This window comes from Bacillus sp. 1780r2a1, from assembly GCA_024134725.1.
Classification (GTDB): domain Bacteria; phylum Bacillota; class Bacilli; order Bacillales; family Bacillaceae_H; genus Priestia; species Priestia aryabhattai_A.
In genome coordinates this window covers 1,888,603-1,946,273 of sequence record CP099863.1, presented here as the reverse complement: position 1 = coordinate 1,946,273, position 57,671 = coordinate 1,888,603, and the positions used below count along the sequence as shown (strand labels likewise).

Annotated in this window: 55 protein-coding genes and 1 pseudogene (1 of these 56 running past the window's edge); 21 read left to right on the top strand and 35 right to left on the bottom strand. The window is 37.2% G+C overall.

Going from position 1 to position 57,671, the window contains the following annotated elements:
- Window positions 1–2 precede the first annotated feature (2 nt).
- Window positions 3–1,469 (bottom strand): HAMP domain-containing histidine kinase, encoded by a 1,467-nt coding sequence (locus NIZ91_09760; protein USY56908.1) that lies wholly within the window; start codon window positions 1,467–1,469, stop codon window positions 3–5.
- Window positions 1,470–1,630: 161 nt separating this feature from the next.
- On the opposite strand from NIZ91_09760, the gene NIZ91_09755 reads away from it, so the two are divergent.
- Complete coding sequence (locus NIZ91_09755) at window positions 1,631–2,140, top strand: GNAT family N-acetyltransferase (GenBank protein USY57139.1); 510 nt, start codon at window positions 1,631–1,633, stop codon at window positions 2,138–2,140.
- A gap of 12 nt (window positions 2,141–2,152) precedes the next feature.
- Here the strand turns inward: NIZ91_09755 and NIZ91_09750 are convergent, their stop codons facing one another.
- Window positions 2,153–2,668 carry an SMI1/KNR4 family protein gene (locus NIZ91_09750; protein USY56907.1) on the bottom strand — a complete coding sequence of 172 codons (516 nt, stop codon included), beginning with the start codon at window positions 2,666–2,668 and terminating at the stop codon, window positions 2,153–2,155.
- 214 nt (window positions 2,669–2,882) lie between these two features.
- On the opposite strand from NIZ91_09750, the gene NIZ91_09745 reads away from it, so the two are divergent.
- Both NIZ91_09745 and NIZ91_09740 read left to right on the top strand, forming a co-directional pair.
- Window positions 2,883–4,454 (top strand): hypothetical protein, encoded by a 1,572-nt coding sequence (locus NIZ91_09745; GenBank protein ID USY56906.1) that lies wholly within the window; start codon window positions 2,883–2,885, stop codon window positions 4,452–4,454.
- Between the two features lie 130 nt (window positions 4,455–4,584).
- On the top strand, window positions 4,585–5,772 hold the full coding sequence (locus NIZ91_09740; GenBank protein ID USY56905.1) for a stage II sporulation protein P: 1,188 nt from the start codon (window positions 4,585–4,587) through the stop codon (window positions 5,770–5,772).
- A 28-nt stretch (window positions 5,773–5,800) separates the two neighbouring features.
- On the opposite strand, the gene NIZ91_09735 is transcribed toward NIZ91_09740, so the two are convergent.
- The 8 genes from NIZ91_09735 to NIZ91_09700 form a co-directional block, all read right to left on the bottom strand.
- Window positions 5,801–6,928 (bottom strand): ATP-binding protein, encoded by a 1,128-nt coding sequence (locus tag NIZ91_09735; GenBank protein USY56904.1) that lies wholly within the window; start codon window positions 6,926–6,928, stop codon window positions 5,801–5,803.
- A gap of 144 nt (window positions 6,929–7,072) precedes the next feature.
- Complete coding sequence (gene cobA, locus NIZ91_09730; GenBank protein USY56903.1) at window positions 7,073–7,819, bottom strand: uroporphyrinogen-III C-methyltransferase; 747 nt, start codon at window positions 7,817–7,819, stop codon at window positions 7,073–7,075.
- Window positions 7,816–9,198, bottom strand: coding sequence for a cobyrinate a,c-diamide synthase (locus NIZ91_09725; GenBank protein ID USY56902.1), 1,383 nt, complete (start codon window positions 9,196–9,198; stop codon window positions 7,816–7,818). Before NIZ91_09725 ends, cobA begins: the two co-directional genes overlap by 4 nt.
- Before the next feature lie 174 nt (window positions 9,199–9,372).
- Window positions 9,373–9,531, bottom strand: a complete 159-nt coding sequence (locus NIZ91_09720) for a hypothetical protein (GenBank protein ID USY56901.1) — start codon at window positions 9,529–9,531, stop codon at window positions 9,373–9,375.
- A gap of 154 nt (window positions 9,532–9,685) precedes the next feature.
- Window positions 9,686–10,720 carry a M42 family metallopeptidase gene (locus NIZ91_09715; protein USY56900.1) on the bottom strand — a complete coding sequence of 345 codons (1,035 nt, stop codon included), beginning with the start codon at window positions 10,718–10,720 and terminating at the stop codon, window positions 9,686–9,688.
- A gap of 108 nt (window positions 10,721–10,828) precedes the next feature.
- Window positions 10,829–11,026 carry an IDEAL domain-containing protein gene (locus tag NIZ91_09710; protein ID USY56899.1) on the bottom strand — a complete coding sequence of 66 codons (198 nt, stop codon included), beginning with the start codon at window positions 11,024–11,026 and terminating at the stop codon, window positions 10,829–10,831.
- A 281-nt stretch (window positions 11,027–11,307) separates the two neighbouring features.
- Window positions 11,308–12,579 carry an ammonium transporter gene (locus NIZ91_09705; GenBank protein ID USY56898.1) on the bottom strand — a complete coding sequence of 424 codons (1,272 nt, stop codon included), beginning with the start codon at window positions 12,577–12,579 and terminating at the stop codon, window positions 11,308–11,310.
- Window positions 12,579–12,977 carry a hypothetical protein gene (locus tag NIZ91_09700; GenBank protein ID USY56897.1) on the bottom strand — a complete coding sequence of 133 codons (399 nt, stop codon included), beginning with the start codon at window positions 12,975–12,977 and terminating at the stop codon, window positions 12,579–12,581. The genes NIZ91_09705 and NIZ91_09700 overlap by 1 nt, the downstream gene beginning before the upstream one ends.
- A gap of 283 nt (window positions 12,978–13,260) precedes the next feature.
- On the opposite strand from NIZ91_09700, the gene NIZ91_09695 reads away from it, so the two are divergent.
- Together NIZ91_09695 and NIZ91_09690 are read left to right on the top strand one after the other, a co-directional pair.
- Window positions 13,261–13,695, top strand: a complete 435-nt coding sequence (locus NIZ91_09695; protein ID USY56896.1) for a DUF1641 domain-containing protein — start codon at window positions 13,261–13,263, stop codon at window positions 13,693–13,695.
- Window positions 13,696–13,741: 46 nt separating this feature from the next.
- A complete protein-coding gene (locus tag NIZ91_09690) occupies window positions 13,742–14,920 on the top strand; it encodes an NAD(P)/FAD-dependent oxidoreductase (GenBank protein USY56895.1) in 1,179 nt (392 codons plus the stop codon).
- Between the two features lie 46 nt (window positions 14,921–14,966).
- On the opposite strand, the gene NIZ91_09685 is transcribed toward NIZ91_09690, so the two are convergent.
- From NIZ91_09685 to NIZ91_09660, 6 genes are all read right to left on the bottom strand, one after another.
- Window positions 14,967–16,211 (bottom strand): amidohydrolase family protein, encoded by a 1,245-nt coding sequence (locus NIZ91_09685; protein USY56894.1) that lies wholly within the window; start codon window positions 16,209–16,211, stop codon window positions 14,967–14,969.
- A 64-nt stretch (window positions 16,212–16,275) separates the two neighbouring features.
- Window positions 16,276–17,277, bottom strand: coding sequence for an ABC transporter substrate-binding protein (locus NIZ91_09680; protein ID USY56893.1), 1,002 nt, complete (start codon window positions 17,275–17,277; stop codon window positions 16,276–16,278).
- Between the two features lie 17 nt (window positions 17,278–17,294).
- Window positions 17,295–18,143 carry an ABC transporter permease gene (locus tag NIZ91_09675; protein USY56892.1) on the bottom strand — a complete coding sequence of 283 codons (849 nt, stop codon included), beginning with the start codon at window positions 18,141–18,143 and terminating at the stop codon, window positions 17,295–17,297.
- 10 nt (window positions 18,144–18,153) lie between these two features.
- Entirely contained in the window at window positions 18,154–19,500 is a 1,347-nt protein-coding gene (locus tag NIZ91_09670; protein ID USY56891.1) for an FAD-binding oxidoreductase, read from the bottom strand.
- Window positions 19,501–19,503: 3 nt separating this feature from the next.
- Window positions 19,504–20,250, bottom strand: coding sequence for an ABC transporter ATP-binding protein (locus NIZ91_09665; protein ID USY57138.1), 747 nt, complete (start codon window positions 20,248–20,250; stop codon window positions 19,504–19,506).
- 85 nt (window positions 20,251–20,335) lie between these two features.
- Window positions 20,336–21,151, bottom strand: coding sequence for a creatininase family protein (locus NIZ91_09660; GenBank protein USY56890.1), 816 nt, complete (start codon window positions 21,149–21,151; stop codon window positions 20,336–20,338).
- A 354-nt stretch (window positions 21,152–21,505) separates the two neighbouring features.
- Here NIZ91_09660 and NIZ91_09655 point away from each other — a divergent pair, with 354 nt between their 5' ends.
- On the top strand, window positions 21,506–22,534 hold the full coding sequence (locus NIZ91_09655; protein USY56889.1) for an LLM class flavin-dependent oxidoreductase: 1,029 nt from the start codon (window positions 21,506–21,508) through the stop codon (window positions 22,532–22,534).
- 17 nt (window positions 22,535–22,551) lie between these two features.
- Here NIZ91_09655 and NIZ91_09650 read toward each other — a convergent pair whose 3' ends face one another.
- Window positions 22,552–22,881, bottom strand: a complete 330-nt coding sequence (locus NIZ91_09650) for a GRAM domain-containing protein (GenBank protein ID USY56888.1) — start codon at window positions 22,879–22,881, stop codon at window positions 22,552–22,554.
- Between the two features lie 164 nt (window positions 22,882–23,045).
- On the opposite strand from NIZ91_09650, the gene NIZ91_09645 reads away from it, so the two are divergent.
- From NIZ91_09645 to NIZ91_09605, 9 genes and pseudogenes are all read left to right on the top strand, one after another.
- Entirely contained in the window at window positions 23,046–23,600 is a 555-nt protein-coding gene (locus NIZ91_09645; GenBank protein ID USY56887.1) for a kinase, read from the top strand.
- A 123-nt stretch (window positions 23,601–23,723) separates the two neighbouring features.
- Window positions 23,724–24,380, top strand: coding sequence for a PIG-L family deacetylase (locus NIZ91_09640; protein ID USY56886.1), 657 nt, complete (start codon window positions 23,724–23,726; stop codon window positions 24,378–24,380).
- Window positions 24,377–25,705 (top strand): glycosyltransferase family 4 protein, encoded by a 1,329-nt coding sequence (locus NIZ91_09635; protein USY56885.1) that lies wholly within the window; start codon window positions 24,377–24,379, stop codon window positions 25,703–25,705. Before NIZ91_09640 ends, NIZ91_09635 begins: the two co-directional genes overlap by 4 nt.
- Window positions 25,702–26,880, top strand: a complete 1,179-nt coding sequence (locus NIZ91_09630; protein USY56884.1) for a carbamoyl-phosphate synthase — start codon at window positions 25,702–25,704, stop codon at window positions 26,878–26,880. The genes NIZ91_09635 and NIZ91_09630 overlap by 4 nt, the downstream gene beginning before the upstream one ends.
- 3 nt (window positions 26,881–26,883) lie before the next feature.
- Window positions 26,884–27,945: a phosphotransferase gene (locus tag NIZ91_09625; GenBank protein ID USY56883.1), complete on the top strand. Its 1,062-nt coding sequence runs from the start codon at window positions 26,884–26,886 to the stop codon at window positions 27,943–27,945.
- A gap of 27 nt (window positions 27,946–27,972) precedes the next feature.
- Entirely contained in the window at window positions 27,973–29,304 is a 1,332-nt protein-coding gene (locus NIZ91_09620; GenBank protein USY56882.1) for a glycosyltransferase family 4 protein, read from the top strand.
- Between the two features lie 18 nt (window positions 29,305–29,322).
- The gene (locus NIZ91_09615) at window positions 29,323–30,240 is read left to right on the top strand and encodes an NAD-dependent epimerase/dehydratase family protein (GenBank protein USY56881.1); all 918 of its coding nucleotides are present in this window, start codon (window positions 29,323–29,325) and stop codon (window positions 30,238–30,240) included.
- 141 nt (window positions 30,241–30,381) lie between these two features.
- Window positions 30,382–30,658: pseudogene (locus NIZ91_09610) on the top strand (hypothetical protein).
- A 135-nt stretch (window positions 30,659–30,793) separates the two neighbouring features.
- Complete coding sequence (locus NIZ91_09605; protein USY57137.1) at window positions 30,794–31,408, top strand: DUF998 domain-containing protein; 615 nt, start codon at window positions 30,794–30,796, stop codon at window positions 31,406–31,408.
- 28 nt (window positions 31,409–31,436) lie between these two features.
- On the opposite strand, the gene NIZ91_09600 is transcribed toward NIZ91_09605, so the two are convergent.
- Window positions 31,437–32,774, bottom strand: a complete 1,338-nt coding sequence (locus tag NIZ91_09600; GenBank protein USY56880.1) for an amino acid permease — start codon at window positions 32,772–32,774, stop codon at window positions 31,437–31,439.
- Between the two features lie 181 nt (window positions 32,775–32,955).
- On the opposite strand from NIZ91_09600, the gene NIZ91_09595 reads away from it, so the two are divergent.
- Complete coding sequence (locus tag NIZ91_09595) at window positions 32,956–33,579, top strand: LysE family translocator (protein USY57136.1); 624 nt, start codon at window positions 32,956–32,958, stop codon at window positions 33,577–33,579.
- Window positions 33,580–33,668: 89 nt separating this feature from the next.
- Complete coding sequence (locus NIZ91_09590) at window positions 33,669–33,902, top strand: hypothetical protein (protein USY56879.1); 234 nt, start codon at window positions 33,669–33,671, stop codon at window positions 33,900–33,902.
- A 70-nt stretch (window positions 33,903–33,972) separates the two neighbouring features.
- Here the strand turns inward: NIZ91_09590 and NIZ91_09585 are convergent, their stop codons facing one another.
- The gene (locus NIZ91_09585) at window positions 33,973–34,827 is read right to left on the bottom strand and encodes an MBL fold metallo-hydrolase (GenBank protein USY56878.1); all 855 of its coding nucleotides are present in this window, start codon (window positions 34,825–34,827) and stop codon (window positions 33,973–33,975) included.
- 132 nt (window positions 34,828–34,959) lie between these two features.
- Here NIZ91_09585 and NIZ91_09580 point away from each other — a divergent pair, with 132 nt between their 5' ends.
- On the top strand, window positions 34,960–35,361 hold the full coding sequence (locus NIZ91_09580; protein USY56877.1) for a VOC family protein: 402 nt from the start codon (window positions 34,960–34,962) through the stop codon (window positions 35,359–35,361).
- Window positions 35,362–35,385: 24 nt separating this feature from the next.
- Here the strand turns inward: NIZ91_09580 and NIZ91_09575 are convergent, their stop codons facing one another.
- Window positions 35,386–36,615: a Zn-dependent hydrolase gene (locus NIZ91_09575; protein USY56876.1), complete on the bottom strand. Its 1,230-nt coding sequence runs from the start codon at window positions 36,613–36,615 to the stop codon at window positions 35,386–35,388.
- Between the two features lie 757 nt (window positions 36,616–37,372).
- Here NIZ91_09575 and NIZ91_09570 point away from each other — a divergent pair.
- Window positions 37,373–37,903, top strand: coding sequence for an IseA DL-endopeptidase inhibitor family protein (locus NIZ91_09570; GenBank protein ID USY56875.1), 531 nt, complete (start codon window positions 37,373–37,375; stop codon window positions 37,901–37,903).
- Between the two features lie 30 nt (window positions 37,904–37,933).
- Here NIZ91_09570 and NIZ91_09565 read toward each other — a convergent pair whose 3' ends face one another.
- The 12 genes from NIZ91_09565 to NIZ91_09510 all read right to left on the bottom strand — a co-directional run bounded on the left by NIZ91_09565 (window position 37,934) and on the right by NIZ91_09510 (window position 52,799).
- Window positions 37,934–38,347, bottom strand: coding sequence for a GNAT family N-acetyltransferase (locus NIZ91_09565; GenBank protein USY56874.1), 414 nt, complete (start codon window positions 38,345–38,347; stop codon window positions 37,934–37,936).
- A 165-nt stretch (window positions 38,348–38,512) separates the two neighbouring features.
- The gene (locus NIZ91_09560; GenBank protein USY56873.1) at window positions 38,513–39,517 is read right to left on the bottom strand and encodes an LLM class flavin-dependent oxidoreductase; all 1,005 of its coding nucleotides are present in this window, start codon (window positions 39,515–39,517) and stop codon (window positions 38,513–38,515) included.
- Window positions 39,514–39,801 carry a YkvR family protein gene (locus NIZ91_09555; GenBank protein USY56872.1) on the bottom strand — a complete coding sequence of 96 codons (288 nt, stop codon included), beginning with the start codon at window positions 39,799–39,801 and terminating at the stop codon, window positions 39,514–39,516. The genes NIZ91_09560 and NIZ91_09555 overlap by 4 nt, the downstream gene beginning before the upstream one ends.
- Window positions 39,802–39,871: 70 nt before the next feature.
- Complete coding sequence (locus NIZ91_09550) at window positions 39,872–40,465, bottom strand: DedA family protein (protein ID USY56871.1); 594 nt, start codon at window positions 40,463–40,465, stop codon at window positions 39,872–39,874.
- Between the two features lie 117 nt (window positions 40,466–40,582).
- Window positions 40,583–41,965 (bottom strand): MATE family efflux transporter, encoded by a 1,383-nt coding sequence (locus NIZ91_09545; protein ID USY56870.1) that lies wholly within the window; start codon window positions 41,963–41,965, stop codon window positions 40,583–40,585.
- Window positions 41,966–42,376: 411 nt separating this feature from the next.
- A complete protein-coding gene (pepF, locus tag NIZ91_09540; GenBank protein USY56869.1) occupies window positions 42,377–44,161 on the bottom strand; it encodes an oligoendopeptidase F in 1,785 nt (594 codons plus the stop codon).
- A 12-nt stretch (window positions 44,162–44,173) separates the two neighbouring features.
- Window positions 44,174–44,923: an exodeoxyribonuclease III gene (locus NIZ91_09535; GenBank protein USY56868.1), complete on the bottom strand. Its 750-nt coding sequence runs from the start codon at window positions 44,921–44,923 to the stop codon at window positions 44,174–44,176.
- 298 nt (window positions 44,924–45,221) lie between these two features.
- Window positions 45,222–45,692, bottom strand: coding sequence for a heme-degrading domain-containing protein (locus NIZ91_09530; protein ID USY56867.1), 471 nt, complete (start codon window positions 45,690–45,692; stop codon window positions 45,222–45,224).
- Window positions 45,689–46,741, bottom strand: coding sequence for an oxidoreductase (locus NIZ91_09525; GenBank protein ID USY56866.1), 1,053 nt, complete (start codon window positions 46,739–46,741; stop codon window positions 45,689–45,691). The genes NIZ91_09530 and NIZ91_09525 overlap by 4 nt, the downstream gene beginning before the upstream one ends.
- On the bottom strand, window positions 46,738–47,508 hold the full coding sequence (locus NIZ91_09520) for a DeoR/GlpR family DNA-binding transcription regulator (GenBank protein ID USY56865.1): 771 nt from the start codon (window positions 47,506–47,508) through the stop codon (window positions 46,738–46,740). Before NIZ91_09520 ends, NIZ91_09525 begins: the two co-directional genes overlap by 4 nt.
- Before the next feature lie 283 nt (window positions 47,509–47,791).
- Complete coding sequence (locus tag NIZ91_09515; protein USY56864.1) at window positions 47,792–51,436, bottom strand: bifunctional 2',3'-cyclic-nucleotide 2'-phosphodiesterase/3'-nucleotidase; 3,645 nt, start codon at window positions 51,434–51,436, stop codon at window positions 47,792–47,794.
- 469 nt (window positions 51,437–51,905) lie between these two features.
- Entirely contained in the window at window positions 51,906–52,799 is an 894-nt protein-coding gene (locus tag NIZ91_09510) for a helix-turn-helix transcriptional regulator (protein ID USY56863.1), read from the bottom strand.
- A gap of 335 nt (window positions 52,800–53,134) precedes the next feature.
- Between NIZ91_09510 and NIZ91_09505 the strand changes: the two genes are divergently transcribed.
- A complete protein-coding gene (locus NIZ91_09505) occupies window positions 53,135–53,317 on the top strand; it encodes a hypothetical protein (protein USY56862.1) in 183 nt (60 codons plus the stop codon).
- A 14-nt stretch (window positions 53,318–53,331) separates the two neighbouring features.
- On the opposite strand, the gene NIZ91_09500 is transcribed toward NIZ91_09505, so the two are convergent.
- Together NIZ91_09500 and NIZ91_09495 are read right to left on the bottom strand one after the other, a co-directional pair.
- The gene (locus NIZ91_09500; GenBank protein ID USY57135.1) at window positions 53,332–54,183 is read right to left on the bottom strand and encodes a YihY/virulence factor BrkB family protein; all 852 of its coding nucleotides are present in this window, start codon (window positions 54,181–54,183) and stop codon (window positions 53,332–53,334) included.
- A gap of 60 nt (window positions 54,184–54,243) precedes the next feature.
- The gene (locus NIZ91_09495) at window positions 54,244–55,095 is read right to left on the bottom strand and encodes a dimethylarginine dimethylaminohydrolase family protein (protein ID USY56861.1); all 852 of its coding nucleotides are present in this window, start codon (window positions 55,093–55,095) and stop codon (window positions 54,244–54,246) included.
- A gap of 177 nt (window positions 55,096–55,272) precedes the next feature.
- Between NIZ91_09495 and NIZ91_09490 the strand changes: the two genes are divergently transcribed.
- Entirely contained in the window at window positions 55,273–57,441 is a 2,169-nt protein-coding gene (locus NIZ91_09490; GenBank protein ID USY56860.1) for an MMPL family transporter, read from the top strand.
- 24 nt (window positions 57,442–57,465) lie between these two features.
- On the opposite strand, the gene NIZ91_09485 is transcribed toward NIZ91_09490, so the two are convergent.
- Window positions 57,466–57,671: the 3' portion of a DUF2164 domain-containing protein gene (locus NIZ91_09485; GenBank protein USY56859.1), read on the bottom strand. The gene runs 22 nt beyond the window's last position; the window shows 206 of its 228 coding nt (coding positions 23–228); its start codon lies off the right edge, out of view — the gene reads right to left on this strand; its stop codon occupies window positions 57,466–57,468.

Sequence of the window (57,671 nt, the reverse complement as noted above, 5' to 3'; positions counted from 1 at the left end):
CTCTATTTAGTTATTTTTTGCAAAGAGAAATAGATGCTTGTTTCTTTATGTAATGTACTTGTTGCCCAAATCGATCCACCATGTGAATCAATAATTTGTTTGGCAATTGCTAATCCCAGACCGCTTCCTCCCGTTTGCGTACTTCTCGATTCTTCAGCTCGATAAAACCTGTTAAATATGTAGGGAAGCGCTCTTGGTTCGATGCCACACCCGTTGTCTACTATTCTTACAATTACTTCACTTTCGTTTTCACTCAGCATCAGCTCAATACGCTTGTCCTCTTTATCCATGAATTTAATGCTATTTGTAATTAAGTTCATTATTACTCGCCGCAGCTTATCTGTGTCTGCTTTTACATACGCTCTTCTGGAAAGCGTAGTATAAAAATGTAACAACACTCCTTTTTCTTCCAATTCAAATTGCAGCTCCTGGTTAAGCCTCTCCATAAAGTCATTAATACTCACAGTTTCAAAATGAAATGGTACTTCATGTAAATCTAACTTAGAAAATAAAAAGAGCTCGTCAATTAAGCTGTTCATATCCTTTGCTTTCGTCGAAATGGTCAATAGATATTTTTCAAGCTTTTCAGGTGTGTTGGCTACGCCGTCTTGTATCCCTTCAACATAACCAATAATTGATGTAATAGGCGTCTTTAGGTCATGTGAGATGCTTGACAGCAGTTGCTTACGGTTTTCTTCATAATGAACTTGAAGGTCAATAGATGACTGCAGCTTTCTTCTCATTTCTTCAAAAGAATTGGTTAACTCGTTTATTTCATCTTTGGAATTATGCTTGTACGGTATTGAAAAATGAACGTCTCCTTGACGAATGCGTTCAGCAGCTCGCTTTAATGTATAAATTGGCTTAATAACGCTTCTAGACACAACATAGTTAACAAAACCAATAATCACAACGAATAAAAGCAAAAGAAAAATAAATAAAAACGGAAAGATTTTATGAACAATTCCAACGTAAGGGCTAATGCTTCGTAAAACCAAAACGCTTCCTTCATCGCGGTTGGGGAAGTAAAAATCCAATTTGATATATGAATAAAACTTATTTTGAATTCGAATGATATCTTGTTCATATGTAGCTGACTTTGTACTCTTTTCATTAAAATACGGCAGCTCTTTGTGCACTGTTCGTCGATTTATAGCAAACGATGAGTACGTCACTTCTTCATTCTTTCTGACAATTATATCAATGCCTTCTTGTTCATAACTTTTGATTAGTTGTTGATTCAGAAGTTGGTTTGGGTCTTCTTGACTCAGCAGCTTTACATTTAGAAATGTCGTTTCTTCTTCCGGTGTTAAGAGCTTATATACATATGCATTTGAGTAGGTTTTTTGCAAAAAATTAGCATCTCCTGTAATTGAAAAAAACACTAAAAATCCAAAAAGCAAAAGTAAAAGCACAAAAACCAAAACCATGCTAAGATAGGTTAATAAAAAGCGAAGCTTTAATGACATGTCCACATCCTTTCTTCTTGCTGAAAAAGAAATTATTATTAAACTATTTTGATAATTAAACCATATCATAAAAAAAAGTAAGAATCTCTTAATATGGTCTAATATTACATTTATTTACAATTTATTCATTTTTGTATACGGAGGGTCACACATTGCAGCTAATGAAAGCTAATTTCAGCCATATACACAGCATTTCAACGTTATATACTGATAGTTGGAAAACCACCTATCATGGTCTAATTCCAGACTCTTATTTAGAAAAGCTTTCCTATCAAGACAGCGAGGAAAAATGGAGCACTTTTTTACAGAAAGACGGGACTTCTATTGTGGCAGCCTTCGACGATAAGCAAGATATCGTTGGTTTTGGTGCATACGAACCGTACAGCGACTCATCACATAAAGGTGAATTGGTTGCGTTATACATTTCAGATCACGCAAAGGGTCAAGGGATTGGCACCTTGTTAATGGACTTTATCAAAAGAGACCTTTATTTCTCAGGAGTTCGGTCAATTGATATTTGGGCGTTGGGAAAGAATACGCACGCGATCAACTTTTACAAACGTCAAGGAGCACAGTTTGTAAAAACCCACCCTCATGAATTTGACGGGGTACTTCTAGAAGATGTTTTATATACCTATGATCTGACAAATGACAAAACGTGCCGCTCATAGCAGCACGTTTTGTCATTGAAATCGTTTAATTCGTACAGGAATCAGCTGAACAGACCACGTCCAAAATAAATTCCCTTGGCTCATTATCAGTCGATCAAACCACTGTTCAAAAGTCATATGTAAGTTCACTGCTTGCTCAACCGGCTCATATTTGCTTTTTATTATGACTGAGTGCTCGCTTGCTTCTTCTCTCCGAAGTAAAACCTCTTTGTCATTCAAAGTTCCAATGATCATGCAGCCTTCACTACATTGCCCCTCCAAATCTTCCAAACTGTATAAGACAATGCTTTTTTCTTCTATAGTTGATTCAAATAAGCGACAGCCGTTCGTTTCCTTTAAAAATTCTCTGTAGTCTTTTGGCATAACATACGTATGCTTTTGTTCAAACTGATGAATTGCTTCTTCTACTAAACCCTCGTAAAATGTGCACGTGACGAAACCAACTTCTCCATTTCCTTTATACACTTCAATTACATCGTTATTTTCCCATAGCCTCTGCTTTAACGCTTTTATTGTTTTTTTGACCATAAGATCCTCCTATTTTTGGATTGAACAAAAAAACATACATACACTAATTACACAAATAGGTTCTTAATTCCTTCTTTCATTTATAAATACAGTTAACGTTATATACTTTCCTCTTTATTTAAACTATTAAAAAATATTCCGAATTAACACATCAAAACTTTTTCTTTTACGAAAATATAGCTACAATACAAGCTACAAGAAAGGAGTTACGATAATGGCAGTACCTGAAAACTTATCGATTCAGTTTGAAGACTATCCGCAGCTAACTTTTATACCGCTTGGTCGCAAAAATAAAACGGTTCGTTCACTGAGCACTAAAAAAACAAAAGCATTGCTCACTCGTTTAAATGAAGCTGTTTCATTAGCTCTTCAAACGTACTCAATAGATGAACAATTACTTCTTAATTCATTTTTATACAATAATTCAGCTGACGGTTTTCCCATTCCGATTGATAGAGTGGAAACAATTTATCCACACCTTTGGAAACCTCAGTCATTTCTATGGAAAGATTACAACAAAAATCGTGGTGTTCCGATTCATGAGCATGAATTTTACCCTGAGGACTTTAGCAACATGTCTAAGGAAGAACTACATAGCTACCTCTCAAAATTGGTAAAAGAATATATGTTTTGCGCGAGAATTCACGATTCATCTCGTGAAGAATGGCTGCTTCATGTCAACAGTCGCTTTTTTGATCATCCGCTTGTTTCACTTTATAATCGTAACAAAGAAGCAATTCAAGCCATGGAAAAGTGTGAGAACTCACCTTTGTTATTTTTAATGAACAACCCCGAAAAAGTTGCGCACTTTCGCAACCGTTTAGAAGTTGGTTTAAGACCATTCCGTTCGCTTTCTTATGAGGCTTTTGAATACGGGATAAAAACATGTGTAAACGAAAGCATCATTCAAATCGTACCTGACCAAGAAGCGTTGCTGATTCACTGTTCCTCTTTAGGGTTATCCCTAACCTATCATATTATCGATGATTGCGTTACGCTAAGTGAGGAGTTTCATATCGTGTTAGCCAACAAACGCCTCGCCACTACGCAGCGTTTATTTAAGGAGCTGTTGAAAGAAAACAACGACTTGATTTGTAAAATGAGTAAGCTCCAAAAATGGAAAATAGCAGCGGAGAATTATCGCTTAGTAATCACGAACATTAACCAAACAATTCAACAAATTGAGCAGTTTTCATTGCATTCTAATCATGTAGACGAGCCTCCATTTCTTGCTTTCATGAATGACTTACTTACACTTGATATCCCTATCAACGAAGAAATTGAGCTGTCACTACCCCACTTTTCTAAGTGGAACGTTGAATCTCAGATTACATTATTCCAAAAAATGGAAGACTATGTTGCCTTACTAAATAAAAATGTCATCCATCAGCAGCTCGATGAGTTTTCAACTATGTATAAACAAGAATTAGAGCAGATTCAAAAAGGATCTTTAAAAGCACCGATAATGGTTCAAAAGAAACCACTTTCTTCTCTGTCTTTTTATAAGCTTTTAGAGCTAATAGATCTACTAAAGGATTCTCAAGCGCAAGAAGTTTATTTTCAAATAGTTGAAGGCCAATCTACAAACAGCATGCGTCAAAAAGGGTTAACAGACCTACACGCACACGGGCTCTTAAAAAACGTGAAGAGAAAGCATATTATAGAAGTATTTAACCAGCTTCAACATTTAGAACTCATAACAAAGAACAGCCGAGGCTTTACACTGACTCCTAGAGGTCAGCAAATTTATCAACTGCTGCAAGGTAAACATTCTTCTGCTAGCTAACCGATTTGGTTTAGCTAGCATTTTTTCTAGCAATTACTCTATTATTTTAGAAAATGTCCTCATATTTCCTTCTTAATCCTCATAAACTAGTTACTAGATTCAAAAGCGTTCTTGAAGGGAGTAAGCGATATTGAAATCTAGTAACGATAATCGTGCTAACTTTTTTGTTCTCACATATAGAATGATTATGGTCATTATATGCGTTGTTGTACTCATTTCTTCGGCAGTTTTTGTAGTAAGCTACTCCGCATTCAAAGAGCAGTTTCATTCATCAATTGTGTATCAGACGTTATCAAAACATAAAGCGGAAAGCTTATTTTATTTAATGAGTCAAGAAAACCAGCACTTTAAGAAAGCATTTGACGAAAATTTTTCTACACCTTCTTTATCTTCCACTCTACTAGAACTTTCTACTAGCATACGGACGCAAGATGCACGAAGCTTATTCGGCTCTGAAATTCCAGGTTTTAGCATTTTTGACTCAAATTTAATTATTGCGGGTGAAGGAACTAATTTTACAAACTTCCCAAAAGAATCCGCTCCTCCAATTGAAGAAGTGTTAAAAGAAAGAGAAGTAGCCAAAGAAAAAGTTGAACAGCCTTCGACGGAAAAGGAACAAGACCAAGAAGAAAAGCCTCCAGCCAACACAACAAATGGGAGAAAAGTTGTCTATATCTATCACACGCACAGCTGGGAGTCCTATTTGCCTTTATTAGGGTTAGAAGGCGCCTCTAATGCTGATAAAGCGACGGATAGTAAAACCAATATTAGCATGGTCGGTGAAATGCTCGGAAAAGAGCTAGAATCACAAGGTATTGGAGCTGAAGTCGATACAACCAATATCGGTGCAAAGCTAAATGAAAAAGGATGGAAAACACCTCGCTCTTATGCAATGTCTCGTACCATCGTACAAGAAGCGATGGCTAATAATAAAGATTTAACTTATCTTATTGACCTGCATCGAGATTCCCTTCGTAAAAAAGATACAACTATTGAAATTAATGATAAACCGTATGCACGCGTCATGTTTGTATTAGGGAAGGAAAATCAAAACTTTGAGCAAAACTTAAAGCTTTCAAAAGCGCTTCATGAAAGCTTAGAAAAGAAATATCCTGGATTAAGTCGTGGTGTACTCGGTAAAAGTAAAGCGAGTGGAAACGGAGTTTACAACCAAGATTTATCCACTAATGCTATTCTCCTTGAAATTGGAGGCGTTGATAACAATATGGAAGAGTTAACAAATACCGTAAAAGCGCTAGCAGATGCTCTCAGTGAATTTTATTGGGATGCTGAAAAGGTTAGCGGAAGTGAATCATAAGAAAAAGCTGCCTTTTGGCAGCTTTTTCTTATATTGTAGCGGGTAGTTGAATACTAACAACCGTCCCTTCATAATCGTTTGCAATACTCATAAAACCTTGATGCTCTTTAATAATACTTTGACAAATAGAAAGACCTAACCCTACCCCTTCATCTTTCGTTGAAAAAAAAGGATCTCCAATTTTATTAATAATCGACAAAGGAATACCAGGACCACTATCTTTTATAAACAAACAGATGATATCCCCTTTATTTTGAACATAAACCCCTATTTTCCCATTATGACCAATCGCTTCAATAGCATTTTTTATGATGTTTAAAAACACCTGCTTCATCTGTGAAGCATCAAGCCACAGCTTCGGCACATGGTCGTCCGTTTCCAAACAAATAGAAATATTATGTAGGTTTGCTTCACTTTGCAAAACACCAATCGTTGCTTGCATAACGTCCGTAATGGACGTTAGTGACTTTTTAGGCGCAGTGGGCTGCGTCACTAGTAAAAAGTCGCTAATCAACTCATTCATTCTATTTAATTCTGTTAATACAAGATCTTTAATATGACTGCTCGTTTCATTATGTTCTTCAAATAGAAATTGAATAAAGCCTTTTACTGACTGCATAGGGTTTCTAATTTCATGGGCTAACCCAGCAGCAAGTTGACCTACAAGCGCTAACTTATCTAAGTGCTGCATTTTCTCTTCAAACTCTGGCACAATGACCTGCTGCTGTTGAGAAATGATGGTGCCTAGTACATTTGCTAAACGCTTAATTGATGAAACTTCTTGCTCTGTAAACGTCTGTGGATTCGGATCTACTGCGCATAGAGTTCCAAAGAGTTTGCCATTCTCCAATACAATTGGTGCACCTAAGTAAGAACCTACATCTGCATCATAAATGGCCTGCAAATGCTTTGTTCGAACATCACACTTTGTATCGGAAATAACTAATGACTCTTCACACGTTACCAAATTACAAATTGAAAGCTCAATTGGTAACGTTAATCCCTCATGGAGTAAACTTCCACCTTCACTATTTACAATTTTCATAATTGAAAACACGTCATCAAGCGTGCCGATAAAAACCGTGCGACTTTTAATGAGGTTAATGGCTATTTGAAGTATATCTGTCAGCGCATCTTTATTGACAACTTTATTCACTGTAATCACCCGTAGCTTTGGATTCTTTTACATTTATTATAAAGTTTTTACTACTTCAGGTACACCATCTTTAGTCGCTTTTTTTTAGAAAAATTCTCAAAAATCACATATCATTAGATATAGTAGCCCACTCGATTAATTTTGTTATTCAAACCAACGAATAGCTTCCCTTACTCCGACTACATCTCCTACAAGGACAATTGCAGGATGCGCCACTTTCTCTTCTTGTGCGATTGTTACAATATCTCCCAATTTTCCTGTTACCGTTCGCTGCTTCTCTGTTGTTCCCCATTCAATAAGCGCTACCTGCGTATGCGGATTTCGTCCATGCTTAATGAGCTGCTCACAAATATACGGCAGATTACCAATTCCCATGTAAAATGCAATCGTATCAATACCTGTTGCAAGCGCGGGCCAATTTAGGAAGTCCTGTCCTTTTTCTTCTCGACCGTGTCCTGTTACAATTGCAAACGATGTTGCATGATCGCGATGGGTCACAGGGATTCCAGCATAAGCAGGTGCCGCAATTCCTGATGTAATTCCAGGTACTACTTCAAAAGGAATGCCATGTTGAACAAGAAACTGTGCTTCTTCTGCTCCGCGTCCAAATACAAACGGATCTCCCCCTTTTAAACGGGTGACTGTTTTTCCAGCAAGCGCATGCTCTACTAATAAACTATGAATTTTATCTTGAATAACCCCATGTTTTCCCGGTAACTTCCCGCAAAAAATCAGCTCTGCATCAGCTTTTGCATAATCTAGTAATTTTTCATTAGCCAATCGATCATATAGAATAACATCTGATTGTTGAATGCATTCAACGCCATATACTGTAATTAATTTCGGGTCTCCAGGCCCCGCTCCCACAAGAAATACTTTCCCAGCTGTCATATTGAATCGCTTCTTTCTCTTTTAAATTTTTCGCATTTGTTTATCCAGTTTTCAACAAGCTTCGCTGATGATCCAAAGTGGAAATGCGTATAGCCTGCAATAAGATTTTCTTTTAAGTATCCTTCATCCTTTACACCTATCATGCTTGTTGTTCGATAAGCGTGCGGAAACTTTTCGGCTGAATGAAACGTTGAGTAATGAAATTCATGCCCTTTCGCTTTTACTCCGCCTTCTAATAAAAAGTTGCCTTTAGCGCCTTCGATTTCTCTGTAGCCAAGCGCAGCAAGCTGCGTTTGCATATATGCCTCTCCAGGAATAACGCCAACCATTTCAAACTTCTCTTGATCTGTCGTGACGATTGCTTCGGTTAAATACATAAACCCTCCGCACTCTGCTAACGTCGGTGTTCCGCGATGAATTGCTTGCTTAATGGACTCTTTCACTTCGTTTCTACTCGCTAACTCCTCTGCAAACTCTTCCGGGAATCCCCCTCCAATATAAAGACCATCTATATTACTAGGAACTACTTCACCTTGCAAAGGTGAAAAATAAATAAGTTCCGCACCCTTTGCTTTTAATAACTGTAAATTTTCTTCATAATAAAAATTGAAAGCCGCATCTCTTGCCACAGCGATTTTTACTTTAAAAGGTGTTTGACGTGAAAAGATAGTAGTATCTCCTTTAAGGGTTGGCGCCTTGGCAAGCTTATAAATTTTTTCTACATCAATTGTTTTTAAAATTGCTTCACTTAGCTCATGAAAAAAGGGCTGCAAGTCACCACGCTCTATTGATGGGATAAGACCCAAATGTCGCTCTGGCATGGAAAACTGTTCGTATTTTGGCAAGTAGCCAACAACGGGAATTCCACACTCTTGCTCAACGGCTGCTTGAATTAGTTGAAAATGTCCTTGACTGCCTACTCGGTTAGCAATAACACCTACGATATTTACTTCTTCTGAAAGAAGCTGAAAGCCTTTCACAATTGCAGCTGCACTTCTTGCCATTCCAGAACAGTCAACGACTAAAATAACGGGGCTGTTTGTTAGAATACTAAGCTCAGCAGTGCTTCCATGATTACTTGTCGGTGCTTTTCCATCATAAAAACCCATTACTCCTTCTACAACTGATATATCAGCTCCATCACTTGCATGGTTTATAATTGCTGCTATCATCTTTTCCTCAAGCATCCAGCTATCAATGTTTCTTGAAATCCTGCCAGTAACAGCTGTATGGTACGTTGGATCTATATAGTCTGGCCCGCACTTAAAGCCTTGTACAACATAACCTTTGTGGCGAAGTGCTCCCATCAAACCAATTGTAAGAGTTGTTTTGCCTACTCCACTTTCAATTCCTGCAATGACTATTCTTCGATTAGACATGCAATCTCCCTTCTCCTTACTTATGTAATGTGCAATATCCCACTATACCTATCGTGATAATCCTTCACATAGTAGCCTATATTACTGAATTTTTCAACTCCTTTTAATAGAATAGAAAAAGCTGCAGGCGCTTAGAATACCTAAACACCTGCAGCTTTTTTACTTTTGTTATCTTTATACTGCTGACAACTTTAGTCTAGCATCATTAAAATAAACAACTTCCGATAAGACTTTGCAACCATTTAACTTTGAAAAAGCTTCTCGTGCTTGGTTTTCTGTGTCATACTCGAACATTCTCGTCTCATCTTTCGCATATACGGTAATAATCCACACTTCTAAGTCCCCCCATCAAAAGTTAGTTCAACAATTGCTTTAACACCACTTATTATGGACAGAATTAAACGATTTGGGAACCCTTTCTACAAAACTAGTCAGAAGAAACATTTTATTTAAAAAGTTCATTTTGTTCATTCAGGTTGTTACGATATCAATAAACCATTTCAGATTGAACATATTGCCACAGTAAACGACTTGTTGCTTCTAAAGAATCTTGGTGCGTTCGCTCGAATGCGTGAGAAGAATCAATTCCAGGACCAATTAGACCATGAATTAAATCATGCCCTGCGCGCATTGCTGCTGAAGCATCGGACCCATAAAATGGATAAATATCAACTTGGTAGGGAACAGCATACGCTTTAGCCAACTCTACTAAATGTTTTCGTAACCCGTAATGATAAGGACCACTTGAATCCTTCGCACAAATGGATACAGTATATTCATCGGTAGATTGCCCGTCTCCCATCGCGCCCATATCAACAGCTAAATATTCAACAGTTTTGGGTGAGATATTGGAATTTCCACCGTACCCAATTTCTTCGTTGTTTGAGATTAAAAAATGAGTCGTATAAGGAAGCACTATATTCTCTTCATTGATTTGTTTAATTAATTGTAACAAAATCGCAACGCTTGCTTTGTCATCTAAGTGACGAGATTTGATAAATCCGCTTTTAGTAATGGTTACGCGAGGATCGAAACTTACAAAATCTCCTACTTCAATCCCTAGCTTTTCCACTTCTTCTTTAGTAGACACTTTTTCATCCAAGCGGACTTCCATGTTCGCTTGATTTCTCTCCGCAGTTCCAGCGTCTTTGTACACATGCACAGAGGTTTGATGCATTAAGATTGTACCAGTGTAAACTTCTCCACTGGATGTTTCAACTTCACAATATTCACCTTCAATACTGTTGTAGCGAAAACCTCCAATTAAATCTAACTTTAACCTTCCATTTGGTTTAATTTCTTTTACCATAGCTCCTAAGGTATCGACGTGAGCGGTCAAAAAACGATGCTTATTATCATTTTTTCCCTTTAGCGTTACAAGGAGACCACCTTTATATGTACGCGTTGATTCTACTTGAATCGCATTTAAAAAATCTTCTACGTATGAGATTACACGAGCTGTATTTCCAGACGGACTTGGAATTGAAACCAAATGTTTAATTAATTGTAGGGTTTCAGACATACTATCCACTTCTTTCCTTTGATTTGCTTCTAGTGTATCATATTTTAAATATTCTAAAACACAAAAGCTGCGTTCTTCTTAGTCAAAGAACGCAGCTTTTGCTATCTATTAGGAAATACTCTTTAGCTGATTGGTTAACTTTAAGAAATCTTCTTTGTTTTTCTTTTCTAATGACTGGTCGATTTCTTTTTTTAATTTAGCTTTTTGAAAGTTTGCAATCACTTTATCTAAGAACATTTCGGCAATTAGGGAATCTAACACTTTCACATTCGATTTCGGCGACGAATTCAGCAAATTTTTCTTCATAAGAAATCAACTCCTTGTCTTTTTTATACTATAACATAAATTTTCTGACTTTTCAATCATCTTTGTAGGAATCTATATTTTTTTCGTACTCCATACAACTAGAGCTTAGACATAACAAGATGATGTTTTCTTAGAAAAAAGCCGCTTAAAGCTGCAGAAACACATTTATTCCAGTATGCTCATTGCTAAACAGCACTTGGAAATCAACAAAAAATATCCGAACGATTGCAGGTTAGCAATCGTTCGGATACCTAGTTTGCTGAGATGCTTATGTCCCATCTTTATTTCTGTTCGGTTTGCTCATATTGATTATGATACTGAATAAACTCATGAGACTGATTAGCCGCCATAATACCGTGATAACTAATATCCAATCCCACTTCTTCTTCTTCCTCAGTGGAACGAAGCGGTACAACTAGCCCGATTGCTTTCAAACCAAACCATGTTGCTAAAAAGCCCCAAGCTGAAAGTGCTACTAAGCCAATTAGCTGAATTCCTAATAGCTCGAAGCCCCCCCCGAAGAATAAACCTCCATCTGTAGCAAACAACCCTACAGCAACAGTTCCCCATGCCCCAGCCGCAGCATGAACTGGAAATGCGCCAACAGGATCATCAATTCGTCTTGTCTCTAACCAATTTGTTGCAGCCATCATCAACAGCCCCGAAACTGCACCAATAAATATAGCTGAAGGTGTACTTACAAATGCACATCCGGCTGTAATTCCCACTAATCCAGCAAGCGATCCATTAATAACGGATGGAGCATCTGAACGATTATGTCTAAAAAGCGTGTAGAATAAAGTTGCAGCACCACCTGATGCAGCTGATAGCATGGTAACAAGCGCAATGTGACCAATTCTTACATCAGTTGCACTTAACGTACTCCCTGCGTTAAAACCAAACCAACCAAACCAAAGCAAAAACGCGCCAACAGATGCTAACGGCAAATTACTGGGTAAGGCAATTGAGCTCACTCCGTTAGCTGTAAACTTTCCTGTACGAGGCCCAATAGCCATGGCAGCAGCAAGAGCTGAAAAACCACCCAACGCATGAATAACAGCTGACCCTGCAAAATCTTGCACTCCAAGTAATGCAATCCAGCCCCCACCCCAGATCCAGTGACCTGCAATCGGATAAATAACGGCTGTCATTAACATTGCATATAATAAATACGCGCGGAAATTAATTCGTTCCGCCACGGCTCCAGACACAATAGAAATTACGGCAATAACAAATGCACATTGAAACAGCCAGAACGTTTCCAAACCAATAGGAATATCTAAGTGCGATAAATCACCTGTTAACGCAAAACCATTTGTACCAACAATACCACCTAAATCAGCTCCATACATAAGTCCAAACCCAATAATATAAAAGCAAAGCGTTCCGATTGTAATGTCAGCAAATACCTTCATAATAATATTAACGTTATTTTTATACCGAACAAATCCAGCTTCTAATAATGCAAATCCTCCTTCCATTAATAGAATCATAGCAGCCGTTAGTACTACCCACGTCGTATTGACACCTAAGCTAAGTTCTTCGATTCCCATTATCTTTCCTCCATTCGTGATAAGCCTTCTACAATCGTTGATGTTAAAACGACTTCTTCGATGTCAACTTCTTGTGTTAGCAGCTCAATTACACGTTCGACTTCACGGATCTTCCCTTTAAACTGCTCAATTTTACGAAACCTGTCCTTTACATGGACCATATACTCAACAGCTTCATGGTGACTTAAAGGTCTTCCAGTAAAAATTTTACGAAATGGAGAAAGCGATTGATACCACGTTTCTTGGGCTCTTTTTTTCTGCTCATATTTCTCAATTTTGTCTTTAATAACGACAATCTGCTCTTCATGACTTTCTTTTAATTTCGTTAACTGATCTATTAATTTTTCACGATTAACTTCAAATATAACTGTTTGATATAGTTCACTCACAACCCTCATGTCATATCTCCTCACATTAAATGTTATGTTTTAGATTATATGTGAGAATTGATGAAACCGTCAATCTAAAAAACAAAATTTATTCTTATTTTCTGAATAAATAGAGTTTATTTTCAATAAATGCATCGTTCGACTCTTTCTTAGTTTTTTCCAACAAACTGGTTGCTTTTATAAGGCAATAAATTTACAATAGATAAATGTGCAGGACTTCACAACAAAACTAGAAGTCTAGCAGCTAAAGTGTCTACATATGCAACAATATACAGCAAAGGAGGACGTTCTTATGTCTCAATCAACTATTCAAAAGCCGGCTGAAGAAGCGGTTCAAGCTAAAGGTGCAACTCAATCAGATGTACTTGACCAATTGCTAAAGCCAGAAGTTCAAGAATCACTAACAGTACTTGTTGACAACTTACCAAAGTTAGCTGAAATGGTAACTGTATTAACAAAAACGTACGACTTAACACAATCTCTATTAACAGATAACGTGTTAAAAGAAGATTTACTTGCTGGTGCTAAAGAATTTATCGAACCAGTTGAAGGAAAAGTAAAAGATCTTGCTGCTTCAGCAATCGAAGCAAATGATCGTGCGGAAGCTAACCAATCAACAACTATCGGTTTATTTGGTTTATTACGCATGCTCAAAGATCCACAAGTTCAAAAGCTATTCCGCTTTGCGCAAGCTTACTTAGAAGTAACAGGCGAAAAACAAAAATAATAAAAACTTATCATTTTATAAAGCACGAACGGAGGATCGATCTACTATGTCAAAACATATTCTAATTCTAGGTGGCGGCTATGGTGGTCTATTAACAGCCCTAACAGCTCGTCAACACTTAAGTGCATCTGAAGCAAAAATTACAGTAGTAAACCGTTTTTCTACTCACCAAATCATTACTGAACTGCACCGTTTAGCAGTAGGTGGACTATCTGAACAAGCAGTAGCTCTTCCATTAGAAAAGTTACTAAAAGGTAAAGATGTAGAATTAAAGATTGCTACTGTAAAAGAAATTTCACCAGACCAACGTGAAGTAGCATTAGAAGACGGAACAAAATTAAGCTACGATTACTTAGTAACTGCATTAGGTAGCGAAACTGCTTACTTCGGTATCCCAGGACTAGAAGAAAACAGCTTTGTATTGAAATCAGTAAACGATGCAAATCGCCTACGTGCACACGTAGAAGAGCGCATTGTTGAATTTAGCAAAACAAAAAACAAAGCTGACGGAACAATCGTTGTCGGCGGCGGCGGTTTAACAGGTATCGAGCTTGTAGGTGAATATGCTGACCTTATGCCAAGCCTTTGTCTAAAACACGGTATTGATCCAAAAGATGTTTCTCTATACTGTGTAGAAGCTGCTCCAACTGTTCTTCCTGGCTTCCCAACTGAGCTAGTAGAGCGCGCTCAAACAAGCTTAGAGAAACGTGGCGTAACGTTTGTAACAGGAACTCCTGTTACAAAAATGGATGCTACAACAGTTGAGCTTAAAGACGGTAGCAAAATTGAAACAAAAACAATGGTATGGACTGGCGGAGTTCAAGGTAATTCAGTAGTTGCTAACTCTGGTATCGAAGTAAACCGTGGCCGTGCTCTTGTAAACGAATTCTTACAATCTACTTCTCACGAAGACATTTTCGTAGCTGGTGACAGCGCGGTTGTAATGGGACCTGAAGGACGTCCTTACCCACCAACTGCACAGCTAGCTTGGCAAATGGGAGAAGTTATTGGTGTAAACTTAGCAGTAGCTATTAAAGGTGGCGCAATGCACGGGTTCTCTCCAGTATTCTCTGGTACGTTAGGAAGTCTTGGCCGTAAAGATGCGATTGGTACAATCGGCGGAAATAAAACGCAATTAAAAGGTTTACCAGCTTCTCTAATGAAAGAAGCAAGTAATGTTCGTTACTTATCACACATTAAAGGTTTATTTGCTCTAGCTTATTAATAAAAGAAAAGCCAACGCATGTTTGCGTTGGCTTTTTTCACGTGAGTTACAAAGAACACCCCCACTTTGTATAAGCTGGAATCGTTTCGGCTATAACTTCCCCTCTCTTAATTACATATCTAGGCACCGACTGATTGAGCATAAGCTCACGAATCGTTCGCTCCTCAAAAAGTAAAAAATCAGCTTCGCTTTCTTGTTGAATTCCATACGCTTTGCCTTTCCCAAAAGCAGCCGCCGGTCGTTCTGTAATCATGGATAACACTCTTTTCATTTGCTCTTCTCCTGTCATATGAGCTAAGTGCGCTCCCATAAAAGCGGCTTTTAGCATGTTTCCGTCTCCGAAGGGATAAAAAGGAGTCTGAATGTCGTCATGAGCAATACAAATATTAATATTTTTAGCATCCAATTCTTTCACCCTTGTAATTCCCGTCGCTTTAGGATATGCATCATTTCTTCCTAGCATCGAACTGTTAATAAGAGGACAGCTAACAACGGTTAAACGCGCTTTTTTTATAGCTTCCATTACTGATTCAGCATATTTACTTTCATAATAGGCCAGCGCATTTACGTGACTGACTGCAACCCTACCTTCAAACCCATTTTCAATCGTTAAATTCGCTACTTCTTGTACAAATGTTGAGCTTACTTCGTCTACTTCGTCACAAAAAATATGAATATAGCTTCCATACTCTTTGGCGAGGCGAAAGCAGTATTCCAAAGAACGCACCCCTTCTTCTCGACTACGTTCTAAATGCGGCACAGCACTTACTGCGTCAGCTCCAATTTCAAGCGCTTTTTGCATTCGTTCCTGATTTTCAAAACACTTCCTCAATCCATCTTGAGGAAAAGCAATAATTTGCAAATCGATAATTTGATCATACCCTTTTTTTAATTGCAGAATAGCTTTTAAAGCCGTTAAATCATCATCAGATATGTCCACTGCTGCTCGAACACTTAACACACCATGTTTGATGTACATCTTTAATGCTTGTTCAGCCCTCTCGTTCACGTCCTTCATGGTAAGACTTTTTTTTCGTTTATTCCATATTGAAATTCCTTCTTGTAGTGTACCCGTTTGATTAAAGTTTGGCCAACCCGCAGTCAAAGCGGTATCAAAATGAGTATGTAACTCTACGAAAGGAGGAATAGCTATCCCCCCTTTGACATCTATCACTTTCTTTCCATCTACTAGACCTTTTGTAATATGCACAAAACTTCCATTCGACACTCCTATATTTACAACTTCCGCTTCGTGTAACAATCGTGCATTTTTAATGACCATATCATACATCAGCATCTTCCTTTCTACTAAAAAAGAGAAGATCTACTCTTCTCTTTTTCTCTACACTTACGGTTTATTTCTTTAAAAATGCTGTTGTAAAAATTCCCTTGGTAGCTTCTTTATTTTTAATAATCCCTAAATCCAGAAGCTGCATTTGAAGTTTATCCCAGCGCTCCGATGACATATAACCGAAGCCTTTTTCAACAGCATCTCCTCCAAAAATTAATTCTTCTTGTGCTTTTGCACCGTATTCCATCGCTTCTATCTTCAAGTCTGGATTTCTCTCTTGAAGGAACGGATTGATTTCATCTGAACTTTCTCGGTAATACTCCCAGCCTTTTACCGTAGCATTCATAAATGATTGAACCACTTCAGGTTTTTCTTTAATCATCTTTTCAGTTGTGAAAATTACGTTTGCATACGTTTCAAATCCTGCATCATGAATGAATAAATAGTCATTTTCTACCCCTTCTTGTTCAAGAGAAAACGGCTCTGACGTCACGTACCCTTGTGTGACCGCATTTTCATCCTCAATAAAGGTTGCTAATGAGCCCGTATACGCACGATCTTTTACCCTATCTAAGTTATAGGCTTTTTTAATATATTCCCAATAACCACTCCCTGGTGCTGTATACACTGTCTTTTCGTTCAGCTCTTTAAAATCTCCTACCGTTCCTTTATGGGTAATTAATACCTGCGGGCTTTTTTGAAAAATTGCTCCAATCGCAACAAGAGGTATTCCTTTATCTCTTGCAATTAAAATATCTTCCGCTTGCGTATAGCCAAATTCAGCCTTTCCAGAAGCAACGACTTGAGTTGATGAAATTTGAGGTCCTCCCGGTTCAATTTTCATGTCAAGACCTTCTTCTTTATAAAACCCTTTTTTTAACGCCGCGTAATTGCCGCCATGCTCGGGCTGTGCAAACCAGTTTGTAATAAGGGTTGCGTTTTCTAGTTTTTTCTCCGTATTATCACTCCCAGACGTCTCTTCACTTCCACATCCTGCTACCAATAACGACAGTGATACAGCACCAATTAAGCCGATCTTTTTAAAAACCCCTTGTTTCACACCCATTTCCCCCTTTTAGACAATTAATTCTCTCTCTTCATTTCTGACTCATGCCATGAACCTAATAAAAGCTTAGAAAATAGATTGACCAATAAGAAAAAGCCAACACCTAAAATAGAGGCAGAAATACCACAAGCGAATAGGTAAGCCGTTTCCATCCGGGACGAAGCTACCGTAATAGCATAGCCTAAACCCCCGTCACCCCCACCAATACCGGCTATGTATTCTCCTACGATAGCTCCTACCACTGCTAAGGTACAGGAAATTTTTAATCCTGCCATGATATAAGGAAGAGCAGCTGGAATTCGCACTTTCCACATAATTTGCCAAGGTGACGCTTGGTAAAGCTTTAACAAATTAATCATGCCACGATCCGTTGCATTTAAGCCAATGAGCGTGTTGGATAGCATAGGGAAAAAGCCAATTGTAAACGCAATGATTACAATAGCATTCATACCTGAACCAAACCAAATCACGATGATCGGTGCAATAGCCACAATAGGAATAGTCTGTAATAAAATGGCATATGGATATAAGCTGCGTTCTAAAAGCTTAGAGCTAGACATTAATAGTGCTCCAATTACTCCGCCTATTACGCTAAACATAAACCCGAGCATCGACTCTGTAATCGTTCGAATAACAGCACTACTTAGATTACTCCAGTTCATTACGGCAGCTTCTACAATATCCATTGGTTTTGGTAATAAATAAGGTGGAATTTGAAGCAGTTGGGTGCCAAACTGCCAAAATAGCATAAACAGCATAAATACGATAACAGGCGGAAGATACGTATTTAGTATTGGCCATGTATTTTTCTTGTAGGTAACGTGTACATCTTGGACTCGATTTAACTCCTGATGGGAATGTTCCATGTTTTCCCTCCTATAACTGAAATTCTTGGACTTCTTTAGCCGTCGGCAACTTACCAGGATTCAATAAGTTATAAGGGTCGTTTAGCTCTTTTCGTTTTAATAACTCTTTCATTCTCATGTTGTATCCACCAAACCCAAGTATATATGTGTGCGGATCATTAATTTCTACTTCGATCGCTCTACAGAACTGGATAATCTCATACAACCTCTCTTTTGACTTATATTTCACCACCGGTAGCGAAGCGGGTACAATTTCCCCTTGAATTTTAATGTATTCAAAATGAAACTGAATTTCATCACCAAATTTACTTCGAAGGTCTGCCATCTGTTCAAATATTCGATCAGTTTGAAAGCGAGCTTGCAAATAGGTTAAATTGTCTCCATGCTTATGAGCCCATAGTGTCGCATGATTCCATGTAAAATCAGAAAGCTTTAGTCCTTTTTGATAGTTTTCAGCAGGAATTGTGTACCCTATGTCTCCATCATATTTATCTGCCAAACAATCTAATAGATGAACTGATTTTTCTTCAATTTCAAGCATGACAATTGACTGACCTTCCCGTAATACTTTCTTCAAGGGATGAAAGTGAGATGGAATTGGCCATTCACAAACGGAAACCAAACGCTTAGGGATTTCTTCACTATGAGCTAATTCATCGCTAAACTTAATAGCTTCACGAAAATCATGAAAGAAAACGATATGCTGGGACCATGACACCTTTGGTTCTACCGGCAGCTTCGCTTCAACGACAAGACCGGTTGTGCCATAATTGTGGATGTACTGCTGCATATCATCACCTGAAATAGTTAACAGCCGGGGCGTTTCCTCAACGGTCATCACAGTAACGCTACTTACATTATCGTCCCATAAATTCCCCCAGCGAATCGATCCGATTCCACCGGAACCTCCGCATAAGAATCCACCTACTGTTGCCTTCATATAAGTGCTGGGAAAAATACGAAGCTCCCGATTGTTTTGACGCAGCGTTTTTTCCAATACACCTAAGCGCACACCGGCCTGCACGGAAACTAAGCGATCTCCTTTCATATCAATGCGGTCAAGTTTTGTTAAGTCAATAACGATTCCACCTTGTAATGGAATTGCTTGACCGTAGTTTCCTGTTCCCGCTCCTCTTGGTGTAATAGGTACTTTATTTTTAACGGCAAACGAAACGATACGCTGTAGTTCATGAATTGATGTAGGCGCAATTGCACAATCAGCAATTTTATTTTTAAGCTGCTCATACAGTACTGGAGAATACCAATAGTAGTCTTTTGATAACTTTTCTCTTAAGGTCTCATTTACAATAACAGCATCAGTTCCAAACTCATTTATGAATTCTTGTAACCACACCATAATTCACCTCATTTTAAATTTCAAATCGTGAGATACGTTAGCAACGATACTACTAAACTGTGGATCTGTCCGAATTTCTGCTTCACGAGGGAAGGGTAGATTCACTTCTACCATTGACTCAATTTTACCTGGGCTAGGCGTCATTACGGCAATTTTGGTCGATAAATACACGGCTTCAAATACATTGTGTGTAATAAAAAGTACCGTCATCTTTTCGTTTTCCCAAATTCGTAATAGCTCACTTTGTAAATTTTGCCTTGTAATTTCATCAAGGGCACCAAACGGCTCGTCCATCAACAAAAGCTTTGGCTTTGCAATTAATGCTCTGGCAATAGAAACACGCATTTTCATTCCACCTGATAATTCTCGAGGTAGCGCTTTTATGTACTCTTTCAGCCCTACCATTTCTAGTACTTTATAAGCGCGTTCCTTCTTTTCAGAATGAGCTATATTACGAAACTCTAAAGGAAGCATTACGTTATCAATAACTGACCTCCATGGTAGTAACGTAGCATCTTGAAATACAAACGCCACATCGGTACTTTCTTTTTGAGCGTCTCGAGGTGTCTTTCCAAGAATGTCAACGTGACCACTTGTTTGATCAATCAGTCCTGAAATCATTTTGAAAATAGTTGATTTTCCGCAACCTGAGGGGCCGACAAATGAAACGAATTCTCCTTGTTGAATCACCAAATTAACATCTTTAACAGCGACTTTACCGTTTGCATACATTTTATTCACACGATTCATTTGTACAATTGTTGGACTACTCTCGTGGTTTATCTCATTTACTTGATTCACCTGCTGAATGCTCACGATATCTGACCACCTCGCTTCATTTATTTACATAGTCTTTCTTTAAATCACCTAATGAAAAATGCTTCATTTCTTTTAACGTTTTAACAAGCTCACCAACGATGAGTTCTTTTATCATTTTCCCTTTTTCCTTCGTTGCCTGTTTGGCATCTCCAGCTATACCCGTGTTTGAAATATCGTTCATTACCCAAGCAAAGTAACTATTTCCTTTCAAATGTAAATGATGGTTATTGGACAAATTAACAAACTCTGTTGGACTTTTATCGAATTGCACCCAATCCCCCTTCAACTCCATTATTAATGATGTTTCCACTTCACCTCCATGTATTCCAAAGCGCTGCTCTTGTTGTGAAATTAAGTGATTGACTTCTTCAGATCCAGGATTCAACCGAAATACCATCAATCCAGTCTCTATGCGTATTTCTCTTGCCATCATATTAAGCAGGTCATGATTTCCACCGTGTGTGTTGAAAAGCAAAAGCTTTTTAAAGCCACTTTTACGGACGCTGATAGCTAAATCCATTACAACTGCTTGTAATGTAGAAGCTGATAAGCTCATTGTTCCTGATAGACCTAGATGCTCGTTGCTTTTACCATAAGGAATGGCTGGAAGAACCCAAATATTTTCGTGCTGAAGCTGAAGTAACGCTTCTTCTAAAAGTCCTTCTGCAATTAACGTATCGGTATAAACAGGAAGATGTGGACCATGTTGCTCAACTGCACCGATTGGTAAAATGACTAGTGCATCCTCTTTAGAGAGTTGCTCAATATCTACACTTGATAATCTTGGTAAGAAATTCTCTTCAAATGCGGAACCGCTATACCGTTTGTTCATGACGCTTTCACCTCTTCGGAAATTTTTTTATTTTCTGAATTTTTAACATACGATGTAATAAGATGTAACTTTTTGTGTAATAAGTTTATTTTATTACATTGAATTTCAAGAATCATTAACATAAATGATAATTTTAAAATTTCACATTAGCTATAATCACCAAATATTTTATTCTTTTTGTTATTTTTGTAAGAGAACCTAACACACTATAATTGAATAGTCGAATTATTTTTTCTCTGTTTAGACACAGGCATTTTATTTTTCTCTCTTTCACATTCTTGTTACAATGGAACCTGTAGATAGTTCGATGATTATCGAATAATTAAATTATGATTACGAAAAGAGGATGAGCATATGTCAATGGACCAACATCCAAACAACCAAAAAAACATTCCAATTTCAGTGCTTGATTTGTCACCTGTTGTAGAAGGTAGCACGGTAGCAGACGCACTTAGAAATACGCTTGATCTAGCACAGCACGTCGAAAAATGGGGCTACAACCGCTACTGGTTAGCAGAGCATCATAATATGTCAGGAATCGCAAGTTCTGCTACTTCTGTCGTAATTGGACATGTGGCTGCTGGTACATCTACTATTCGAGTGGGCTCAGGCGGCATTATGTTACCCAATCACTCACCACTTGTTATTGCGGAACACTTTGGAACATTAGAATCTCTTTTTCCAGGACGAATTGACTTGGGGTTAGGTCGCGCACCAGGTACGGACCAATTGACTGCCCAAGCTTTAAGAAGAGGACGCATGAGTGACGGTCAAGATTTCCCTGATCTATTAGATGAACTGAGAGCATATCTTGCTGTTCCGTCGGATGAGCATCCGCTACCAGTAAGGGCTGTTCCTGGAGAAGGCCTTAAAGTACCAATTTGGCTACTTGGTTCAAGTGGATTTAGTGCGCAGTTAGCGGCTCAGCTTGGCTTACCGTTTTCGTTTGCAAGCCACTTTTCACCAAACAATACGCTTGGCGCGCTTCAAATGTACCGCCGCTACTTCCAAGCATCTGACGTATTGGATAAACCCTATGCAATGTTAGGTGTTAATGTAATTGCAGCAGATACAGATAAAGAAGCGGAACGATTAGCTACGTCTCTTCAACAGCAGTTCTTAAACTTAATCCGCAACAAACCGGGAAAACTGAAAGCACCCGTTGATAACATGGACGAGATTTGGAGTGAATTTGAAAAGGCAACTCTCCAGCAACAGCTAGGTTCATCGATTATCGGCGGACCAGAGACTGTAAAGAGAAAGCTGGAAGGGTTTATCGCTGAAACAAATGCTGATGAATTGATGATCAACGCACAAATATACGATCACAAAGCTCGACTACGCTCATATGAAATTGTTTCTGAAGTCATGAATAGTAAATAAAGAAAAGCCGAACGTTGTCACATAACGTTCGGCTTTTCTTTATTTAACGCTTGTTTAATATCTTCTATCCATTGGTCGGCTTTGTTCACAACAAACTGAAGCTCTTCTCCTTCGTTTGTTGTTATTTTTAGACCATTTTTTAATAAAGGCACTCCCAATAATTTGTTACGGACTCTCTCTACCGTTTCAATATCTGCTAAGTTCAATGTTACAGTACCTCGTTGAACATTAACTGCATGTGACTTATGTGTAAGCTCAGTTGAAGTTAGATACAGTTTACCTCCTACACCTTCTAGTCCTTTCATTAGATTTGCCAAACCTACTCTAATATATGGCTGCTTAGACATATTTCACTCATCGCCCTTTCTTAACACATAGTACTTGTTATTATCATCTCATATTTTTAAGTAAATCGCACAGAATTTAACAGTTCCACCTCAATAAGATGTCTCATAGACTATTAAGAGATAATTAGTTGAAAACATATGAAATGAAAGGAGGAGTACAAAATATGAGTCCACATAAGAAAACAAACCGCCGCATTGCCTTTAGCAGCTTAGCAGATTATCCTGTTGTTGGAAGCGGAAAAGATGGAAAAGTGTATCGGTTATCTCAAGATAAATGTATTAAAGTATACTATGATGAAACAACTCAACAGCAAGAACTGAAGGCTTTAGAGCTAGGACAGGTATCATCTATCGTTCCTGTTCTATACGAGAGCGGACACAACTACACCGTTATGGAATATATTCATGCTATATCTCTTTCAAAATACATCAAAGAATATAATCGCCTTCCCTCTGCTTTAGTTGAAAGGATTTTACTACTCTTTGATGAAATGAAAGCGATTGGATTTACTAGATGGGATGCAGAGGTTCGTCATATTTTAATTACAGATGCAACAGAGCTAAAAGTGATTGATTTAAAGCGATCGTTAACTTCTACAAAATCTATTCCAACGAAGCTATTCCAAGGTTTAAGAAAACTTGGAGCACTACCTTTATTCCTTCGACGCGTTCAAACTCTACGTCCCGATCTATACAAAGAATGGGTTCGCTATCAATAAGCTCATGCTGAACTTCTTATGAAATTATTTGCTCTTTTTCCGCGAATGCCAGTTTCTTTTCAGCAAAGGCTACGCATATATTGATTGTAATATAGACAGAAGGCTATAAGGAGTGACATCGGAATGAAAGATTATATATTAGTTATCGGAGCCCACCCTGATGATGAACTTTTAGGCTCTGCAGGAACTATCAAACGCTTGATTGATCAAGGGTATACAGTCGTATCTGTTGTTACAGCGTTAGGGCGTAAAGAAGAAGCTCATCACATTCAAGCATTTGGCCGTCTAGCTAACCAAAAGCTTGGCATAGAAGAAGTTATTTTTCTAGGTCATAAAAATTTAGAGTTAGAAATGATGCCTCGTCACAAGTTAACAAAAGAAATCGAAGCATTAATAACAAAATATAATCCGAGCAAAATTTTCACTCATCATCATGGCGATATGAACATCGATCACCGTATTACATTTGAAGCAGTTTTAACCGCAACTCGTCCGCTTCCTAACAAAAAACCAATCGAGCTAATTACATTTGAAACAGTATCTTCTACCGAATGGAATACGTATACACACGATCAAGTATTTAAACCAAATTATTTTGTAAATGTTACTGATACAATGGATTTAAAAGTGGAAGCGCTAAAAGAATATGACGTGGAAATGCGTGATTTTCCGCACCCAAGATCATATGAAGGTGTCAAAGCATTAGCCAAAGTTCGTGGAATGACCGTTGGTGTTCCATATGCTGAAGCGTTTGAAATTATAAGGAGGGTTTGGTTGTGAAACACAGTGGCAACATCCCATATCCATATATAATTGATACGTTGGATACATTTTATGGGGTTAATAATAAGAGTGATGTTCAAAAATACAGTTCAATTCAACCTAGCAAAAAACTAAAACTCACAGCAAAACAAGACTCCCAAAAGCGCAGGCTGTCAATTTTAATCACAACGTTTTGGGATTATCCCCATACAGGCGGGCTATCGAATTATATCTCAGAACTAAGCGCTACTTTACGTAGTCAAGGTCATTATGTGGATGTCATTTCTCCCCGCAAGTTTCCATCTTTTAAAAAAGAAGAAATGCGCAATGAAATTGTTCCAGAACTCGAAGGCTTTTTTTCAACTCGTTATGGTGAAGTAAACAATCTTATTTTAAAAAATCACCGCTTACTTTATATCTATGAACAAATGTTAAAGACTGTAGATTTAGAAAGATATGACATCCTTCATGCTCAAGATTTATTCACCGCCAATATTTTAGGGAACTTCAACAAATCTCTTCAAAAGCCTCTCTTTTATACCCCTCATGGCATGTATACTTTTAACCGCTTAAAGTTCAATATTTTTGATAAAGGCTCGGTTGAAGAAGCGTATTATCTACGCATGGAGCAGCAAGCTGTTTCGTTTGCAAGCCATATCATCATTTTACATGATGGGTTTCGCTCACCCCTTGAAAGTATTGGTGCTAAACAAGAGCATATGACAACCGTGTACACCGGAATTAAAAATAAGATGTACGCTAAAAAGCGTAAAGAAAAAGATCAAAAAATTACTATTGCATCAATTGCTAGACTGGGTCCCCGAAAAGGGCATAAAGATTTATTAAAGGCCCTGTCTACAATTAATCATCAGCTAGATAATGTAGAAGTTCTTATTGTAGGTGATGGGGAAATGCGCGAAGAGTTAGAAGAACAAAAAGAACAACTAAATTTAGATATGGTTCATTTCCTTGGAACTCGAACCGACGTTCCAGAAATCTTACATGAAACCGATATTTTTGTTCTCGCCACGTTGAACGATAGCTTACCTTTATCTATCATTGAAGCGATGCATGCTGAAACGGCAATTATTTCAACGGAATGTGGAGGCATCCCAGAGATTGTTAAACACAATAAAACCGGAATTATTATCGAACCAGGAGATACTGAAACGTTAGCTCGAGCACTCTCGTTTTTCATTACTAATAAAAAAGCACGGGAGCGGATGGCTACTAATGCAAAGCATTTCGCAAAAGCAAAATTAACAAACGAAAAAATGGTCTCTTTTATAAACAACCTTTATGTTCAAGGGCTTGCTGCTTTTAAGGTAGGTGAAAAGATATGAACCACAAACACGCTGCCGTAGTACTCGATCTTAGCGCAAATGGATTAGGAATTATTAAAAGGTTAGCGGAACGCAACATTCAAATATATGCTTTTGATACAGAAAAACCTTATCGGATTGGAAAAACAAAGTTAGCTGCTTGTAACCCTTGTCCGAGTCCTCTTACCGAAGAGAAAGCCCTGCTCGATGTTCTTATTACGCTTGCTAAGGAACAAGAATATAAACCAGTCTTGTATACGGGTGCTGATGATTATGTCATGTTTATTTCCAAACACCGAGAGGAGCTTTCCAACTACTTTTTATTTCTATTCCCTGACCATGATGTAATTGAGCAAGTGCTAGATAAACAGTTGGCCTATGACCTTGCCTTAAAACATAACATCCCTTGTCCTCAAACTTTAATCATTAAAAATGCGGATGATATGAAGACAGCCATAGATACGCTGGAATTTCCATGTATTTTAAAACCTGTACTCGGTCATGAATTTCGGAAGATTATTAACAAAAAAGCAATCTTAATTCAAACTCCTGAACAGCTGCAAGCAGAATACCCTACCTATCAACAAGCTGGAGAGCTAATTGTCCAAGAGATTATTCCAGGTGATAACAGCTGTTTTTATAAGGTAGCCACTTTTTTTGATGAAAACATGAACTTGCTGGCGAAGTTTTCTCTCCAAAAAAATCATCAGTTTCCTGCTCAGTTTGGAACAGGCGCACATATTGTAAGTAAAACGATTCCAGAACTATTTGATATTTGTATCCCGTTCTTTAAAGATATTCATTTAAAAGGGATTGCGATGGCTGAGTTTAAAAAAGATCCAAGAGATGGTATTTATAAATTTATCGAAATAAACCCCCGTTTTTGGCTAACACATAGCTTAACAGGCGCAGCCGGTATTGACTTTGTTTACCTCTATTATTTATCTATGACGGGGCAAAAGCCTCTTCCTCACCTCGTTCAAAAAGACGGAGTGAAATGGATTTACCTCGTACGCTATTACTTAACCTACCTTACAAAGCGAAAGCATGAAGGCATGACGTTACGAGATTTTCTATCAGGTTTTAAAGGTGAAAAAGAATGGGCATTGTTCAACTTACGAGATCCGATGCCCTTTGTTCGAAGCGCTTATTCACATTTAGTCAACGCATGGAAAAACAAGCGAAAGGAGAAATAAGAAATGTATCAACCAAAAGAATTATATTCTACGTTTCACCGCTTAAAAATAGAAGAAAAGTTATCAGCTTCGATTGGAAAAAAAGTTAAAATCGATTCTACTGACTTGAAATGCTTAAAATCTACAACTCGAAGTAGTATCTATAAACTGATTGTGCATACAAAGTATGATTCGTTTCCTCTTATCTTTAAAACGTACAGTAAGGCTAATTATAAAAACGATATTGAAATCAATATGTACACAAAAGGTTATTCAACGTTAAAGTCCTTTTTCCCAACTATCTACTTAGTAGAAGAATACAAAGAAGAAACATGGATATTTATGGAGTTTGTTCACCAAATTCGCGGTCAATTGGTATTCACACCAAAGCATTTTCAGTCCATTATTCCATCAGTAGCAAAACTGCATGCCCAGACGTTTGATAGTCACTTTAATGAACAAGTAAATGAATGGAGTTCGTGGTTACCTATATATGATTCAGCTACCATGCGAAAAGAACGCTCAAAAGCCATTGCTAACACGGTAAATTTTCTTCAAGAGTCCTCAAAGAATCGAGAGTTAAAATCCGTTCTTGCACCTCATAAAAATTCGTTATTTAAAATATACGAAAAGGGCCCAGACTTTTTCCCTGAGTTATTACAAAGCGGTTCTTCATTAACACATGGCGATTTACACATGCAGAATATCTGTAGCCATGATACGGCAAAAAACGGCCCTTGGCCAATTCAATTTATCGACTGGGAGTCTGCAAAATATGCTCCTTCTTGGCTAGATTTGATTGTATTAGTTGAGTTGTTAATTGCTTTTCGAAAAGACTGGCAAAAAGACGGCAATTCTATTCGAACAGAGTGTATTAAAACCTATCTTCAAGAGATGAAAAAACACGGTATTTCCTTTGAAGAAAATCCCACCCACCTTTATAAAATGGCATATTTGCAACGAACGCTTGAAAAGGGACTACAAACACAGCTGAGAAGAATTTTTGAAAATCGAGGTGGTGAACTATTACCTTATCACCTTCATAAACTTGAAACTTGGGGTAAAGACCTTGGAATTTATAAATAGCAAGCGAACAAATCGAGGTGTTATGTTATGAACGATTTTTTTCCGACAAACCTCCCTCCGTTTTTCCCTGATTTATTGCAGACCATGGATAAATTTTATGATGTTTCATCAATCAATCCAGCTTTCATCCCTAGCCCAGTGTTTCAACCAACAAAAGCGCCCACTCGAAAGTCGAAGCTTCGTATTTTATATGTAACCTTTTTACGTTATCCAAATACAGGAGGGTTAGCTCACTATATCAATCACGTTAAAGATGGTTTCTCAGAGCTTGAACACCATGTTGATGTCCTTTCCCCTCTTAACATGTCAAAAGAAGAGATTGAGGTTCATATTCCAGCCCAAGCTTCTAAAGCAAAAGAATTTATGAACAAGCGCTATGGGTTGATCAGCGAGAAAGTAATTAAAAACACAAGCTTCCTTACTGTTTTTAGCGCTTTTTTAGAAAGACAGAATCTTAAAGATTATGATATTATCCATGCTCAAGATCTCTTTGCATCATACCTTCTCACTCACCTCAACCAAAAACTTCACAAACCCATTTTTTTTACTCCGCACGGTCATTTTACTAAAAGCCGTATTGATTTTCACAAGATGGAAAAAGGATCCCTTGAAGAAGCTTATTTTACAGAGATTGAGAGAGTTGGCATACGAGGGGCTTTCCGAATTATCACCATCAGCGATTCATTTTACACACGGCTAAAAGAGCTTGGAGCATCAGATCAGCAATTAAGAACTGTTCATACCGGTGTGAAACCTCCTCTACTGCGTACTTCTTATAACAAAGCAACCAATAAACTAATCATTACCTGCATCGCACGACTAGGACCTAGAAAAGGTCATGAGTTCTTTCTTCAAGCTCTTTCTCACCTAAAACAGTTCGAAGGTTTTATTGAAGTCTGGATTGTTGGTGATGGTGTTATGAGAAAGCATCTTGAAAAAGTTCGTAGCGATTTAGATTTATCGTTTGTTACGTTTTTTGGTAAACGTCATGATATCTTTGACATTCTTCAACAATCTCATATCTATGTTTTGCCAACTTTAAATGATAACCTCCCTTTATCCATCATTGAAGCAATGCATGCAAAACAGGCCATTATAACATGCGAATGTGGAGGGATACCTGAGATTATTACGAACAGACATTCAGGAATCATTTGTAAACCTGGAAATGTTACTGAATTAAAGCAAGCTATTGAAGAACTCATTTGTAATGACGAATACCGTGAAACATTAGGGAATCAAGCCTTTGAGTTTGCAACTACTCATTTAACGGTGGATGCAATGATCACTAAAATACAAGCAGTCTATGAAGAGTGGTGGAAGGCCAATACAGAAAAGGAGAATGAATGTGATGAATAAATCAAATTGTGATAAATTATGAAAGTATTAGTGACAGGTGGAACAGGCTTTATTGGCTCTCATGTTGTTGAGTGTTTATTAGAAAATGGTTACACTCCGGTTGTACTTGACGATTTATCAAGCGGAACCAAAAGCAATCTTGTTGATGACGTCCCTTTTTACAACATGTCAATTTTGTCAAAAGAGATTGAGCATGTATTTAAAATTGAAAAACCAGAAGTTGTTATCCACTTAGCGGCACAGGTCAATGTTTCGACTTCTTTAAAAGCTCCTGTTGAAGACGCAGCAACCAACATCTTAGGAACTATTAACCTGCTAGATATGTGTCAAAAGCATGCGGTCAAAAAATTTATTTTCTCTTCTTCTAGCGCTGTATACGGTGATGCTGACACAATTATCGATGAAGAAACATCCACATCTCCTCTCTCTTTTTACGGAACGTCCAAACTTGTATCCGAGTCTTACATTCAGTTATTTCAACGGCTACACGGACTCTCTTTTACCATTTTCCGCTATGCTAACGTATACGGACCACGTCAAAAATCAGACGGAGAAGGTGGCGTTATAAGTATTTTTATTAACCAACTACTAAATGGGAAAACTCCTTCTATCTTCGGAAGTGGAAATCAAACTAGAGACTTTGTATTTGTTGAAGATGTAGCAAAAGCAAACGTTCTCGCTATTACAAAAGGAGAAAATGAAATTATTAATATTAGCAGCAATGAACAAATTAGCATTAATGAACTATTCAAGCTATTAGCTGCAACCCTTTCTCCATCCACTATACCTCACTACTTACCTGGACAAAACGGGGAAATTTTACACAGTCAATTAAACAACAAAAAAGCACTTCAAACGCTTGGCTGGAAACCCTCTAGCGACATGTATACGCATTTACTGAAAACGATTGAACATTTTAAATCCTATAAAGGTTAGTACCAAAAAGCTACCAAAGAACCTGGTAGCTTTTCTTTCTATTGCACCTACTCTACTCTTTTCTACATATAAAGAAAGGAACTGAAGACTCTAACTATATACACAGCCATTTTTATCCCGTTTATGTGAACAGGGGATTACATGGACTTTCCAACAATTCACACAAATTTTTGGGATGCAACAATCGCAGTGCTTTGCGTGATGATTGCAACTCAGCCTCTAAAAAATTTCTTTAAAATCAATAAAAATAGGTACCAACAGTTGCTTTATTGATAGGATTGGCAGTTTCTGTCTTTATCAGCCACCAAAAAATTTAATTGCTGGCCTTTTTATGGGATGGTTTTATGGATATGGCGCCATTGGTTCCTATGCTTCTTTAAAAACAACGCTACAAGCTTTTCGGACAGAAACAAAATAATAAAAAACACGTTGCTCTAAGAAACGCCACCTTTACCAGACCTAAGTCTTATCGTAAACTCCTCTTATAGTCTTATTTAATTTGTTTTTTTTGGATATACAATAACTGTATAACACTTTAAAAGAGGTGATTACACTGTATATATCAAAAAAAATTGGCGTTTTAAGCTGGCTTGTTACTTGCTGCTATTTTTTAATTGAACCGTTTTTTATTTATACCTCTCTTGTTCCCTATAGTTTTTTATACCACGCTATGAGCGATCTTGGTGTTACTTCATGTGGTAAATATACCTACGCTCTGGCACCCTATGCTATCTGTTCTCCTCACCACCTTTGGATGAACGCTTTGTTTATTATAAACGGTTTAACCCTTTCCATCGGAATCTTATATTTAGCACAACATCTTGAAAAAACAAAAGTGAGACATCTAGCAACAATCTTCCTTTTACTATTGGCATTAGGAAATATTGTTTCTGGGTTCATTCCAGCTGATATTGACTTGTTTTGGCACTCCATTATTGCTCAGGTAGGAATGCTTACTACTATAGCCGGACTTGGGATGTACGCGAAGCTTTTACCGACAGGGCGCAACTGGACCCTTGCTTGTTTAATTATACTAGTTCTTATTCTAGTGCTTGTACTGTTTGTTTTTTTCTTTCCAATGCCCGTTGGTTTATTACAGCGATTATTTTATTTTGTCATTTTCATATGGGGAACTGTTCTTGCATTATGGAACGTAAAACAAAAATAAAAAGCTCCTTTACATTAGGAGCTTTTTATTAATGAGTAGCTTCTTTCTCTTCCTTCTTCCATTGAGGTCTTAGTTTTAAAATGACAAGCGCAATAATAAGAAGAAATCCTATACTCACATAGAAACCTGGTCTGCTTGATGAGTGTAAGAGCGTACCAGATACTGCTAATACAATGAGAATCATTCCTACAATTTGCTTAATTTTATCTCCTACACTTAATTTGAGTAGCTTTTGTCGGGAAATTAAAATAAAAAACCAATTATATAGTAGCATAAGACCAGCTGCTGTCGTAATGTATTCATAGATTTTCCCTGGTAGTAGCAGCGAAAGAACAATTGAAATAATTAATCCACATGTTGTCAATAAAATTGCTGGTAAAGGAAACTCCATTTTTTTTGATTTTTGTTTTGAAAATAAAGCAGGTGCATCTCCTTCTTTGGACAGCGTAATAATCATTTTTGTCACTGAAAAGAAAGATGCTGCCATCGTAGAAAATCCAGCAATAATCATTGCTCCATTAAAAACATGAGGGAAAAATGGTAGCTTATACGTTTCTAAAGCTGTAACAAAGGGACTCTCGTTTTCATGAAGCACTTGAAAAGGCACCATATAAATTACCAAAGCTAGAGAGATAACATAGATACTCACAAGTAGTAAGAGCATAACAGCTCCCGCTTTGGCTGCATCTTTTTTATCCTTTAATCGCATTGTCATAATGCCCATTACTTCAATTCCTCCAAAAGCATAAAAAGCGTATAATAACGCTCCCCAGAGACCGATAGCTCCTTTTGGAAAAAAACCACTGAGTCCGTTTGGCAACCCTTCCTTAGCACCATCATCTAAAAAACCAAATACAGCTAAGCAGGCCAATATAATAAACATAAAGATTGCAGCTACCTTTATAACGGCAAAGATGTTTTCTAAGCGTTCAAACCCTTTTGTACCAATAGCTACAGCTACGATTCCTAACACTGCATAAATGGATGCAAACACCCAGAGAGGAAGATGAGGAAACCAAAATCGTGTGAAAATAGATAAAGCCGTTAACTGACTTCCCATAATCATCATTTCAGAACTCCAGTATACCCAGCCGCTACTGAAACCAGCCCATCTACCATGTGCTTTTTTAGCATACGAGCGAAACGAACCTTCTTGAGGGTCTTTTGCACTCATTTTAGCAAGAGCTTCAAATACAATAAACGTACCGCATGCAGCTAGTAAAAACGCAATTAATACAGAAGGCCCTGTGTATTTAATCGCAATGCTTGATCCTAGAAAGTAACCCGTTCCAATCGTACAACCTACGCCAAGTAAAGATAATTGCCACCATTTTAACTCTCCTTGAACTTGACTTCCGCAGCTCAATGACAATTCCTCCTATCTTCTTCTACACTAACCTATCGTTTGTGAGGAACTAGAAGTTTATACATCTTTTAGAGTAAAAAAGATGTGTTTTATGAAGAAATTTGTTGTACAAGCCACTATAGCTGCATAAATTTAGTGTAGTCCACATGAACATCCAAAGGTAAATAAGGGGGTAATGATGTTGGGGTCTTTTTTCAGCTACATAATTTTGGGGCTTTCATTGGCAGCACCAATTGGACCAATTAATGCTGCCCAGCTAGATAAAGGCATTAAGCACGGCTTTTTACACGCTTGGTTCTTAGGTATTGGGGCTACCTTAGTAGATGCTTTATATATGATGGTGGTTTATTTCGGCTCCGTTCACCTATTAAATAGTGAATTTATGAAAACGCTGCTTTTTTCTTTCGGTTGCTTCGTGTTAATTTATACGGGTATTGAAGGTTTAGTAACGGCAAAAACCATCACAGAGACAAGAAAAACAAGCGGAGAGTCCGTATTAAAATGCTTTGCTTCTGGCTTTTTGCTTTCTCTTACTAATCCGTTAACAATTTTGTTCTGGCTAGGTATATACGGGTCTGTATTGGCTAAAACAGCGGCTACATCTACAGTTCAAGAGTTAATGATTTCTAGCTGTGCAATCTTTGTTGGTATCCTGATATGGGATATCACAATGGCTGCTTTATCCAGTACCTTCCGAAGATACTTAAGTTTAAAATTATTAACGCTTATATCGATTGTTTCTGGGGTGTCATTAGTTGGTTTTGGCATATATTTTGGCATTCAGGCTTATGCACTATTAACATAAAATTTAATAATAGTAACGCAGGTCGTTTAAAGTAAATGAAATTCGTACATCTTAAAGTTAACAGTTTAAAGATGGAGATGAAGCGATAAATGACTGATTTTACTAGTATAGAAAAAAGCTTACAAATAGCAGAACATGCTGTGTATCAATTTCAAATGAACGCTGTTCCTGAACAGTTTCAAAAAGCACAAAACCAACTAGCTATTGCTCAACAACACATTATCACGTTAAAGAGCCAAGGGATAGATAGCAATGAGTTAAAAAAAGCAGAAGAGCATTTAAAGCACTTAAAAGAAGCACAAAGCGCTGTAGAGTTTTCTTGATTACTTGTTGTTAATTTTCCTACACAAAAAGAAAGCGGACCCCAACATAAATCCGCTTTTTTTGTTTTCATTATTCTTCAACATAACGACCATGGTCAGGAATTGCAATTCGATCAAAATCTTTTACTAACATCAACAGGTTTTCAGCTAGCCATGTTTCCGAAACTGGTTGTCCATGACCCGTTACTGCTAATTTTGGTTGTAATGAGTGAAGCTTTTCAACAGACAGCCTTGCCGCTGACCAGTCCGTAGTTAAATAGCGAGGTGGTCCACTAATTTCTAGCTCTTGCTTTAAAACATCTAAAAGGTACTCTTGCTTTGTTGTAACAAACGCATCTCCAGCAATTAAAGCCTGGTCTTGATGTCGAAACAACGAAATATGCCCTGGCGTGTGACCTGGTGTGTGAATCCACTTCCAATTAGATAGACTGGGAATTGAGCCGTCTTTTGGAAGAGCTTGAACATGCATTCCTAGATTAATGGCTTCAGTAGGAAATAGAGGAGATAATTTGGCTACAAGCCCCCCCTCTACTGTACTATCCGGTAGTGGATAATTTTTTTGACCTGTCAAATAAGGCATTTCCAACTCGTGAGCATAGACAGGAACGTTCCACTTATCAACTAGGTCAATAATAGAGCCAATATGATCGAAATGAGCATGTGTCAAAACGATTGCCTTGGGCTGAGCACCCACACCGAACCGGTCTTCAATTGCCTTTAAAATCATCGGAGCCGAATCTGGCATTCCTGCATCCACTAACACAAATTCATTCTCATGTTCCGGGTTGCCCAAAAAGCAAACGTTTACAATCTGGGTGGTATAACTATAAATATCAGGAGCTACCTCCACTCCTTTGCCATTAGCTACAGATGTTACTGGAATAAATCGCTCAGTAGATGGACTACCTTGCATTTCCATATCCATTTCATGCACTCCCTTCTTTTGTACTTTTTCATTGTGTACAAGTTTATCCTCAGTATGCATTCGCTTGTAGTCATCTATTTGTTTTTATGATATCGTTTTACATAATAACTCTTGAGAAATGAGGAATTTATCATGATTACATATGAAGCCATACATCATGTAAGCATAGCCGTAACAGATGTTGAAAAAGCTAAACATTTTTATGGAGATGTTTTAGGATTACAGGAGATTGAGCGTCCGAATTTTGATTTTGAAGGAGCTTGGTACAAAGTTGGAAATCAACAAATCCACTTGATTGCTTTTCCTACTGCTCAAACCTTGCGTGGAACAACAAAGCTAAGCAGTCGTGAAGGTCACTTTGCTCTTCGAGTTGCTGATTATGATAAGACGTTTCGTCATTTAACCTCTAAAGGAATCGAGATCCTTGACAAACGAAAGAGTAAAAGCGGCTTTGCCCAAATCTTTTGCGCAGATCCTGATGGGAATTTAATTGAGCTAAACGTTGAGCAGTCTTCATTAAAAAAAGAGAACTAACTTTGAGTTAGCTCTCTTTTCCTTCTATTCTAGTAGCTGCATCACCGATTCTAATAATACATTTACGCCTTGTTCACACTGCTTCCAATCAGTAAACTCTTCCTCGCAATGACTTTTCCCATTCAAGCTTGGTACAAAAATCATCCCCGTCGGTATATAGCTAGCAATAAATTGCGCATCGTGACCCGCTCCGCTTACCATTCGTTTGTACGAATACGTTAGGTTTTGCGTTGCTTTCTCAATAACTCCACATACTTTCTCATCAAACCATACGGTATCTCGTCCCCATTGTTTTGTTGCTTGCATCATACAGCCTTCCGCTGCTACTAGAGAAGATAGGTTTTTAATTATTTCTTCTACTTCTCCAAGAATATTCATATCCTTATGCCTAGCTTCAATGGTAAAAATAACTTGATTTGGAATGACGGTATGAATATTTGGTAAAACGTTCAGACGTCCTATCGTAAAGACGAGTTCTTCATCTATTTGGCTTAGTTTTTCACGTGCTTTTTGGATAATTGTATTAGTGGCAAAAAGCGCATCTTTTCTCATTTTCATTGGTGTAGTACCTGCGTGATCTGATTCACCTGTAATTTTAATTTCATAGCAAACCATCCCAAGAACGCACTCCACTACTCCAATTGAGAGGTTTTCGCTTTCCAATACAGGTCCTTGTTCAATATGTAGCTCCAAAAATGCAGAAGCTTCTGTTAAGCGATTTATAATATCGCCTTCATAACCACTTGCTGCTAAAGCTTGCTCAAAGGTTGTTCCTTCCACATCTTGTTTCTTCAACATGGTCTGTTTATCAAATTTTCCAGACAAAACCCCTGAAGCCATCATTGAAGGTTCAAATCTAGCTCCCTCCTCGTTTGTAAAATTCACAATCATAATAGGAACTTTCGGCTTAACGTTGTTCTCTACAAGAGTTCTTACAAGCTCTAACCCTGCAACCACTCCTAGTACGCCATCGAAGCGGCCACCTTTTTTTACCGTATCGAGATGAGAACCCATGACAATAGGTGGCTTATCTTCAACTCCCTGTAAAGTTGCATAGATAGATCCCATATCATCAATTTTAACCGTCATGCCTAACTTCTTACAGCATTCACAGAAATAATCACGTACCAGTCGATCTTCCTTAGATAGAGATAGCCTTGTAACGCCGTTATGAGCTGTTTTTCCATACTCAGCAAATGCTTCAAGCTCTTGTTTTAACCGTTTACCGTTTATTACTAATTTTTGTCTTTGCAAAGCAACCACTCCTTCGTTTCTTTTAAAATGAATGATGTGGAAAATACTTGATGTCGAAAATGAATATCCATTATTATGACATAAGCATCGATGCAAATCTCCTTTTATGGTAGAACTCCTAGCAAACTCTTACTTTATAACAAATTATACAAAAACACTGTTTTTCCTCTTCGTAATTTATAATTAATGATTTCTTGCCTGACTTATAACAAATGTTCATAACTAAACCTTTATACTACATACAGATCAATAAACACCTCTCTTTGAATCTCCAATAAAACGACATAAAGATGACAAAACTAGTTCTTTTTTTACAAAGGGGTGTGAGCTAAGAGAGTCGTATTTATATATACATAAAAAAACAAAAGTCACTTTAAAATGACTTTTGCTTTTATTTAGATCCTTCATTTTTATTTCGTCTTGCAATACTCACAACCGTTACTAGAAACCCAACAACAACAGCAATAATTAAAAAGATAGTTGCTGCAAACAAATAACCCATTACGCTCTCTCCTTCAGTGTAATCTAGACATACCTATCTTACCACAGCCATATCATTTAACAAACTACATTCAAAACTTGTCGCAATCATTTCGTAACTTCAGGTTTGTTTTAAAATATAAAGGGAAAAATAAACATAATTCGGGAAAACCCTTTTCTTTTTCCGAATTATGTTGTAATATAAATGTAACATAACTGTAACAAAAGCAACATGAGTGTTACATAAAAGATGATTCATTTAGGAGGGAGAATCACAATGAAAAAATTTAAACTAGTTCTAATGACAATGGCTCTTTTCTTTACAATGACTGCAGGTGCTACAGCCGCAACAACGTCAGCAACCCTATCAAATAACCAAGCTATTAAAATTGCAGCGGATGCAAATGCTCGCTATTGGAATACTTTACACGGATACAAACAAAAAGCTTGTACACAAAAAGCATTTACTTATAAAGGCACTTATTATTCTTATGTTTGCAACGAATTTGATACAAAACAAAAAGTTACTTCTTACTTAAGTGGAGTTTATACAAATAGCGCAATTAATGCAGGACTATCAAAATACGCTTTTATTACACACAACGGTAAATTGGCTCGTCCAGTTGGTGATGGTGGCAACATGCTAGAGTGGAATAAGGCTAAAGTAAAATTAACATATCAACGTTCTGATGTACGCTCTTACGAATTCACTGTTCCTGACGTGGAAGGTGGTACTGTAAAACGTACCGTCACATTCTATAAATCAGGATCTACATGGAAAGTAAATAAATTCGATGCTGTACAATAATAAAAAGGTAGGCTTTCGCCTACCTTTTTATTATTGTACTAACGACATGCCAGGTGCTTCTGCATCCCGCTCTTGGAACCCAAGTTTTTTATAAAACTGCCCTTTCCCTTTTACAGCAAAAAGTTGAATGGATTCAATTCCTCTTTCATTACATTTACTTATAAGTCCGTTAATAATCTGTTTTCCTAACCCTTTTTTTTGATAACTTGGGTCTACCATCACGTCACAAATTAAAGCTTGATATATACCATCTGAAATCATTCGACCAAACGCAATTAATTGATTATCATCATAAATGGAAAAAGTATAAAAGCTATTGCACACTGCTTCGTAAAGCTGCTCTTTCGTATAGCTTGCTTTTTTACTTTTCTTTAAGCCACTCACTTCATGAAGATATGCAAATTGATGAAACGCAGGCAATCGATTTGTTGTTATGTAAGCCATTATTCTCTCCCTTCCTTTCCGCTAATCCTTATCTATTTACTTTCATCAAGTTATGAATAAATAAACAACAATATAAATATTTATACAATAATATCTATGAAAATTCAATAGTAATCCATTATTTTTAGCAAATAACTAATTTTCCTCACAAAAAAACTTCCTTTATCAGGAAGTTTTTTTGTTAATTATTTCATTAGCTAGCAATGTATAAGACTGAAGCCGCTCTTCAAGAGATGGAATGAATGTAACAATCATAAACTCATCAACTTGATAAGCATCCTGCATAGATTTAAGCTTATGCTTGATTGTCCTTGGCGAACCAATCAGTATTTTCTTTTCAATCTCTGCTTTAACCTGACTATCTTTCAATTTATCGATATATTCCTTTGCTTCTCGAATCGGCAGAAGGCCCGCTTTATTCTCTCCTCTTTCACTTTGAATATTCCAGGCTATCGCGCTAAGGGCAAGTTCTTTGGCCTTTTCATCTGTTTCTGCACAAATAACAGATACAGTCAACAAAGCTTTTGGGTGATGCTGTGCTTGATGAGGCTGAAAGTTCATGCGGTACTCGTGTAAAACCTCTCCTGGGTCTTTAGCGCTCATAAATTGTCCAAATGCATACGGCATGCCGTACTTAGCTGCTAATAATGCGCTCTTTTTGCTTGTTCCAAGAATCCACGGTACAGGCGGAACCAAAGGTAAAGGAGCTGCTTTTAAGGTAGTGGTATCAACTCTTTCTTTATACTGTAGAAAATGAAGTAACTCTTCTACTAAAGCAGGCATATTAAACGCTTGCTGTAGAAAGTTATCTGAAAGAGTCGTCATTACGTCCGTTCCGCCTCCTGGCGCTCTACCTAAGCCAACGTCAATGCGACCCGGAAGCATCGTTGAAAGTGTATTGTACACTTCCGCTACTTTATACGGTTTGTAATATGGTAACAAAACGGCTCCAGAGCCAAGACGAATTCTCTTTGTTTGTGCACCAATATAGCTAAGCATGACTTCGGGCGCAGAGCTTGCTAATCCCTTTAAATCATGATGCTCAGACATCCAATAACGCGTATATCCCAGTCTATCTGCTGCTTTTGCAAGCTCCACAGATTCAACTAGCGCATGTTGAGGTTCTTGACCTATTCTTATTGGTGATTGATCGAGTATGCTAAGCTTCATCTAGGTTGCTCCTCAGCAAGAGTTAAGGTAAACGTTCCTATTTGATTTTCCTTGTATAAGTTTGTAACTGATGTAAAGTATGTGTGAATGACAGCCACAAAAGACTCCTTTTTGGCCGGAATACGAACATAAAATTTATTTTTATATAATAAAGTTGTAACATCATGATACGCTTCACTTGTTACGTCAAATTCAAATGTAATATAGCGTTTTTCTTGTTCTTCCTTTTCTTGAAAATGTCGAACTACAAACTCTTTGTCGTTTAGCCATACTTCATTTATCATTATATCACTCCTTACGTATAGGCATCATAGCACTACCTTCTACATAAGAACAACTAATTGGCTTCTCTTTTTACTTTTGAGAAGGAGCAGGCTTTTTAAAAACGAAATACAAAACGACGCCTACAAACGCAAAGACAATAAAAGGAATCGTATAGTTAGTAGCAATTTCTTCAATATTGATCCAGTTTTCTTTCAGCTGAATGCCTAAATAGATAAACAGCATGGACCAAGGAATCATTGCTAAAATAGTTAAGAACGTAAATTTCCAAAACGACATTTTTGCAATGCCAGCTGGAATGGAAATAGCATGCCTAACTACGGGTACAAACCGGGCGCTAAATACAATTCCCGTCCCATATTCTCTAAACCACTTTTCTGAAACGTCTAGGTGCTTTTCACGAATAAATAAGTACTTTCCATACTTTTGTAAAAACGGACGTCCACCATAAGCTCCAATCCAATATAAAAACCATTGAGCAATCGTGCCACCAATTATTCCAGCAATAACTGCTCCCCAAAATGTAATCGTTCCTTTCGTTACCATGTAACCACCGTAAGCTAATACAACCTCACTCGGGATTATTTCAACCATTAACCCTAATGCAATACCGATGTACCCAAAGCTAGTTAGTAGCTCTAAAAGATCTGTTAAAAACGCTCCCATGCCTCCACCTACTTCCCTATTGTGGTCAAGCTCTATGACACTATCATATTAACGTTTTTACTGATGTATAACTTTTCTCCACACGAAAAAACCTTAAAGAAAGATTCTTTAAGGTTTTTATGCTTGAACAGGCTCTGTCTGCTCATGATTAACAAGTGCATGATTTTCCCACGCTCTGCTTTTCCATCGAAAGAACATGATTACCGCTCGCGTCCACTCGTCTGCAGCAATCGCTAACCAAATGCCAGCTAGACCCATATCTAAATGGAACACAAAAAAGTAACCCAGTGGTAAGCTCATGAGTACCATTGAAAATAAGCCGATAAATAGCGGGTATTTAGCATCACCAGCTGCACGTAGAGAATTGATTAAAACAATATTCATTGTTCGCCCTGTTTCCAAGACAATGCTTAGCATTAAGACAGTAGCTCCTAGTGTGATGATCTGTTCATTATCTGTAAATAAACTCATTAGTTTTGTTCGAAACGAAATGACAAGCACTACCATTCCAAGCGTAACGCCGACAGCCCACTTTACGCTGTGCCAGACGCGCGTATAGGCTTCATCTTTTTCGTTTCCACCTACTAATCGACCTACGATAATGGACGTTCCAATCCCAATAGCAATAGCAAACAAGTAAATGAACATTGAAATATTAGTAGCGTATTGCCTAGCTGCTAACGATTCTGAACCAAGGTACGTTGCATAATATAAAAAGACAATTTGACAACCTTGGTACATCACTTGTTCAAATGCTGATGGAAGTCCAATCTTTAATATTTTCCCTACATATTCTTTGGATAGAGATAAATAATATTGAACCTTTACTTTGTACTCCATTACTTGATATAGCAACCAAAAGAAAACAATTAGTGCAAGTAAACGACTGACAACTGTTGAGATAGCAGCCCCTTGAACGCCCATTTCTGGAAATCCGAACTTTCCAAAGATTAATAGATAGTTTCCAACGATATGGAATAAATTCATACCAAGAGACACAAACATAGCTTGCTTTGTAAAACCATGAACACGGATTATAGCTGCTAGCGAATTAATAATTGCCTGTAAGAAAATTGCTCCACCAACAATCGCTAAGTAGCTTTGTGCATAGCTCAACACTTCACCTTGCAAGTTCATGGCCGCCATCATACTGCGTGCAGATAGTAAAAAGAAACCGCTAATGACTAACCCAACAATTAAATTCATGGTAACAGCTAAAGCAGATATTCTTGCAGCTTCCATATAGCGCTTGGAACCGATGTACTGAGCAACTACAATCGCCGCACCATTACCAATTACCTCCAAAATCAAAATAGCAATATGTAGGTATTGATTTGCTGCCCCTACTCCTGATACTGCGTCATCGGAAAGCGCACTTAGCATAAACGTATCGGCAATTCCCATCAGCATAAAAAGAAAAACTTCTAAAAAAATAGGCCATGTTAAAAAGAAGAGATTTAGCTTTTCTCCAGAACCCTTTTTGACCTCAACAGCGGTCATATCCTCACCCTCTTTACCGATATCCTTTTTCAACCAAATCGTATCTTAACACACTTTTGAACTACATGCACTATCCTTTTCACCTATTTTTTTCGACATTCGAAAGTTTTTCAAATAAAGAGAAAGAAGGTAGCACATAACAAAACAAATTACCAAAAAGACGAACACTACCTTTGCTCATCTCTTTACGTTATCTGGACAAGTTCGTTCCGCTACGCTACGGCCAGGAGCCTTGAGCTTCCTCATGGACTGGGTGTCCCCTCACGAGTGGAGTGTCCTATGCTCCATTCCACCCTGTTTTCAAACTGTTTTTTTAATCACCAAAAACCTGAACGATTAAAAACGAGAAGCTCTGAACCGTTCAGGTTTATCATTGGCTGGATTACTTATGTTTCAGCCTCTTTTTATTAATTATTTGGCTAATTGCTTAACTAACTCGGCAAAGACGGACATCGCATTGGTAATGGCATCTGGTTTTAAAAGATCGACGTTGGTAGACTTTAATAGTTCAAGCGGATAATCCGAGCTTCCGCTTTGCAAAAATTGCAGGTATGCTTCCTTTGCTCCTTCTTCTTTTTTAATGAGACGGTCTGCAATATCAATGGCTGATACGAATCCAGTCGCATACTTATACACATAAAATGGACGGTAAAAGTGAGGAATTCTAGCCCACCCAAACTTGGTTTCTTCATCTGCTACAAGACTTGGCCCATAATACTGTTTCATTAAGTCCCCGTATACATCACTAAATACTTCAGCATTTAACGACTCTTGCTTCTGCGCTTTTTCATGCGTAATTTGTTCAAACTCAGCAAACATTACTTGTGTGAAGAAGGTCCCTTTAAATTGATCAATAAAATGATTTACTAAGTACTTTTTCTCTTCTTCTGTTTTAGCTTGGTCAATGAGATAACGAATTAAAAGAACTTCATTAACAGTCGATGCTACTTCTGCTACGAAGATTGAGTACCCAGCTTTAATTTGTGGCTGATATTGATTTGAATAATAGCTATGCATCGCATGACCCATTTCATGAGTAAGCGTAAATAAGCTGGATAAATCATCTTGATGATTCAATAAAACGAATGGATGAACGCCGTATAAACCTAAGTTATAGGCTCCCGAACGTTTCCCTGGTGTTTCTCTTACATCAATATATCGTTTTTCTTTAAAGCTCTTTAGTGTATTAACATACTCTTCACCGAGTGGGTACAAGCTCTCCAACATTGTTTCATATGCTTTATCATATGAAATCGTTAGCTTTTGGTTTTTCACTAAGGGGACACTTAAGTCATATTGATGAAGCTCTTGTAAGCCAAGCTCTTTTTTTCGAATATCCATATAGTCATGCAACGGCTGAATATGTGCTTTTGTCGTTTGAATTAAGTTCTCATATACCTCTTTTGGAACGTTATCCGAAAACAGAGCTCTTTCTAAAGTAGATGGATACTGCCTAATTTCAGATGTTGTTTTCGTATTTTTGATTGCTGAGCTTAACGTTGAAGCAATTGTATGTTGTAAATGCATGTATGGCTTATAATATGCTTGGAATGCTTCTTTTCTCTTCTCCCTGTTTTTATCCTCAATTAATTTGCTATACATCCCTCTTGTTAATGTGACCTTTTCACCAGAGTCATTCGTTACGTCACCAAATCGAATGTCAGCATTATTGATCATGCCAAATGTTTGACGAGGAGAGCCTAGTGCATCTCCCATTTTCGATAAAATCTCTTCTTGCTCCTTACTTAACACATGCTTTTTGTATCTGTACGACTCAAGTAACGAATCCTCAAAATAAGCTAATTCTTTTACTTCGTTTATGTAGGATGTAAGCGTAGATTCATCTAGTGATAATAAAAACGGCATAAAGAATGAAGTGGCGCTGCTTATTTTTTGCCCTAAATGCCTAGCTTTATCTAGAAGTGCTTGAGAAGTTGCAACTCGTGTATCTAAGTCATGTTGTAAAAACGCATACACATATAGCTTGCTATATTCATAGGTTATTTCTTCCTTTAAACTTAGAAACTGATACAGCTCTTCAGCCTTTGAGATTCTCCCGTTAAAGTCTTCTAGCTCTGAAACCTTTTGATCAATAAGATTATACTGAGCATACCATTCCTCTATATTTGGGTAAATATCAGCTAAATTCCACGTTTCTTGAACTGGTACATCTTTTCGATTTCGATAGGTTGTCATGTATATTCCTCCTTAATTAAGCTCAAGCAATATAGGGCAATGATCACTTCCAAAAATATGAGAGTGAATATCTGCGCGTTTTAATCGACTTTTCAACTGCTCTGAAACTAGAAAATAGTCAATGCGCCATCCAATATTTCGTTCTCTTACCGTACTCATATACGACCACCATGTATACATACCTTCTTTATTTGGATGAAGATACCGAAACGAATCAACAAATCCTTCTGCTAATAATTGCGTCATTTTTTCTCGTTCTTCTTTTGTAAAACCGGAATTCCCACGATTCGATTTAGGGTTGCGTAAATCAATCTCTTCATGCGCTACGTTCAAATCCCCACAAAGAATGATGGCTTTATGAGCATTTAATCTTTTTACGTACGCACGTAAATTATCTTCCCATTGAAGCCGTTCGTTAAGTCGCTTTAAATCTCTTTTCGAATTTGGCGTGTACACATTTACCACATAGCAGTGTTCAAACTCAAGGGTGACGATACGCCCTTCTTCTTCCGAATCTTGATCAACACCGTATGAAACAGATAAAGGCTTTTGCTTAGTAAAAACAGCCGTTCCAGAGTACCCTTTTTTTATAGCATAGTTCCAATACTGATAGTAACCTTCTAGCTGCAAATCAATTTGTCCTTCCTGCAGCTTCGTCTCTTGAATACAAAATACATCAGCATTCACTTCTTGAAAATAATCTAAAAACCCTTTTCGCACACAAGCGCGAATACCATTTACGTTCCACGAAATTAACTTCATAAATTGTCCACGTTCTCCTCACTTAATTTACCTCAGTGTTTAGTGTAGACATTTTGTTGCATGAGTTCAAATAATTTAAAGCATATACTTTTCTTTTCAAAGTATTCCTGTTATTTTTTCTTATTTTATATTTTGCAGTTTAAATGTCAGTTAAAAGAGGTTAATAGAATGCGTAATTTATCATCATTTATTTTTTATTAGTTTTCAAATCAACAAAAAATCCGAACGATTAAGAGGTATCTCTCAATCGTTCGGATAGGTAACTGTTTAACACACCAATATCTCGATTCCCGAACTACTAAAGAAAGTTTCGAATTGTGTCCGCTACGAGTGCATGATCTTCTTCTTGTGACATCCCTGATACTGTCACACTTCCAACTACACCAACATTTTTAATCGATATAGGAAAAGACCCGCCTACCGCTTCAAACTCCTGAGGATCAGCTGCATAAAACTGTGCATAGGAACGGTCTTTTAACTCGCAGTATAGTTTCATATAATATGAGCTGTGATGATGACGAAGAACAACATTTGACTTTCGCTTAATCCATTCTTCGTGATCGGGAATGGCACCTTCCATTGCGTGATGAAACAAAGTTTGACCATTTCGTTTAATGTTTACCGTGACTGCTTTTCCCTTGCTTTTGGCTGTATCAATAATTGCAGTTCCTATCTGCAAAGCCTGGTCGTTTGTAAATTGCTGAAGAACTAGTTCTTTTTCTTGCTGAACTACTTTTTCAAGTAGTTTCTTTGCCGAATGGTCAGTCAATGTTTTTTCGCCCCTTCGTTAAAATAGATAGCTCGTTTTTCTTTACTACTTTCAAATGCCGCTTCAATCACTTTAATCACATCACGTGCTTCCTCTGCTGAAACGGGAAGATCATTTCCTCGAAGTAAACTGTCAGCTATTTTTTTATAATAAGTGAGGTAAGATCCGTGGAGGGTTTTAATTTGTTTTTCCTCACCTTCACCTGTTGTCAATTTTCCGTAGTTTTCAGGATTGTCTGCTCCCCACGTATCGTCCTCAGGCTTCTTACCAGACCTTAGCAACTCTTCTTGGCCATCTATACCGTATTTAATGTAGGTTGCTTTTGTTCCATGAACTTGAAAGCGCGGACCGTTGCTTGGCACAATCGCACTTGAGTGCAAAATAACGCGACGGGACCCATATCCAAGCACTAAATGGAAGTAATCATCAGTGCGTGCGCCGTCGCGCTGACCAAACACATCTCCTTGAACAAAGTCAGGCATTCCAAAAAGATCTAAGGCTTGGTCAATTAAATGAGAGCCTAAATCATAAAGAGCTCCTGACCCAGGCCCTTCGTTTTCTCTCCAGCGATCTCGAACAGCCGGACGATAGCGATCGAAGTGAGCCTCATACATCTTAACATCGCCTAATTTTCCTTGTTCAATCAGTTGTTTAACAGTTAGATAGTCATTATCCCATCTGCGGTTATGATAAACGCTTAATTTAACATTTTGTTCTTTCGCTAATTGAATTAATTCATTTGCTTCTTTTTCCGATATAACCATCGGCTTTTCAACAATTACATGCTTACCCGCAAGCAGTGCGTCTTTAACCATTTTATAATGCACGCCACTAGGTGTTGTAATAATAACTAAATCAATGCTGTCATCCTCTAAAAGTTCGGATAGAGTCCCTACCACCTCAACGTCTTCTAAGTCACCTTTTACTTTTTCAGGATTTGAACTCATAACTTTTGAAATCTGAAATTCTTCCAATACGCTTAAAAGAGGGGTATGAAAGACTGTTGCTGAGAATCCGTATCCTACTAGTCCTACTTTTATTTTTTTCATCTTGTTTCGTCTCCTTTATTAAAATCTGTTACGATAAGCTGCACCTGATTTTGTTCTATTTTTTCTTTTATATCTGCTTCCGGCTCTTTATTCGTAATTAAGACATCAATATCGCTAATATCACATACTCGGTGTAAAAATTCACGTTCAAATTTCTTATGTTCCGCAAGCATAATTACTTGTCTTGCACTTTGAATCATCTGTCTCTTTAAAAAAGATTCTTCTTCACTTGGAGATGTAATACCATCTGCCCCGACACCGCAGGTACCTAAAAACAGCTGATCTACTTTGTATTCTTGTAAAGTAGAAATGGTTCTTGGCCCCGTAACGTTACGACTTTTACCATTGAATTTTCCAGGCAGTAAAAACGTGTCACACGCCGTATACTGATCCAAAAAATGAATATTATCAATTGAATTTGTAATAACAGTAACGTGCTTTACATCCATGTATTTTGCCATCAATGCAATGGTCGAAGATGTATCTAAGAGCACGTCATACCCCTCAGAAATAAATGAAGCTGCTTCTTTAGCAATTTGTTCTTTCGCTTTTGTAGGTGTTCGTTCACTATAATTTATAATATGACTTGACGACAGCGTCGCCCCACCTTTTACCCTCATAACCTTACCGTTTTCTTCAAGCTTCACTAAATCACGTCTCGCCGTATCTTTTGAAACGGTGAACATATCGCAAATTTCTTCTAACGTAATGGTACGGTGTTTATGAAGATATTCAACAATCGCACTCATGCGTTGCTCTTGATACACCGAAATACCCTCCTTTTACTTTTATATGAGCTAATTATAGCGAAAAAAAATAAGGAAAACCAGAAAAAAAACTTAACTTAATTAATTTTTTTAAGTTTTTAACTTAATTAATAAATCTTTGTTCGTATTTTTTACACTCGTCCCTATTAGGGGTTATTCTTCTGCTTACTTGTGCATCAGCACCTATCGTTATGGAATATTCATTGAACGTAGCGAAATAGGGTTGCTTATATAATAAAAGGAACGTTCACAATTGAACGTTCCTTTTACATAAAACACCTTATTATTGAGCTTTCTTTAACTCTGCTTGCTGACCGTTAACACCTACAACTGCTTGTTTAATGCGACCTTCTACTTTGTAATCAAACGGTTGTTGAAGCGTCTTTACATAAGCGATCGTAGCTTCTAAATCTTCCGGGCCAACTTCCATATTCTTAGACAGCTCGCCAATTCCGTACTTTGCATTTCCGTACATATAGTTATTTACAACAACTGTATACTCTTTTGTTGGATTCAGTGGCGTTCCATCAGGTAAAGTTAAATCAACTACTTTTAGCGTAGCTGGATCCCACGTGTAATGGAAGCCCGCAACATGAAAATCGAGTCCAGAAGCTGCAATTTGATTATTTAATACCTTTTCAAGATCAGCGCCTGAAAGGGTCACTTTGTTTAAGACATTTCCAAACGGTTGAATAGAGAACAAGTCACCAAACGTTACTTCACCGGCATCAAGCTGAGCACGCACACCGCCACCATTCATTAAAGCGAAATCAGAATCCATTGCGTACTTCATTCCATCAGCTAGTAAATTGCCTAACGCAACGTCTCCCACTTCACCGTTTGTCGGGTATCCTTTGGGTAATGTTGTTAATGATTCACCAACAACTTCTGCTTTGATTGGTGCTGTTTTTTCTTCATACTTCTTTAAAATACTTGAAACTGCAGGGTCTGGCGTATAATCCTTTTGATATACAGTCACAATTTCTGCTTGTTTTTTACTAATATCTCCTGTAGTAGGGTCTATTTCAACATCTACATCAGAAAACGCAGAACCGTATGAATACGCTTGAACAATTAATTTATTATCAACAACTTGATTAACTTTTGCATGGTTATGAGCAGCAAAAATCACATCTACTTCATCATCGACTTTTTCTGCAATATCGGCAGCATCAAACGCATCTGCTCGTCCGTTTTGCACAGATGGGTTATGAGCTAGTACAACAATTGCCTTTACACCTTGGTCTTTTAACTCTTTTGTATACTTGTTAATTGCTGTTGCTTCATCAGTGATTTTTAACGTTTCATTTCCTTTTTGAACAATCATGGAAGGAGTTTCTTGCGTTACAACTCCAATGAAACCAATCTTTTGGCCCCCTACTTCTTTAACTGCGTAAGGCTCGGTAATTAGCTTATTTGTTGAGGTATCATACGCGTTTGCTGCTACAACTGGGAAGTTCATGCCATCGTATCCTGGATTGCCTTTGGGATGATCGCCACCTTTTATCATGCGGTGTAACTCAGCAATTCCCTCATCAAATTCGTGGTTTCCAAGCGTACCTACATCAAAGCCCATTGCCTCCATTACTTCAACCGTTGGCTCATCTTGGAACAAAGCTGAAATAAGTGGACTTCCACCAATCATATCCCCTGAATGAACTAAAAGCGTGTTTTCATTTTCTTTTTCACGCTGTTTGATTGCTGCTGCTGTGTACTCCATGCTACCGGCAAGAACACTTTGTCCGTTTAGGGTTAATTTTGTATCCGTATCTAGCTGACCGTGAAGGTCGTTCATCCCTAATAGTTGAACCTTAACCGGATCTGTTGAAGTTCCACCGCTTAGGTTCAGTTTGAAGATTCCAAATCCTTGGTCATTTGTTTTATTTGTATAAGAAATGTTGCTACCTTCTTTTACATAGCTTTCTCCTTTTGGAGACGATGTAAAGGTAACATTCGCTTCTCCTTTAATCGGCGCAATAGACCAGTTGTTGTCAGCAGTTGGCGTAATTTCTTTTTGTTCTGTAATATAATCCATTAAGATTTGGCGATTTTCATCTGCCGAATCTACAACTAGCTCACTGCCTTTAAGACCTGGGAAGTTTCCGCCTCCACTTGCACGATAGTTATTTGTTACAACGATAAACTCTTGGTTTAAATCAATTGGCTTACCGTCATACGTTAAGTTCGTAACACGACTTGAGTTCGCATTAATTACGTTACCATTTCCATCGTATTTAGCTGGCTTCGTTACATCAATTTGATACTGAACACCATCAATTACGTCGAAGTTGTATACAGGGAATGACGGGTTTAAAAGCTGCTGCTCTTCTGATTTGCCAGGCGTAATTTGATTAAATTTTCCAGCTGACATTTCAATCCATTCTTTTACAACTGAACCTTTTACTTTAACTGCTTTTAACGTATTATCATACAAATATAAATCGCCTGCGCTGCGAATAGTTAAGTCGCCTTTTTTGATCTCTGTAAATTCATCTACTCCGTTTCGACCAGCTTTAAACGGTGCACCCACTGATAGAATTGGAAGGTCTTTATATTCAGGCTTGTTATCAGCAATATATTTTTCTGCGTACCATTTTTGAGCGTTGGTGACAACTTGAATAGACGGGTCGTCTTGAACAAGCGCAAAGTAGCTGTGAATATCATCCGTTGTTTTACCAATCGGCGTATTTACATAATTTACTGTATCCATATGATCTTTTTGAATTGCTTTTAAAATCTTTTTGTCGGATTCTACCGTACTTTGTGTTACTGTTTTTCCTGTTTGTGGATCTTTTACATCTTTATAGATCTCTCTTGTTGAAGACTGTGAGTTTATAACGGACCACTTGCCCTTTTTCTTTTCTAAAGACAGGTCAATTAATCCTAGAGAACCTCCACCATAACCAGCTTGCACCGCTGGCACACCGTTGATTGTTCCTTTTGCATTATCTACGCCTGGAAGCGGTTTTTTATTGGCATCTAAGAATAAGCCATCAAGCGCTGCTTCTGTTTTTGCTGGAAATACTTTGTGCGTATGAGAGAACGTAATGGCATCGATACCTTGTACTTCACTTAGCGCATAAATTGTATCTTCAGAGTTATTTTTATTGCTGCTAAATCCAGAATGAGCTAGAGCAATGACAACATCTGCTCCTTTTTTCTTCATTTCTGGTACAAACTTATTCGCTGTTTCTACAATGTCTTTCGTAATTACCTTACCGTCTAACTTTGCTTTATCCCACTCGTTAATTTGAGGAGGAACAAAACCAATAAAGCCTACTTTAATAACATGATTCTTTCCGTTTTCATCTACAACTTTTTTATTTACAATCTTATAAGGTGTAAATTTATTTTTATCATTATCAGGGTTGTTATCATGATCATCAATATATACATTGGCATTGATGTAAGGGAATTCAGCATCATTGTAAGCTTCTTCCAAATAATCTAAACCGTAGTTAAATTCATGATTTCCTAGAGTTGCAACATCGTAGTCCATTTCGTTCATTGCTTTAAAGACGGGATGAACTTCACCCTTTTTAAGCGGTTTTACCGTTGCTTTATATGTACCTAACGGTGTCCCTTGAATTAAGTCACCATTATCAACTAATAAACTGTTTTTCACTTCGCTGCGCGCCTGCTTAACAAGCGAAGCCGTCTTCACTAATCCTACTTTTTCATAAGGAGCATCTTTGTAATAATCATAGTTTAATAGATTCGTATGAATATCAGTTGTTTCCATTAAGCGCATTTTGACGATTGAATCTTTCTTCCCCGAATGCTTCTCTTTTTTTTCGGATGAATTCTGGTGGTTCTCATGATTATTAGAAGCAGATACAGTAGTTGTTACAATAGGCATTGATAATAACGATAACGCCAGAGAGGTTGATAATATTTTCTTCGCTTTGTTGTGTTTAGCCTTTTTCATGTATCATTCACCTTTCAAGTAGATTAGTTGACTGTTCAAAAATAGTATAGCAGAAAAGATTTTAAATAAGTTGTAAATTTTTCGATTTATTTGTAAACATTCCTTTGCACATCATTAATATACCTATATTTTGGAAATGAAAGGTAAATAAAAAGGTCTATTGTATCATTTTATTTTTTGGATCTTATGCAAAAAAAACTGTCCTTGTACCCTTATCTCTGTCATATTCTCTGACAAACTATAAAAAAATCTAAAATTCTACGAAAATATTAGCTTATTCGACATATTTATTAGATGAACAACCAATCAAGATTTCCATCATCAACAAGAAGATAAATTATTATCTTAACAAAATATCATTATGATAGCAGGTTAATAAAACATCTTTCCACGACCTAGTTATTTTTACTTATTTTTCATTTTTAATCAAAAAAAAGAACCTAAAGCGCCTTTAGATTCTTTTCGTTTCCTACAATTGTTGTATTTCGTTTTGTAATATCTGTATCTCTTTCTCAACTAACGAAACAAATCGTTCGTTTTCTTCAATTTCAAATACGTGTATCGATTTTTGGAGATAGGATAACCCTTCTTCATCTTTGCCAATTTTATATAAGGACTCACCTACTTGGTAATGTAGCTCACCTAATAAATATAGAGTTTCATGCTTTACACAAAGTTCTAAACCAAGCTTCCCATACTTAATTGATTTTTCATAACGTTTCATTTCACACAGCGCTTTTGAAAGCCCATAGAGAATGCGAATTTTTACAAGCGGATCTTTTAACTTTGGAAGAAGCGTAATATGTTGAAGAGCTTCCATATACGTACTAAATGCTTTTTTTAAATGTCCTTCTTCCTCGTAAATAATAGCAATACTATTTAAAATTGCTATTTCTTTTTCAGAATAAAAATGCTCACTAGTTCGAGTAAACGAAATAGCTCGCTCTAATTTTTCTAGAGCTGTTGGAAAAGAATGATGAATATAATAGTCACAAATCGCTTCATGCCATAAAAAAAACTGAGCATGAAACGGATCTTGAAACATTGGGTTTTCCTTTTCCTTGTTTACTACATGCAACACCATTTCATAATTTCTTTTACGAATATAATAGCGAATGGTCTCTTTAATTTCTTTAGAATAATCGTTAGGAGTTAGCTCTCCTACTTCAAAAAAATAATTCATGGTTACGCCTAGCCGCTTTGATATTTTATACAAAATGTCACCTGGAATTGCTTCTGCTCCTGCTTCATACAAATCAAGTTCTTCTTTAGAACATATTCCGCTCGAAAGCTCTTCTTGAGATAAATTGGCTATATTTCTTAAATTTTGAATAAGTTTTCCTACATGCTTTCTGTCGTTCAAAAAAATCACCTTATTTGTTCTCAATAAAACCTGTTAAAACAACGTTCTATCATATTTTATAAGTCTATTGTACCATTTTAGTCTTTTTTGAATCAACAAAAACAAGAAAATAATTCCAAACATAAAGAGGAAGTAATATTTGCGTATTGAGATTAAGCTCCATACCTACTCCTCGTTTAAAAACAGGAGATGAGGGTAATTTATTCATAAGATCACTTTTACTTAAGGAGTTGAAGAATTTGGTTATTATCTACTTAAGCCTTGCACTTATAATTGTGTCTACTTGTTTTTTCATTTATCGCATTATCACTTTTAAAAAGGAGATAACGCCAACTATGGACCAAATTACAATAGCAAACGAGACTATTCAACATGGTATTTCTTCTATCCAATACCAATCGAATCAGTTATCGGAAACCCAGGCTGCTATTAAAAATGATATTGCTTATAAACAAGCAGCATTTTTATATACAGTTGATACATGTAAAAGAGTAGTAAAAAAAGACGGCTTCCAATAAGAAGCCGTCTTTTCCTAATCCACCGCTATTTGGTCATTTTTTGTAACAGGAGGTATTGTTCGATCTCGATGATATATCGCGTTAATTTCACCGCCAACAACTAGGATTAAACCGGTTAAGAATAACCATAGCATTAACACGATTACGCCTCCTAAACTTCCATAAGTAGCTGAGTAGTTACCGAAATTACTTACATAAAATGAAAAACCAAGAGACGTAAGCTGCCACAGAAGCGTTGCTGCCACAGCACCAGGCCATACATGTGCAAGAGGAAACTTCTTATTAGGTGCTAGCCGGTATAACATAGATAATACAGCAATCGTAATTGTTATACCTATAATCCACCTTAAAACGCTTAAAAACGCCCCAAAGCTAGCTGGCAACCCCCAGCTTACTAATCCTTTTAAAATAACACCCCCAAAAACAGGTAAAATAAGTGCCATTACAAGTGTTACAATTAATCCAATTGTTAGGAGTATTGATAAACCACGCACTTTTATAAATGAACGAGTTTCTTTTACATTATACGCTTCATTCATCGCTCGCATAAATGCGTTCATTCCATTTGATGCTGACCAAATTGTCCCTAAAATACCAATTGTCAACAAGCCACCGTTTGGGTTATTGATAAACTGAACGACATTTTCTTTAAATATATCTGCTGTTTCACCTGGCATAACGCTTTCTAATACGCTTATCGCATCGTTTGTATCAATAGATAAATATGGTATTATTGACAAAAGCAAAATGAGCATCGGAAACAGCGAAAGCATGTAGTAATATGCTTGCTCTGCTGCAAGTCCCGTAGCATTATCCTTTTTAATCTCAGTTATTAGTTTTTTTACAAAACCAATGATGCCTTGCATTGAATCCCCCATTTCATAACTTTTCAACTTATTTTTTCCCGGTTTCTCTTCTCTGTAATCCTATTTCTTTGCTTCTCTTTGAAGAGGTAACGTACAGCATCGAAACGATCCTCCTGATTTAATAATCTCCGAAATATCAATTTCAACCACTTCAAACCCTCTTTTGCGAAGCGTTTCATTCACTTGATTATTTACAGGTAAACTAATGACCGTTTTATTTCCAATTGAAAATACGTTCGTCCCCAATGTAAACTGCTCTTCTTCCGTTACTTCAATTAAATCAAATCGTTCATTTAATAAAGCGATTTCCTTTTTATCAAGAGCATCGGGATAAATTAACGCTTCTGTTTTAGAAATAATATTAAAAACACAGTCTAAGTGTAAATATCCCTCTTTAATAGGAACTGGTATAACGTTCATGTGAGGAAGCTTTGCCTGAACCTGCTTGGTAGCCTCAATAGTCGTTCTACTACTTACGCCAATATAAATATCCTCTCCGTTAATAATTACATCGCCGCCTTCAATTGAGTCATCCCTTACTTGATAATAAGGCAAGTGATGATTGTTTAACCATTCTGTCAAATAGGCTTCTTCACCTTCACGAATATCGCTACCCATTTTAGAAACAAGAATTACGTCGCCAAGAACATATCCAATATCTCGTGTAAACACTTGTTCTGGAAACCTTTTGTCTGCTTTTAGCTCAATAACGTTAATACCTTGTGTACGAAGATACTGTACAAATGTTTTATGCTGCTTACTAGCTTTGTTTTCATCAATATTTTCTCCAGCATAGTGCTTTTGTGTTTCATTAATGACTTCTTTAATTTCCATATATGTAGGAGGACAAACAATTACTTCTTTTAAAACGTCATATTCCGTTTGACAAACGAATTTTTTTTCTAGATTCATTAAAACACCTACCCAAATGATTGTATAGTGTAGTGTTCCTTTTTTATGAAGAAAATAAACAAGTTTTTCTTTGTTACAACTGACAATTAATTTGCTACTAAATGTGCCAAATAACTTCTATTTGTATGAGTGGTTGTTATAAAATAGGCTAGTAGTTATATAGAAATGGAGGTTATTATGAAAAAGCTATCTACAGTTTTATATCGATATCGTAAACTTTTTTTAGCTATATGGATTGTTTTGATTGTTACATTTGGTTACTTCGCCCTCAAGCTCCCATCTGTCCTTGGAGGTAATGGCTTTGAGATGGACGGTGAATTTAAGCAAACACAACAGCTTCTTGTTGATGAATTTGACGTCAGCGAATCTCAAGCGATTGTTTTATTTGAAACAAACGGTAACGTCTCAAACGAAGAACTGATTAAGAGCGCAAGCAATTACTTAGAGAACATTAATAAAAAGGACTATGTATTAAAAGTTGATGCTCCTTCTCTAGATAGTGATACCGTTGATGGTAACTTTGCGTATGGCATTATTCATTTCAACAAAGCAGCGGTTGATTTAGACAATGAAATGAATGAGCTTCGAGATATTCCAATTGAAAACGATAAAATTAGCGTTAAACTAACGGGTGAACCTGTTATTGTTCAAGATATGAATACAGCTAGCCAAAAGGATTTAGCAAAGGCTGAAGCAATTGGAATCCCTGTAGCACTCATTGTTTTATTACTTGCTTTTGGTGGCGTGGTTGCAGCTGGTATTCCTTTAATCATCGGCATCGTGACGGTTATTACGACAATGGGAATCGTCTATTTCTTTCATCATGTAACACCATTGTCCATCTTTATTTTAAACGTTGTACCAATGATTGGATTAGCTTTAAGTATTGATTTTGCCCTTCTATTTATTAATCGTTTTAAAGAAGAGCTCGCACATAATAGCGTAGAAAATGCTGTGAAAAAGACCGTTCAAACAGCTGGACGCTCTGTCATTTTCTCTGGACTATGCGTATTCATTGGGCTTGCTGGAATGTTATTCATACAAGTAGACATTTTTCAAAACGTAGCGTTAGGAGGCATGGCTGTTGTATTTGTAGCTGTCTTATCAGCCATTACATTACTGCCAGCTATTCTAGCAATGCTTGGTGAAAAGGTAAATCGATTGCGTATCCTACGCACAAATGATCAATCAGGTCAATCAAAATGGCGTTCTTTTGCTCATTTTGTAATGAAACGACCAGTTATTATGACACTTATGTCCCTTGTTATTTTATTAACAGCTCTTCTTCCTATTAAGGATATGCAGCTGGAAATTCCATCTTCTGAAGCTCTACCAGATAACTATGATTCCAAGAAGGCTTTAGAAATTTACAATGAGCGCTTTACAGATGAAGCCACTACAGACGTCTTCTTTGTATTAAAAAGCAATGAAGATATGTTAGCAGAAGATTCCCTAAATGATGTTGTATCGTTTATTCATCAAATAGAAAAAGATGATTTAGTCGCAAAAGTTGACTCTTTACCTACTGCATTAAAAGTAGATTCCGGGGAAGAACTTAGCCAGCTATTGAACAACCAACAGCTAAAGGCTCAAACCAAGCCCGCAGTTGATACATTTGTAAACAATGATTATATGCTTATCAAAGCAACGTTAGACACGAAACAAAGCTCAAAGGAAGCAAAGGATTTTGTAAAGACGTGGGCCTCTAAAACTCCGGGTGATCTGGAACTGTATGTAGGCGGATATCCAAAGTTTGAACAAGAAATTTTTGATGAAATATACGAAAAAGCTCCTTACGGCTTATTGCTGGTCCTAGCATCTACTTATTTAATCCTTATGATTGCCTTTCGTTCCGTTTTAATTCCATTGAAAGCAATCATTATGAACATTTTAAGCTTAACAGCTACTTTTGGTTTGCTTGTTTGGCTGTTCCAAGGAGGACATCTCGGTTTAACAGAGTCTAATATTGCTTTAGTCCTTCCGGTATTTGTGTTCGGACTAGTATTTGGATTAAGTATGGACTATGAAGTATTCTTAATCTCACGCATTCATGAAGTGTATGAACAAACAGGAGATAATAACCTAGCAACTGTTGAAGGATTAGCTTCAACAAGTAAAATTATTACAAGCGCCGCCCTTATTATGATTGTAATTACAGGTGCATTTGCCTTTACTGGTATTACACCTGTCAAACAAATGGGCGTTGGTATTGCCCTTGCTATCTTTATTGATGCTACGGTTGTTCGAATGCTGCTTGTCCCTTCTCTTATGAAACTATTAGGCAATGCAAACTGGTGGTTTTTTGGAAAAAAAACTACGAAAGCAAACACACAGCTAAGTAAATAAAAAATAACCCTGCAATTTGCAGGGTTATTTTTGGATAGCAAACAAATCTTCTAAACGATCACTCATATAACGATATGAATCTTCAACGCCTAAGTTATAGAACTCAATAGCAATTTTATCAACAAAGAAATCAAGCAGTAAACTCGCTGCTAACTCTCCAATTTCTTCATCACGTTCGTTTAAAAAATATGTTTGAATTTCTTCAATCAATGCTTTCTTTTTTTCTTTTG

Bases quoted from the DNA above. Each gene is read 5' to 3' on its own strand.
- NIZ91_09650 (USY56888.1), bottom strand. From the start codon at position 22,881: ATGTCTAAGCAGCCATATATTAGAGTAGGTTTGGCAAATCTAATGAAA.
- NIZ91_09705 (USY56898.1), bottom strand. From the start codon at position 12,579: ATGGGAATCGAAGAACTTAGCTTAGGTGTCAATACGACGTGGGTAGTA.
- NIZ91_09495 (USY56861.1), bottom strand. From the start codon at position 55,095: ATGAATCTAGAAAAAAAATTCGTTTGTCAAACGGAATATGACGTTTTA.
- NIZ91_09660 (USY56890.1), bottom strand. From the start codon at position 21,151: ATGAACAAACGGTATAGCGGTTCCGCATTTGAAGAGAATTTCTTACCA.
- NIZ91_09750 (USY56907.1), bottom strand. From the start codon at position 2,668: ATGGTCAAAAAAACAATAAAAGCGTTAAAGCAGAGGCTATGGGAAAAT.
- NIZ91_09625 (USY56883.1), top strand. From the start codon at position 26,884: ATGTATCAACCAAAAGAATTATATTCTACGTTTCACCGCTTAAAAATA.
- NIZ91_09505 (USY56862.1), top strand. From the start codon at position 53,135: ATGGACCAAATTACAATAGCAAACGAGACTATTCAACATGGTATTTCT.
- NIZ91_09555 (USY56872.1), bottom strand. From the start codon at position 39,801: ATGATAAATGAAGTATGGCTAAACGACAAAGAGTTTGTAGTTCGACAT.
- NIZ91_09580 (USY56877.1), top strand. From the start codon at position 34,960: ATGATTACATATGAAGCCATACATCATGTAAGCATAGCCGTAACAGAT.
- NIZ91_09645 (USY56887.1), top strand. From the start codon at position 23,046: ATGAGTCCACATAAGAAAACAAACCGCCGCATTGCCTTTAGCAGCTTA.
- NIZ91_09590 (USY56879.1), top strand. From the start codon at position 33,669: ATGACTGATTTTACTAGTATAGAAAAAAGCTTACAAATAGCAGAACAT.
- NIZ91_09745 (USY56906.1), top strand. From the start codon at position 2,883: ATGGCAGTACCTGAAAACTTATCGATTCAGTTTGAAGACTATCCGCAG.
- NIZ91_09490 (USY56860.1), top strand. From the start codon at position 55,273: ATGAAAAAGCTATCTACAGTTTTATATCGATATCGTAAACTTTTTTTA.
- NIZ91_09680 (USY56893.1), bottom strand. From the start codon at position 17,277: ATGGGTGTGAAACAAGGGGTTTTTAAAAAGATCGGCTTAATTGGTGCT.
- NIZ91_09525 (USY56866.1), bottom strand. From the start codon at position 46,741: ATGAAAAAAATAAAAGTAGGACTAGTAGGATACGGATTCTCAGCAACA.
- NIZ91_09710 (USY56899.1), bottom strand. From the start codon at position 11,026: ATGAAGAAAAATTTGCTGAATTCGTCGCCGAAATCGAATGTGAAAGTG.
- NIZ91_09585 (USY56878.1), bottom strand. From the start codon at position 34,827: ATGGATATGGAAATGCAAGGTAGTCCATCTACTGAGCGATTTATTCCA.
- NIZ91_09665 (USY57138.1), bottom strand. From the start codon at position 20,250: ATGAATCGTGTGAATAAAATGTATGCAAACGGTAAAGTCGCTGTTAAA.
- cobA (USY56903.1), bottom strand. From the start codon at position 7,819: ATGACAGCTGGGAAAGTATTTCTTGTGGGAGCGGGGCCTGGAGACCCG.
- NIZ91_09630 (USY56884.1), top strand. From the start codon at position 25,702: ATGAACCACAAACACGCTGCCGTAGTACTCGATCTTAGCGCAAATGGA.
- NIZ91_09535 (USY56868.1), bottom strand. From the start codon at position 44,923: ATGAAGTTAATTTCGTGGAACGTAAATGGTATTCGCGCTTGTGTGCGA.
- NIZ91_09640 (USY56886.1), top strand. From the start codon at position 23,724: ATGAAAGATTATATATTAGTTATCGGAGCCCACCCTGATGATGAACTT.
- NIZ91_09695 (USY56896.1), top strand. From the start codon at position 13,261: ATGTCTCAATCAACTATTCAAAAGCCGGCTGAAGAAGCGGTTCAAGCT.
- NIZ91_09570 (USY56875.1), top strand. From the start codon at position 37,373: ATGAAAAAATTTAAACTAGTTCTAATGACAATGGCTCTTTTCTTTACA.
- pepF (USY56869.1), bottom strand. From the start codon at position 44,161: ATGACAACCTATCGAAATCGAAAAGATGTACCAGTTCAAGAAACGTGG.
- NIZ91_09615 (USY56881.1), top strand. From the start codon at position 29,323: ATGAAAGTATTAGTGACAGGTGGAACAGGCTTTATTGGCTCTCATGTT.
- NIZ91_09700 (USY56897.1), bottom strand. From the start codon at position 12,977: ATGAGGGTTGTGAGTGAACTATATCAAACAGTTATATTTGAAGTTAAT.
- NIZ91_09675 (USY56892.1), bottom strand. From the start codon at position 18,143: ATGGAACATTCCCATCAGGAGTTAAATCGAGTCCAAGATGTACACGTT.
- NIZ91_09565 (USY56874.1), bottom strand. From the start codon at position 38,347: ATGGCTTACATAACAACAAATCGATTGCCTGCGTTTCATCAATTTGCA.
- NIZ91_09620 (USY56882.1), top strand. From the start codon at position 27,973: ATGAACGATTTTTTTCCGACAAACCTCCCTCCGTTTTTCCCTGATTTA.
- NIZ91_09755 (USY57139.1), top strand. From the start codon at position 1,631: ATGAAAGCTAATTTCAGCCATATACACAGCATTTCAACGTTATATACT.
- NIZ91_09560 (USY56873.1), bottom strand. From the start codon at position 39,517: ATGAAGCTTAGCATACTCGATCAATCACCAATAAGAATAGGTCAAGAA.
- NIZ91_09690 (USY56895.1), top strand. From the start codon at position 13,742: ATGTCAAAACATATTCTAATTCTAGGTGGCGGCTATGGTGGTCTATTA.
- NIZ91_09715 (USY56900.1), bottom strand. From the start codon at position 10,720: ATGTCTGAAACCCTACAATTAATTAAACATTTGGTTTCAATTCCAAGT.
- NIZ91_09725 (USY56902.1), bottom strand. From the start codon at position 9,198: ATGTCTAATCGAAGAATAGTCATTGCAGGAATTGAAAGTGGAGTAGGC.
- NIZ91_09655 (USY56889.1), top strand. From the start codon at position 21,506: ATGTCAATGGACCAACATCCAAACAACCAAAAAAACATTCCAATTTCA.
- NIZ91_09760 (USY56908.1), bottom strand. From the start codon at position 1,469: ATGTCATTAAAGCTTCGCTTTTTATTAACCTATCTTAGCATGGTTTTG.
- NIZ91_09515 (USY56864.1), bottom strand. From the start codon at position 51,436: ATGAAAAAGGCTAAACACAACAAAGCGAAGAAAATATTATCAACCTCT.
- NIZ91_09545 (USY56870.1), bottom strand. From the start codon at position 41,965: ATGACCGCTGTTGAGGTCAAAAAGGGTTCTGGAGAAAAGCTAAATCTC.
- NIZ91_09550 (USY56871.1), bottom strand. From the start codon at position 40,465: ATGGGAGCGTTTTTAACAGATCTTTTAGAGCTACTAACTAGCTTTGGG.
- NIZ91_09685 (USY56894.1), bottom strand. From the start codon at position 16,211: ATGTATGATATGGTCATTAAAAATGCACGATTGTTACACGAAGCGGAA.
- NIZ91_09670 (USY56891.1), bottom strand. From the start codon at position 19,500: ATGGTGTGGTTACAAGAATTCATAAATGAGTTTGGAACTGATGCTGTT.
- NIZ91_09500 (USY57135.1), bottom strand. From the start codon at position 54,183: ATGCAAGGCATCATTGGTTTTGTAAAAAAACTAATAACTGAGATTAAA.